The sequence below is a fragment of the Nocardia carnea genome, assembly GCF_029868855.1.
Lineage (GTDB): Bacteria > Actinomycetota > Actinomycetes > Mycobacteriales > Mycobacteriaceae > Nocardia > Nocardia carnea_A.
The window spans coordinates 1-45,781 of the sequence record NZ_JARWOV010000193.1 but is presented as its reverse complement, the minus strand read 5'-3'; the positions used below and the strand labels follow the sequence as shown (position 1 = coordinate 45,781).

The following is a 45,781-nucleotide window of genomic DNA, read 5'->3' as shown; positions in this document are numbered from 1 at the left end:
CTAGTCCCGGCCCGCCCCAGACCCATACACTTACACCCGTGTGGGCGCGCGTTAATAGGGTTCGCCGCCGACAACCCTCAACAAATACTGGCCGGTTCCCCCTGTCGCCGCCCCCCCCTTTCGTATGGCTCGGGAACCGAGCTCAGGGGTTGGCCGGAGGCTTGCCGCCGTTGGCCCACTTGCTGGTGCCGGGAGCGGCCTGCAGGGTCTGGACCAGGTCCATGGCCGCGATTCCCATGGCCGGGCCACCCACGACGATGGTCCCGAGGATGCCGCCGATACCAGCACCGGCAACAGCGGCCGGGATGCAGCCGATGGCCAGCAGCGGGAGGCCGAGGATGCAGCCGGTGATCCCGCCGAGCACCACACCGGCGGCCGTGCCGACGAAACCGCCGACCGCGGTCGCGATCGAGAACTGGGTGGTGAATTCGTTCATCGCCATCTGGTTCTCGATCGGCGAGGCGATGGGCTTGGCGGTCAGGTTCACCGCCTGGATCGGCTGCTGGGTCTGGACGTCGGTCTTCTCCGGCGTCAGCTCCAGTACCGTGTCGTCGTTCTTCAGCACCGGCTTGACCGGAATCTCGGTGCCCTCGACGGCGAGATCGACCGGCCAGGAGACAACGACCGCGCCGGCCTTGTCCTTGACCTGGACGAACTGTTCTTTCTCGGGTGCCGCACCCGGCTCGGCCGAGATGGGCTGCACTTCTTCTTCCGCAATGGCGAAGGTGCCGCCGTGCAGCGTCGTGACAACGGTTTTCTCCACCATCTGGATGGAGTAGTTGATGGGAGCCGGGGCTTCGGTTGCCGGGTCGGCGTGGGCCGTCCCGAAACCCACAGCGAGCGAACCTGCGGCCAGAGCTGCGACCACAGTGGACCTAGCGAGTTTCATCCAATTCCAATCGGGTGTGCAGCATGACATCCATTCGCGAAGGGGCCGATGTAACTCGGACCCGTAATCCTCCCCGAGCGTTATGAGATGTCACGCTTCCTGATAGATCGGGCTGAGCGTAGTCGAATGTGTTGGCGAAAGGCGAGATTCGTGTCCCAAACGTGAGAAACGGGTGGGTAAGCCTGGCCTTAGCACGGCCGGCCACAGCGCGCCCTTTACGGTGTTCATCAGCCAGAACAGTTATGGACCACCAATTGAATAAGGTGACATTGATCACGGCCCCCCGAATACGGGAAAGCCCAGGCAGATGGGGTGACAGCGCAGCGGCGATCGTACACTGGACCCCAGTAGTTACCGGCGAGTAACTTACCGGCGGTTACGATACGAGCCGGACGAGGTTACTCATCGTTCCTCGCACCTCGTGTTGCCTCGAAAGAAAGGTCGCGACATGAATGCCCTGACAGTGACGCTGGGCACCTTGGGAGCGGCGCTCAGCCTGCTGTGTTGGGCGTCGTTCTTCGGCGGCGTCCGGGATATCGTCCGCGCCATCATGCTGGGCCAGCCCGCCCCCGACCGCTGGCGCCCGTTCTTCCCGCGTTTCAAGCAGATGCTGGTGGAGTTCCTGGCGCACACCCGGATGAACAAGTTCCGGACGGTCGGCTGGGCCCACTGGCTCGTGATGATCGGCTTCATCGGCGGCGCGATCCTCTGGTTCGAGGCCTACGGGCAGACCTTCGACCCGTCCTTCCACTGGCCGCTCATCGGCGACACCGCGCTCTACCACCTGTGGGACGAGATCCTCGGTATCGGCACGGTCGTCGGCATCGTGACGCTGATCATCATCCGGCAGCTCAACCATCCGCGGGTGCCGGAGCGGCTGTCCCGGTTCAGCGGTTCGGCCTTCGGTGCGGCTTATGTGATCGAGGCGATCGTGCTCCTCGAGGGCCTGGGCATGGTCTTCGTGAAAGCCGGCAAGATCGCGACCTACGGGCACGCCAACGGCGCGACCGATTTCTTCACCATGCGGGTGGCCGAACTGCTGCCCGCCAGCCCGACCATGGTGTCGATCTTCGCTTTCATCAAACTGATGTCCGGTATGGCCTTCCTGTACCTGGTGGGCCGCAACATCACCTGGGGTGTGGCCTGGCACCGGTTCTCGGCTTTCCCGAACATCTACTTCAAGCGTGAGGACGACGGTGGCGTCGCCCTCGGTGCGGCCAAGCCGATGATGTCGAACGGCAAAGCCCTGGACATGGAGAACGTCGACCCGGATACCGACACCCTGGGTGCCGGCCGGATCGAGGACTTCTCCTGGAAGGGCTGGCTGGACTTCACCACCTGCACCGAATGCGGCCGTTGCCAGTCGCAGTGCCCCGCATGGAACACCGGCAAGCCGCTGTCGCCGAAGCTGCTCATCATGTCGCTGCGCGACCACGGCCGCGCCAAGGCGCCGTACCTGCTGGCCGGCGGCAGCCGGGATATGGGCGGCGACGAGGTCGGCCTGGTCGACGCCGACGGTAAGCCCGACGAGGCGAAGCTGGCCAAGGTTTCCGAGGCCGCCCGTGCCGAGGCCGAGCGTCCGCTGGTCGGTGAGGCAGAGGTGAACGGCATCATCGACCCCGAGGTGCTGTGGAGCTGCACCACCTGCGGTGCCTGCGTCGAACAGTGTCCGGTGGATATCGAGCATGTCGACCACATCATCGATATGCGCCGCTACCAGGTGCTGATCGAATCGGAATTCCCGTCCGAGCTCGCGGGTCTGTTCAAGAACCTCGAGAACAAGGGCAATCCGTGGGGCCAGAACGCCAAGGACCGGCTCAACTGGATCAACGAACTCGATTTCGATATCCCGGTGTTCGGTAAGGACGCCGACAGTTTCGACGGTTACGAATACCTGTTCTGGGTCGGCTGCGCCGGCGCTTACGAGGATCGCGCGAAGAAGACCACCAAGGCCGTCGCGGAACTGCTGGCGACCGCGGGCGTGAAGTTCATGGTGCTGGGTCAGGAAGAAACCTGCACCGGTGATTCGGCGCGGCGTGCGGGTAACGAATTCCTCTTCCAGCAGCTGGCCGCGCAGAACATCGAACTGCTGGATTCGGTGTTCGAGGGTGTGGAGCAGAACAAGAAGAAGATCGTCGTCACCTGCGCGCACTGCTTCAACGCGCTCAACAACGAGTACCCGCAGGTCGGCGGTACCTACGAGGTAGTGCACCACACCCAGCTGCTGAACCGGCTGGTGCGCGGTAAACAGCTCGTCCCGGTGGCCCCGGTCGCGCAGAACGTGACCTATCACGATCCCTGCTATCTGGGCCGGCACAACAAGGTCTACAACGCGCCGCGTGAACTGATGGCGGCCTCCGGTTCGAACCTGGTGGAAATGCCCCGCCACGGCGAACGGTCCATGTGCTGCGGTGCCGGTGGCGCCCGGATGTGGATGGAAGAGCAGCTGGGCAAGCGCATCAACATCGACCGCGTGGACGAGGCACTCACCACCTCCCCCGCCAAGATCGCCACCGGCTGCCCGTTCTGCCGGGTCATGCTCACCGACGGTGTCACCGCACGCCAGGAGTCCGGCCAGGGCGAGGGTGTGGAGGTCGTCGATGTCGCGCAGTTGATGCTCGAATCCATCGAGCGGCAGCAGCCGGACCAGCTGACCGCCAACCTCACGGTCGTCCAGGAGCCCAAGGCCGAACCGGAACCCGAACCCGAGCCGGAGCCCGAACCGGTCGCGGAGGCGGCGGCTCCGGCTGCCGAAAAGGCGGCCCCGAAGGGCGGCGGCCTGGCCATGAAGGGCCCGGCGAAGGCGCCGGGTAAGGGCCTCGGTATGAAGGGCGCCGCGAAGGCACCGGGCGCCAAGGCACCCGCCGCGGAAGCCGAAACCGGCGAAGCGGCTCCGGCCGCGCCTGCCGCCAAGGGCCTCGGTATGAAGGGGGCCGCCAAGGCACCCGGCGGCAAGGGGCTCGCCATGAAGGGCGCCGCCAAGGCACCCGGCGCAAAAGCCGAAACCGCGCCCGCGGAAACCGCTCCGGCCGAATCCGGCGAAACCAAGGCGGCTCCGCCGGTGAAGGGGCTGGGTATGAAGGGCGCCGCCAAAGCGCCCGGCGGCAAGGGGCTCGCCATGAAGGGCGCCGCCAAGGCACCCGGCGCAAAAGCACCCGCCGTGGAACCGGCCGAGGCCGAATCCACTGCCGAGGCTGAGCCCACCGCGAGCGCTGCCCCCGCCGAGACCAAGCCCACGGTCGCGGCCAAGGGCCTCGCAATGAAGTCCGGGTTCAAGCGCCCCGGTCCGAAGGCCCCAGGAGCCAAGACCGCCGCTGCGGCAACGGAATCGGCGTCCGGCACTGCTCCGGCGGAATCCGCGGCACCGGCCGAGGCCGAAACCACGGAAGCCGAGCAGCCCACCGCGGCGGCACCGGCCGAGAGCAAGCCCTCGAAACCGGCCAAGGGCCTGGCGATGAAGTCCGGGTTCAAGCGCCCGGGTCCGAAAGCGCCTGGTACCAAGGCCCCTGCCACCGAACCGGCACCGGCACCGGCACCGGCAACCGAGGATCCGGCATCGGCCGAATCCGCCGGCGAGACGTCGGGATCGTCCGGCAACGGGACGGCGGGTAACGGGTCCGGTGCGACCCCACCGCCGGCCAAACCGGGCGCCCTCGGGTTCAAATCCGGCGCCAAGGCACCCGGCCGGAAAGGCTGACGCAGAACACAACTGAACACCTCGACGGGTCCTGCGCAGCCGGCGCCGGACCCGTCGCTCATTCCACGTCCGAGGAGTATCGACCGGATCCGCTGGTGGGCCGAATCAGTACCGGGGCAAAGAGGCAACGCCGTATCGAGCCCACCGCGGCAATCGGCTCGTCCGGCCGGACCCGCGTCGGTGAGGTAGGCGTGCTGCGATGGCCATGGACGCAGCGGCACCCGGCGCGGTCGAACGATGCGGTGCCGCGACCGAGCGACCCGGTAACCGCCGGCCACCGCTCTTCGAGGGACGGCACACCTCGACAGTTGCCGCCGCCGGCGGCCTGGTGGAATGCGCCCGGACGACGCTGCTTCCGCACACCGTCACGACCGACGTACTGACGCCGGCCACCGGTGTGGCCCTCGCTGCCGGCACCGACACCGACAATGCGCACCGCCTGCTCACGTTACTGCGCACCGGCTCGACTCCCGGGGAGCGGCCGATCGACGCGAGACGGCTCTCGAAAATCGCCGCACCTCGAATCTTCGGCGCGTACGAATTCAGCGCAAGGCCGCACCGTAGACGTGCTCGACCGAGAGTTTCATGAGCACTCGGCGATCGGAGACCATCACCGACCGGTATTCGTCCCAGTCCGGATGCTCACCGGCAGCCTTGCGGTAGTAGTCGACGAGTGCCTCTACCTCGGGGCCGTGCGGGTCGGTACCCGGGCCGGTGAGCGTGACCGTGCCCTCGGCGGTGGCCCAGGCCCAGCCGTCGGCGCGGGTCACTTCCAGCGCGGCGCGCGGGTCACGGCGCAGGTTCACGGTTTTGGCCCGGCCCTCGGTCATCGAGACGTAGACGACATCAGCGTCCCGGTCGTAGTAAGGGGTCACGGGCGAGAGTTGCGGCAGGCCGTCCGACTTGATCGTGGCCAGCACGCCCAGGCGGCTTTCGGCGAGCAGCGTGCGCGGATCGAACTGTGGGTTCGTCATATCCGGGTCCAAGTCACGGGCGGCGGCCGCTATTCCAGGAGAGGCTCTGTAGCAACAAGCGATTCCGTCCGCCGGGTTACGCCACCACGGGGTCCACCCCGAAAATCACTGGCGCAGGCGACCGGGTGATGGTTCGAATGGGACCATGCTCGACGACGACCAGGTGACCTCGTTCATCGACAACGGTTTCGTACACCTACCGGAGGCGTTTCCTCGTTCGCTGGCCGAGGAGTGCCGCGCGATCATCTGGCGCGATCTGAACGCCTCACCGGATGATCCCGGTACCTGGCCGGCCCCGGTGGCCACCCGCCCCGACTACGCCTCCGCGCCGTTCGTGGCGGCCGCCAACACCCCGCGTCTGCACGCGGCCTACGACGAGCTGGTCGGTCCGAAGCGGTGGGCACCACGAACCAGCCTGGGCGGATTCGTGATCCGGTTCCCCGGTAACGAACCCGCCGTGCTCGACGGCTGGCATGTGGACGCGAGCTTTCCGGGTCCCGAGTCGAGCCCCACCGACTATCTCAGCTGGCGGGTCAATATCCATTCGAAGAACCGGGCACTGCTCATGCTGTTCCTTTTCTCCGACACCGGCGAATCCGATGCCCCGACTCGTATCCGGGCCGGCTCCCATCTGGACGTGGCCCGAATTCTCGAACCGGAGGGCGACGCCGGCCTCGACGCCCGGGAACTGGCCCACCGCGCCGAACCGGCCACCGCGCACCGCCCACTCGCCTACGCCACCGGCCGGGCGGGTGATGTGTATCTGTGCCACCCGTTCCTCGTCCATGCGGGCCAACCGCACCGCGGTACCGAACCCCGCTTCCTCGCCCAGCCGAACCTCAGCCCCGCCGATGCGCCGCGGTCGGCCGAGCCGGGCTCCGCCTCTCCGATAGCGAGCGCTGTCCGGCGCGCGACCCGACGATAGTCCGATCTACCTGTGTTTCTCGGCACCAGCGGTAAGTCGGATTTCCTGACCCCGGACTTCCTTGTCTGTCGCTGCCCGAAACACCGTTCGAGGATGTCCGCGCGGCCTCCACACTCCTCGTGGGGGAGGTATTGTCCCCATCGAACGCATCCTCCGCGATGGCGGCCGAGAAGGGGCGCTACGCGAGCGCCGGAATACCCTGGTATCGGGGAGTGATTCTGGCGCGCGAAGTAAGCGCAATCGAAGCTGTCCACGCCTACGCACTGGAAACCGAACCCGGGCGCTTCCACCCGGCGTTCGTCCGTTGCGGGCGGCAAATTATATTCTGGCCGGCGAATGGAACCTCTCCGATGAGAACGGGATATACATCGATTTCCCGTTCCCGATCACCATTCCGTGGACCGAACTCGAGTACTGACGTACCGGACCGCGCGGTGATCCCCCTCTGTCGAGCCACCGCACGGCCCGGCACGGGTCTCCGTACCCCACTCGGGCACCGGTGAGTGGGGTACGGGCCGATCAGTTCGTCAACGCGATATAGCGGGCGAGATGATCGGAGCTGTTTCCGAATTCGTATTCGATGGCGGTGAGCCGTTTGAAATAGTGGCCGATGGCCAATTCCTCGGTCATACCCATCGCGCCGTGCAATTGCACCGAATTCTGGCCGATGAAACGGGTCGCGCGGCCGATCGTGACCTTGGCCGCGGAAATGGCGCGGGCGCGTTCGGCGGGTTCGGCTTCGAGGGCGTAGGCGGCCAGGTAGGCGGCGGCGATACTCTGTTCGAGTTCGATCAGCATATCGACCATTCGGTGTTGCAGTGCTTGGAAACTACTGATCGGAACACCGAACTGCCGGCGCTGTTTCGTGTATTCGACGGTGTCGTCGAGCACCTTCCGCATCAGCCCGACCGCCTCCGAGGCGACCGCGGCGATGGCGGCGTCGACGGTGGCGTCGATGATCGGCCACGCCTGTCCTTCCGCGCCGAGGAGCGCGTCGGCGGGGAGGCGGAAACCGGTGAAGGTGAGGTCGGCGGCGATCCGGTCGTCGATGGTGCGGTAGCGGTGCACCTCGACACCCGGCGGCGGCGCGGAGGCATCGAATTCCGCCAGGAACAGCGAGATTCCGTCCTGGTCGCGGCGTTCACCGGCGGTGCGGGCGGAGATGATCAGATGGGTGGCGATGGGTGCGCCGGTGACCACGATCTTGGTGCCGTCGAGTACCCAGCTGTCGCCGTCGCGGCAGGCGGTGACCGAAACATGGTGACGCACTTCGCCGGATCCGGGTTCGAGCGCGGCGAAGGCGACGCGCGCGCTCCCCTGGGCAATCTTGCGCAGCAGGTCCTGAGCGCGCTCACCGCCGGAACGGCGCAGCAGCCCGCCGCCGACCACCACGGTGTCGACATAGGGTTCCACCACCAGCGCGCGACCCAATTCCTCGGCGATGATCATGGATTCGATCGGGCCGCCGCCGGAGCCGCCGGTTTCCTCGGGAAGGGTCAGGCCGAGTACATCCAGTTCGGCCAGGCCGCGCCAGATCTCGGGTTGCCAGCCCGCCCCGGTTTTGACCGCGCTGCGGCTCTTCTCGAGGTCGTAGCGGGCAGCGAGAAAACCCGCGACCGCATCGCGCAGCATCTGCTGTTCATCGGTGAAGGTGAATTCCATCAGAGCCCCAATGCTGCCTTGGCGAGGATATTTCGCTGAATTTCGTTACTGCCCGCGTAGATCGACCCCGCGCGGTCGTTGAAGTAGCGCAGTGGCGCGACGGCCTGCCAGTCCGCGCCGCTGACGTAGCCGTCGGCGGGCGGGGTGTATTCGGCGATCGGGCCACCGGGCGCGGTGGCGTGCGGCTGGTAGACCCGGCCGTGCGGTCCGGCCGCGGTGAGCGCGAGTTCGGTGAGCTGCTGGCTGAGTTCGGTGGACAGGATCTTCAGCATCGAGGAGGCGCTGCCGAGGTCCTTACCGGAGGACATGGCCGCCAGCGTCCGGAATTCCAGTACTTCGAGCACCTCGGTGCGGATGCGGGCGTCGGCGAGCCGGGCGGCGAAATGCGGGTCGGCGCTCAGCGGTTTGCCGTCGCGGCCGGGTCGAGATGCCGCGGCGGTGGCGATGTTCTCGGCCATGGCCTGTAGCGCGGGCGCCATCGCGCCGCCGCCGCGTTCGTGGACCAGCAGATATTTGGCGACGGTCCAGCCGTCGTCGATCCGGCCGAGCACATTGCTCTTGGGGACCCGCACATTGTCGAAGAAGATCTGGTTCTGCACCTGCTCGCCGGAGCTCATGACCAGCGGCCGGATCTCGATTCCGGGGGCGGTCATATCCATGAGGATGAAGGTGATGCCCTGCTGTTTCCTGCCCTCGCGGCAGGTGCGGACCAACGCGAAGATCCAGTTCGCCTCGGTGGCGTGGGTGGTCCAGATCTTGCTACCGGAGATGAGGAAATCGTCGCCGTCGCCGACCGCGGCCATGCTGAGCGCGGCGAGGTCGGAACCGGCTTCGGGCTCGGAGTAGCCCTGACAGAAGAAGACCTCTCCCGTGAGGATTCGGGGCAGGAAGTAGTTCTTCTGCTCCTCGGTACCGAACGCGATCAGCGCCGGGGCCACCATCCGGATACCCATCGGCGAGAGCGCGGGTGCGCCGGCCAGAGTGAGTTCGCGGCTGAAGATGTAGTGCTGGGTGAGCGACCAGTCGCAGCCGCCGTATTCGACCGGCCACTGCGGCGCCGCCCAGCCCCGTTCGTGCAATATGCGCTGCCATTCCAGGCTGGCTTCGTGGTCGGAGTAGACACTCGTCATCAGCCGGCCCGCGGTGCTGATCTCGGGCGTGAGCTTTTCCGCCAGGAACGCCCGTACCTCGTCTCGGAAGGCCTTGTCGGCCTCCGACCAGTCGTAATCCATACACGCTCCCGAAGGCTTCATGCGTCGTCGCAGCAGGTCCGGCGACTACCGGCGCTAGAGAGAATTTATCCAATTCTCTCTCATCGCGTCAAACTGAAGGCACATGCCATCACAGGTCTGGATCGGTCCGGCTCACTGCCCGCAATCCTCGAAAACCGCCTTCCCATAGCTCGCCGATTGGTACAGGTAGTCGTAGGCCCAGCGCGGCAGCGAGAGATCCGGGCGGGTGTCGACGAACAGCAGCTGCCCGTCCCAGCATTTACCGAGCACATACCGGGCCCGCGAGATATGCGGGGTGAAGGTCACCACGATGACCCGGTCCCAGCCGTGCGCGCGCGCCTGGTCCGCCAGGTACCGGCCCTCACCCCGGGTGGTCCGCGGTGACGGATCGAAACACACCACCTCGAAGCTGTAACCGCCGTGACAGATCCGGTTGATCAGGGGGCTGTCCTCGTAAGGATTGGAAATCAGCACCCGCGGCGCATGACCCTCGCGCGCCAGCCGCAACCCCAGCGCTTCCCGGCCGTCGTGCGCGCCGCTGAGTACGAGGATCGCATCGGCGGGTGCGGGTTCCTCGCGTTGCGGGCGAACGTAGACCGGCCACAGCGCGAGCACGAACACCACGACGGCGACCATCCCGGCGGCGAGGGTCGTACGGCGGCGCATCGCCGCGATCCTACGGGCCACCGGTGGGCAGGGGCGAAGTACGCACCGGGTGAAGCGCAGGCGCCGGCACGACGGCCCGGGACGGGTTTCCGCAGGCCGGCCGGTCTCGTCGTCCGGTGTACATCTGCTGTTGCCCGGCATCTCGCCTCGGTTTTGCGGTGGGGCCACCAGCGCGGATTACCAATCGATTATGCGATGCACAGTCTTCGGAACCGGGTACCTGGGGGCCACGCACGCAGCGTGTATGGCCGAACTCGGCCACGACGTACTCGGGGTCGATATCGACCCGGGCAAGGTCGCGAAACTCTCGGACGGTGTCACGCCCTTCTACGAACCGGGTCTGGAAGCCGTACTGCGCCGCAACCTGGACGCCGGCCGGCTCCGATTCACCACCTCCTACACCGAGGCCGCCGACCACGCCGATGTGCATTTCCTCGGCGTGGGCACACCACAGAAGAAGGGTGAATACGCCGCCGATCTCAAATATGTGCACGCGGTGGTGGATACGCTGGCACCGCTGGTCACCCGGCCCTGCGTGATCGTCGGCAAATCCACCGTGCCGGTGGGGACCGCCGCCGCGCTGGGCGAACGTGCCCGGGCGCTGAGTGCGGTGGATATCGAGGTCGCCTGGAATCCCGAATTCCTGCGGGAGGGGTACGCGGTCCGCGACACCCTGCGCCCGGACCGGCTGGTACTCGGTGTCGACGGGTCCCGCGAGCGGGCGCCGTGGGTCCGCGAACTGGTCGAAGAGCTCTACGCCGATCTGCTCGTCGCCGAGGTCCCGTTCCTGCTCACCGATCTCGCCACCGCCGAACTGGTCAAGGTATCGGCGAACGCGTTCCTGGCCACGAAGATCTCGTTCATCAACGCGGTCTCCGAGGTCTGCGAGGCCACCGGGGCGGATGTCACCGTTCTGGCGGACGCGCTCGGATACGACGAACGGATCGGCCGCCGGTTCCTCAATGCCGGGGTCGGTTTCGGCGGCGGCTGTCTGCCCAAGGACATCCGGGCGTTCATGGCGCGCGCCGGTGAGCTCGGCGCCGACCACGCGCTGGCCTTCCTCCGAGAAGTCGACAACATCAATATGCGCCGTCGCACCAAAATCGTGGATATGGCGGCCCGCGCCTGCGGCGGCTCCCTGCTGGGCGCCAATGTCGCCGTACTCGGCGCGGCATTCAAACCCGAATCCGACGACGTGCGGGATTCCCCGGCGCTCAACGTGGCCGGAATGATCCAGCTACACGGCGCGGTGGTCACCGTCTACGACCCGAAAGCACTGGAGAATTCCCGCCGCGTCTTCCCCACGCTGAGCTACGCGACCTCGGTGCGGGAGGCCTGTGAACGCGCCGATGTGGTCCTCGTCCTCACCGAGTGGCAGGAATTCGTCGAACTGCGACCGCAGGACCTGGACTCGGTCGTGCGCGCCAAATCTGTCATCGACGGTCGAAATTGTCTCGATCGAGCCGTTTGGCGGTCGGCCGGATGGGTGTACGCAGGGCTGGGCACACCGTAGAGTCTGGTGAGCGAGCCGGACGTACGGTTCCGGCCTCCCGTGCCAACGGGACCGGGCGGTACTGTCGGACGAGCCGCCCGGTTCGGGGGACGAGCCGTCATCGACCGGTCGGCGCTCGCATTTCGTGAAGCGGGAAGTACGGATGGGCTGCCGATGAGTTCAGTACTGGGAGTGTCGGTGGGGGCCGGCGCGATCCGCCTGGCGCGCCCACCTGCGGGCGCAGAGCCCGGCACAGTACCCGACCCCGTCGTACCCGAATCCTTCGAACTGCGCACCTTCGTGGTGCCGCCGGAAACTCCGAGCGCCGAACGCGCCGCGCTCTCGGTCGCGGCGGCCCTGAACTCGAACCCCGCCATCACCGCCACCGTGCTCGCCTGCCGTGACGAGCAGCAAGCCCGGGCATTGCATTCGGCGATGAACGACCACGCCCTCACCGATTACGAGATCGTCCCCGATATCGAGGCCGTCGTGGAATTCGCCACGGCCGCCGGCGCCCTGAAGGACGTGTCCTCGCTCGCCGTCTTCGATCTCGGCGCCTCCGGCCTCTCGGTGACGGTCGTGGATGTGTCCACCCGCCAGGTCCGGCATACCGAACGCACCGGCGATATCAGCGGCGAATACTTCGATTCGCTGATCCGGGAACAGCAGATCAACTCCGGCCGGATCGCCCATCCCCCGGACCCGGCCGGGCTCGCCGAACTCGACGCATTGTGCCGGTCGGCCAAGGAGCGGCTCTCGGCCGGTAACGCGGTCGCCCTGCCCAGCGGGTACGGGCCGGTGCTGCTCACGCAGGAGAATTTCACCGCGCTCATCGCCCGCGCCGTGGAAACCGCCGCCCGCGCCACTCGCGAGGTCATCGAACGATCGGGCCGGCCGGTGCAGGCAGTGCTGGCAGTCGGCGGTGGTATGCGCATTCCGCTGGTGAGCCGGGCGCTACGCGACGCTGTGGATATGCCGGTACTGGTACCGCCGGAGCCGGAGACGGCGACCGCCCGTGGCGCGGCGCTGCTGGCAGGCAGAGCACGCAACCCGCGGCCGGCCGATCCAGTGCCCGCGCGCGGAATCACCCCAGATGCCGAACATCGCGCATCCTCTGCCGAAGCCACTGCACGATCCACTCCCGGGCACCCGGATGGCAGCGACACATATCCGCAGGCCGATACGGGCCGGGCACTGCCCAGTGCCACCACCCCGATTCCCGGAGTGGGCGCCGGCCACCCGGGCGACACACGTAACGGCGCGGCCTCCGTCCCCCACGACCACGCGGCATCGGCGCACCCCGCCGCCCCGGCACCTGACGTATCACCCATGTACGCGGGCGGTTTCGCCGCTTCTCCGGCCACAGCCACAGCGCATCCTGGAGACCGACCGGCACTCCCCACGCCCACCGGCAAGGAGCCCGGTCCGGCCACAGCACCATTCGGCACGAACACCGGCGCCCTCGGGCCCACCACGCCCTTCGGTACGAACATCGGGTCTCCGGACCTCAACACCGCACCGCCCGGCACCGGCACAGCGCTGCCCGCCTCCACCGAAGCACTGTCCGGCCCGACCACGGCGCAACCCGGCTCGACCACGGCACCGCCCGACTCCGCCACCGGGCTGCCCAACTCCGCCACGGCATTGCGTGGCACCAATACGGGCCCGACCGACTTCGGCACCGCGCTACCCGGCTCCACCGCACCCCCGCCCGACTCCGGCACTTCGGCGGAGTCCGGCCGTACCGCCGTGCATGCCGACCCGGTCGCCGCACCGACCGGCGGGCTCACCCACCTCACCCCGAGCGCCGGCCCGACGACCCATTCCGGCACCCACCCTTACCCTTCGGATCCGCTGCCCACGCCCGGCTCGGACCGTCCCAGCCCTGAACCGCCGATACCGCACGAGGGCATCTTCGGCCCACCGACCGAGGCCCCGAGCACGCTTCTGAGCGTGGGAGCCATCAGTTCCCGTCCGGGCCAGGAACCGATCAGCGACCGGCCCGCACCGGCAGCCGCGCTGCCCGCACCGCTCAGTACCCCGGTACCGCGGCTGTCCGAGGACGAGGATCCCCCGACAGTTGCGTTGCGACTCCCGGCGAAGCTGTTGCCGCGCCGTTCGTTCGGTGAGCCGCCGCAACGGCCCAACCGGGAGATCAGCGCCGCGATGGTGGCGGTGAGTGCGCTGGTGGTGGTGGCCTCGATCGGCATCGGCCTCGGTTACGGACAGCATATGTTCAGCCAGGATTCGGCGACCGTACAAGGCACTTCACAACCGCAGACCACCTCGGCGGGCACTCCGTCGGCGACCACGCCGCCGTCGAGCGCGACCACGCCGCCGCCGGAACACGCGCCACTGGCCGAACCACCGCCGGTCTACCTGCCGGAACCCGAGGCTGCGGCCACCACCACTGCGGGCCCGAATACCTTCCAGGTCCCGGGTCTGCCGCCCATCGTCGTTCCGACCATCCCGCCGGAGGCCCTTCCCTTTTCGCGGCCGACCCCCACGGAACGCTGAACCCGTCAGGCCCGGCCGTAGCCGGGATCCGGCCGCCGGCCCGTAGGTGGAGGCCCGCCACCGAGTCGCTGCTGCGGATTCCACGGCTGTTGCGGATCCGGTTGCGGAACACCTTGTTGCCGACCCGGATTCTGCGGGCCGGGACGCGGCGGACCGGGTTGCCGTGAATCAGCGGCGGGGCGTGGACCCGAGCGCGGGTCGCCGGACCCAGGGCGCCGGATCCGGGGCTGGTCCCCCGTGGTCGGCCACGGTTGATAGTCGCGATCGGCCCGGCGCCGCGGACCGGTTTCGGGCCCTTCTTCCGGCCGCGGAACCGCCCGGTGGCTGCCGGTGTCGGCATGCCGGCCCGCCCTGGCCTTACGTGCGGGTGCGGGCGGTTTCGGCGTACCGAACGGCCGGGCGAGCAGTACCGCGATCCCCGTGGTCAGCGGTACCGAGAGCGCCAGGCAGATCCCGCCGACCGCCGATCGCGCGATCTCGATCGCGACGGCGTCGCCCACCAGCACATCCCGGATGGGCCGCCCGGCCACGCTGAACAACAGCAGCAGCGGTAGCGCGCCACCCGCGTAGGCGAGTACCAGGGTGTATACGGTGCTCGCGATATGGTCGCGCCCGACTCGCATCGCCGCCGCGAAGATCTCGCCCCGGGTGGCACCCTTGTCCAGTTCGGCGAGTTCGAAGGCAGCCGATGCCTGGGTGATGGTGACGTCGTTGAGTACACCGAGCGAACCGATGATGAAACCGGCCAGCAGCAATCCGGTGATGCTCACGTGCTCGATATAGGTCGCGACATTCGTGTTCTGTTCCTCGGACAGACCGGTCAGGGTGGTCGCTTCGATAACCAACCAGGACAGCACCGCGGCGATGACCATCGAGGTCAATGTCCCCAGCAGTGCCGAACTGGTACGCAGATTCACCCCGTGGGCCAGATACAAGACCGCGTACAAGATCAGCGAACCGGCCACCAGCGCAACCGGTATCGCGGGTTTGCCGTCCAGCAGGGCCGGTAGCAGGAACACCACCAGAACGGCGAAGGCGAAGCCCAGGCCGAGGATGGCCCGCACACCGCGCCAGCGGGCGATCGCGACGATCACCACCACGAATACGAGGAAGATAACGCTGAGCGGGAACCCGCGGGCGTAGTCGTCGAACGAATACAGCGGCGTCCCGTCCGGCGCCTCCTGTCGCACGATCCGCAGTTCGTCGCCGGCGGCCAGATCGGGCTGGCCGGGTCCCGGCGCGATTTCCAGCAGCGTGTGCTTACCGGCATGCGGTCCCGACTCGATGGCGATCAGGCTGCGCTGGCAGTCGTACACCTCCATGGGAGGCGGTGCCGGTTCACCGTCGAAAACGCGGCCGATGGACGGACTACCGCAGGCTCCGAGGTCCTGGCGGATCACGGTTCCGGCCTCGGTGACCACTGCCGAACCGTCGGCGTTCTGCATGGGCAGCGGGATATCGACCTGTTGCCGGTCGGGCCACAGCGCGATGGTGGCGACGACCACGATGACGCCGATCGCGATCAGCAATCCGACTACCACGCGGGCGGCGGTGGCACCGATTGCGATCGGCCGGGAGTGATCGTGATGGTGATGGTGATGGTCGCTCACGCGGCTCAGCCTAGAGGATCCACCGAGTGCCGCTACGGCCCGAGGATGGGCCCTACGCTGGGAATTCGGCAAGCTGCCGGGAAACTCGGGAAGGGGCGGCGGAGAGCAGGGGGATGTCTCCGCCGCCCGGGGGCAGGCGCCCAGGGGGGTAGGCGGCCTAACCCGAGGACCAGGTTGCCCAGGGGGGGTAGACAACCTGGCCGGGCACTCGAAGTGCCGAAGCCCACTGTACACACAGCATCCGCTTTTTTGCCAGTGGGTTCAGAAAATTGGCCATAATCCGGACGAGAGGTCGGTTTTCACCCATGTTCGGCCGCCCCGCTACTGGCGGTAGCTCGCCAGGAAGTTGCCGAAACGCTCGATGGCAACCGCCAGATCGCGAGCCCAGGGCAGGGTCACGATGCGCAGATGATCATGGTCGGGCCAGTTGAAACCGGTGCCCTGCACCATCAGGATCTTCTCCTGGAGCAGCAGGTCCTGAACCAGTTTCTCGTCGTCGTGGATCTCGTGGACTTCGGGATCCAGCCTAGGGAATGCATACAGCGCGCCTTTGGGTTTGACGCACGACACGCCGGGAATCGCATTCAATCGTTCCCAGGCGATATCCCGCTGCTCCAGTAGGCGCCCGCCCGGCAGGATCAGATCCTCGATGCTCTGATAACCGCCCAGCGCGACCTGGATGGCATGCTGCGCCGGCACATTCGGGCACAGCCGCGAGGACGCGAGCAGATCGATCCCCTCCAGAAAACCCGCCGCATGGTCCTTCGGACCCGTGATGGCCAGCCAGCCCGACCGGTAACCCGCCACCCGGTAGGCCTTGGACAGGCCGTTGAAGGTGAGGCACAGCAGGTCCGGAGCCAGCGTCGCCAGCGAAATATGTTTGGCGTCGTCATAGAGGATCTTGTCGTAGATCTCGTCGGCGAGCAGCAGCAGCCGATGCTTACGGGCCAGGTCCACCAGTTGCTGCAAAACTTCCGCCGAGTACACCGCGCCGGTCGGGTTGTTCGGGTTGATCACCAGCAGGGCCTTGGTCCGGTGGGTGATCTTGGCTTCGATATCTGCGATATCGGGCTGCCAGCCGTTGCTCTCATCGCACAGATAGTGCACCGGCGTACCACCGGCCAGGCTGGTCATGGCCGTCCAGAGCGGATAGTCGGGAGCCGGGATCAGCACCTCGTCACCGTTGTCCAGCAGTGCCTGCATGGTGATGGTGATCAGCTCGGAGACGCCGTTGCCGAGGTACACACTGTCGACATCCAGTTCCGGGAAGCCCGGGACCAGCTCGTAGCGGGTGACGATCGCCCGTCGCGCGGACAGTATCCCTTTGGACTCCGAGTACCCCTGCGCGTTCGGCAGGGCGGCGATCATATCCCGCATGATCACATCGGGCGCCTCGAACCCGAACGGCGCCGGATTGCCGATATTGAGCTTCAGGATCCGATGCCCCTCGGCCTCCAGCCGTGCCGCGTGTGCGTGTACCGGTCCACGGATCTCGTAGACGACGTTCTGCAGCTTCTTCGACTGCTCCAGAATCCGGGGGGCGGGATGCGAATGGCCAGTACTCACCCGATCCATGGTGCCACCAGGGGCAAGCGGATATCCGGCCCGGCCCCGGCACGTGCTCGTTCGGTTACCGCAGGATGTGGGCGCGACGGCGCGCTCACCCCGCGCCAGGGGGCAGGCTGCGGGTGGGTGTCGAGCCGCAGAATTCCTCGATCTGCTCGTCCAGGGACCGGGCCTGAGCCACGCCACGGTAGGTGGGAGCACAGATCCGCCGGCGTACCCCGGCGAGCCGTTCCTCGAGTTGTGCGATGCGCTTGTCCTCGGCCAGTTCGAGCACCGGGGACAGCGCCTCCGCCGCGCCGTCGATGCTGCCGTTGATCAGGTGCGCGGCTGCCGAATCGACCCGGGCCAGCGCTTCGGCACCATAGGAACGCTGACGCGCGGGACCGCTGCGATACAGCTCGATCGTGCGTTCCGTGGCGGCCAGCGCCGGTTCGGCGAGTCCGAGATGGATATAGGTGGCGCCCGCGTAGTAGCTGGCCTTGGCCTCCGAGAAGCCGAACACACCGCCCATTTCGTCGTGCAGGCTGTCGGTGGCCGGCCCCTCACTCGCCGCGGCTGCGGCCCGGATACAGCGTTCGGTATCGGCGGCGCTGCCGATCTTCGACCAGATCCGGGCCTCGATATTGTGCAGCCGCACCGCGGCGGTGGCCGAATCCGCGTACTGCTGGCCGCTCTGCGCCAGGGCCAGCGCCCGATGCGGCCGCTCGGACCAGTACTCGATCAGCGCGTGCATCCCCCGCGCCCACGCCCGCAGCCCGTTGTGACCACAGATCTCGCCGTAGGCCCAGGCCGCCCGGATCTGCTCGCCGGCGGCATCGAGGTAGCCCAGGTCGGTACTCGCGTTGGCGAGCAAACCCGACAGCGACCCCGCCAGCAGATATAGATGGCTGGTGTCGGACGGGCGCTGATGGCCCTCCAGCAGCCGGTACACCCGGCGGCGCACCCGCAGCATCTCCACCATCATCGGCATCGGCGGCGTGTGCACGTAATCGTTGGCGATCCGGGTGACATCTGCGTCGAGCTGATCCAAGGTGCTGGGGCCGATATTCGTCGCCTCGGCGCGACCGGCGTGATCGCTCGCCTCGTGTGCTGCCGCCATGATCAGATCCCTCTCCGAAATCGCCGCCGACCCGTCCCCGCGTACCGCCCCGCTGTCGATGAGGGCCAGGAGTTCGGCGTCATTGGAATAACTTCCGCGCACCGCGGTATGCCCGCCGGCGGCGCCGGGGCCGGACACAGGGTCGGCGGCGGTCAATGCGGCGAACCGGTTCCGCTCGACATCATCGGACCTGGCCAGGCAGGTATCGAGGGCAGCCTGGTTGACGGGACGCGGATGCACCCGGTCGCCACCGGCCTCCCATTTGGACACCAGTCGTTCGTGCACACCCAGATGTGCCGCGAACTCCCGAATGCTCATCCGTTTGGCCTCGCGAAGCGCCCGGGCCTCCTTTCCAGACCATTGGCCGACCACGTTGTCACCCTTTCCGAACGATTTCCTCCCCAGAGTACGAGCCGAATGTGACTGCAACCACAAGGAATTTCGCTACCGCGGCGAATGGCAGCGCAAGGGCAGTGGAACGTGAGCGCGGTGGCGGTTCCGGCACGCCGGTCCGGGCGGGATCCTGGAAAGGCAGGAGCGAAACGCCACCGGCCGTGGCTCGGCACGCCAGGGAGGCCCGGCACGCCCAGGGAGGCAAGGGGATTCACCGTGAATGTGGAAAAGCTCAGAACGGTCGACGACTGGGCCACCTACTACCGCCACGAATTCGGTCTACCGGCCACCGAACGCGGCGGCTTCGTAATGCTGCCGATCACCAGCCGAGCCTGCGTCATCCACCTACCCACCGAACGCGCCCGCGCCGTTCGCGAACTACTGGAATCCCGGGATATCCGGGTTCCCGTGCTGGCCCGCCAGATTCGCTGGAGCTTCGTGGCCTATCCGGATCGCCGGCCCGATCCCGAAGTGGTGGAAATGCTGCACCGCATCGATATCGACATTCCCGGCGTGGGCAGCGCGGTCATGCTGCCCACCGGGATGGGCCGCTGGAACCGGGAAGGCTGCAACTGGGTGGTACCGCCCGAACGCGACGGCCTGCTCCCGCCTTTGTCCTCGGTTATCAACGCCGCACTCCTGGCGGGCGGCAACCGGGAATGACCGGGGATGGGGCTACGTCCGGCAGCTCACAAGGCACGCCGGACGTAGCCCGCCCGCGGCGCCGACGGGTGACCGCGGGACAGGCTGTCCAGGACAGCCACCGGGATACCGGGCCGGTCTCTGCCCCGGCCGGCTCGGTATCACGGAAGTCGCCGCAGAACTCGCTGCGCATCGGGTAGCAATTCGGGTGCGAACCGGCGATGCCCGCGGGCGGCGAGGGTCCAGATACGCTCGCCGATCGTCCGTTCGTACCGAACGAAGGTGGCCAGCGAAACACTGTCCGGCCCGATCTCGACCACGAGGCGGCCGGTGAGCAGCCACGACCGTGCCGCGAGCGTGATCCAGGTGTCACCGCGTTCGACGACGGCCCATCCGGCCACACGTCCCGGGGCAGACCGGCGGCCGAGTCGTAATCCCAGCAGACCTCGCCAGATCAGTTGCCCCTTGATCCCGGCCACGGTGTCGAGCGCCGCGCGCGCCCATGCTTCCGGAGTCCCGGCCGCCGCCGCGTCGGTGACCAGCGTGAACTGATCGACGTAGTCGTATTCGGTTATCGCACTGCGCGCTCGGGTCGAGTCGGCGATGTCGTGCTGCCGAAACACGATCGGGTCGGAGCGGTCTTCGGCCACGCGATCCGGGAATCTGTCTGACATCGCCGCGTCTCCCTCTGGCTGATATACGGTTGCGTATAACAACGCTACCGCACTTATACGGTGGCGTATAGACCTCGGTCACGAAGGGAGACACAGCGATGGGAACGGCACGCACGCCGAGCGCCGACTGGATCGACGAGGGCCTGCGCGCCCTGGCTCGCGGGGGTCCCGACGCAGTCCGTGTCGAAGCGCTCGCAAAAGCGCTGGGCGTCACCAAGGGCGGCTTCTACGGCTACTTCGCCGATCGCAACGCCCTGCTCGAGGCGATGCTGGACACCTGGGAGCGGCGTAGCGTCGACGAGGTACTCGACAGCGTCGCCCGCGAGGGCGGCAACGCACGGACCAAGATCCAGCGAGCCGGCGCGCTCACCCTCTCCCCCGAACTACTGCCGATCGACCTCGCGATCCGCGACTGGGCCCGCCGCGACGAGTCGGTCGCGACCCGACTGCGCCAGGTGGACAACCAGCGCATGGAGTTGCTGCGCGAGATGATCGGCACCTACTTCAGCGACCCGGTCGAGGTCGAAGCCCGTAGCCTGCTCGCATTCAGTGCGCGGATCGGTATGCACTTCCTGGTCGCCGACCCGGCCGAGGGCGTGCAGCGCGACGAGGTGATGGCACGGACCGCCGATATCGTCCTCGGTCCGCCCGAGAAGGACGACCATTGAACGCCTCGTCAGGGGCGCCGCTACATGCCCGTCGCCACCCGGCTCAGCGGCCGAACACCGGCCGCCTCAGCTCGGCAGAGGGAAGTTCAGGTACGCCCGGGACGGCGTAGGCCCACGCTGCCCCTGGTATTTCGAGCCGGTGCCCGCGCTGCCGTACGGGTTCTCCGCCGGACTGGTCAGCCGGAACAAGCACAGCTGCCCGATCTTCATCCCGGGCCACAACGTGATCGGCAGATTCGCCACGTTCGACAGTTCCAGGGTGATGTGCCCACTGAACCCCGGGTCGATGAACCCGGCCGTCGAATGGGTGAGCAACCCCAACCGCCCCAGACTCGACTTACCCTCCAACCGGCCCGCCAGATCGTCGGGCAGGCTGCATACCTCCAGCGTGGATCCGAGCACGAACTCACCCGGATGCAACACGAACGGTTCACCCGCGGCGGGCTCCACCAGAGTCGTCAGCTCGTCCTGGCGCTGCGCCGGGTCGATATGGGTGTACCGGGTGTTGTTGAACACCCGGAACATCCGGTCCAGCCGCACGTCGATACTGGACGGCTGGACCAGGTTGTCCTCGAACGGTTCGAGCCCGAGCCGCCCGGCGGCGAACTCCGCCCGGATATCACGATCGGAAAGCAGCACGCCACGAGCGTAGCGACCACGTTCGAGCAGGACGGCCCCGGTCCGGCAGGCACCGTTTTCTGTCGCATCCCGCGGGCACACTGCACCTGATGGACGCGGCCGCCCGAAGCCCGGCCGCTGCACATACCCGCCGGTCCACGAGGAGGAATGCCCATGTCCGAGGCAACCGCGCACACCCACCACGGCATCGACTACATCGAACTCACCGTCACCGATCTGGACGCCGCCAAAACCTTCTACCGCTCGGCGTTCGGCTGGGAATTCAACGACTACGGCCCCACCTACGCCGGTATCCGCCGCTTCGACGGCAGCGCAGGCGAGGCGGGCGGCCTGGCCGCCGGTTCCGAGGTCCGCACCGGCGGCCCCCTGGTCCTGCTCTACTCGAACGATCTCGACACCAGCCTCCGCTCCGTCGGCGCAGCCGGCGGCACGGTCACCGAAGGCCCCTTCGACTTCCCCGGCGGCCGCCGCTTCCACTTCACCGACCCCAGCGGCAACCAGCTCGGCGTCTGGTCGGAAGTCTGACCCGAAACGCACGTCGACCGGGAGCGGAATCGACGAATGATTTCGATCCCGGCTCGGCCCTCTGCTAAGCTCGCCTTCGCGCCGACAGGCGTACCGCCGGTGTAGTTCAATGGCAGAACTTCTGCTTCCCAAGCAGACGGCGCGGGTTCGATTCCCGTCACCGGCTCCACCAAAAGATGCGCCTTGTCCAGGCAGGTGCGATTCAGCAAAGCGCGCAGACTCCGGGTACTGCACCCACTGCGCTCAATCATTCCCGTCGGCGAACCGGGACACCCCCTGTCGTACAGCCATAGCTGGGTCCGATGATCTTCCAGGGCGTACGGCCTAGTCCCGGAGCCTTCGGCGCCCTGTCGATCTACTGACACGTGCCGATTTCATTTTCCGGCGACACCCGCCAGCGACGGGTAATCCGCATCCGCACCTCTCTGGCCACCGTTGCTCTCGTCGCGTCTCCTGCAGCCTCCTACGGCCCCGTCGGCGCCGACCCCACCGACCCCGAGTCCATCTCCGGTTCCACCGCCGACGTCGCCTACGAAATCGGATGCCAGGACAGCACTCTCACCACAGTTCTCGCCCACGGCATCTTCCTGGACTCGCCGACGGCGTCCCCTTCGACGTGACTGGGCAGGACATGCGTGCCTTCGCTGAGCCATATCCCGATAGCTATCTGTTCAAACCATGTAACGCGCCACACTTTCCGGTGGATAACAGTCCGCCGGGTTCGACTGCGCACCAACACCCTGAGGGGACACCTTGACCAACCCGCCCTATCCGCCGCAACAGCCCTACGGCTCCTATCCGCCGCCCCCACCGCCGAAAAAGAAGACGTGGCCGTGGCTCATCATCCCTGCCATCGTCCTACTCTGCGGGTTCGGCGGCTGCGTCGCCATGATCAGCAGCAGTGACAAGGCCTCGGACACCTCGGCCCCGGTGCCCCGTGCCGCCGCCCCCGCGGGAGAGCCCGCAGCAGCCGCCGCACCCGAATCCGACACGGCGCCGGCGGGCTCGCCGGTCCGGGACGGCAAGTTCGAGTTCGTCGTCACCGAGGTCGAACAGGGACTGCAGACCGTGGGGACGAATCCGTATCTGCAGAAGGAAGCCCAGGGCCAGTACGTTTTGGTGCACACCACGGTCACCAACATCGGCGATGTCCCGCGCGCCTACTTCGGCGGGAACCAGCAGTTGATCGATGCCCAGGGGCGAGAGTTCACCAACGACACCATGGCGGAGGTCAACGTCAACGACTCCTCCGTTATCGGGGCAGACATCAACCCGGGTAACACGCTGAAAGTGATCATCGCGTTCGACGTCCCGGCCGGCGCCCAGCCCGCGGCAATCGAGTTCCACGACTCGGCGTTCTCCGGCGGGGTGAAGGTCGCGCTGTAGCGAGAAAGGCCGAACGGTGAGACCCAGTTAGCGCCAACTCTGCTGTTGCGGGTCGAACTACGACAGGCCCGTCCTCACCGACGGGCCTGTTCCCGTTCGCACCGTTCCATCGCCCCGCTGAAACTGCACTCTGTCGACAAGCGACCACGGCCGGCACCGAGCGCACGCGCTTCTGGTGCACTGCGCACGAGCCGCGGCCGGCCGTGATGATCGCAGCCGGACACGCACTCGAGAATCGCGCCGAAGTCGTCGTCGTGCCACACCTGACCGCGACCGACGTTTGGCAACGCCGGGAATGGCACGCGCCGGCCGAGATGGTCGGCCTTATCGGCGCCGATGGTGTGATGCTGGGTGACGGCACCGGATCTGCCGCCGAGTGATCGGATACGTGCTTTCGCCGTGAGCTGATCGAACGATGGCCCGACCTGCACGATGGCTACTCGTGTGGGGGTTCGCCGGTGATCATGTGGTCGGCGTGATTGATTCCTTCCCGCACCAGGCGGGTGAGGTGGCCGCCGCGGAGGCGGTAGATGACGCGGCGGCCTTCTTTGCGGGTGTCGACCAGACCCGAGAAGCGGAGTTTGGCCAGGTGCTGACTGACGGCGGTGCGGGAAGGCCCGCAGGCATCGACGAGGGCGGTGACATCGGCTTCTCCGTGGCTGAGCAGCCACAGGATGTGCAGGCGGGTCGGGTCGGCCAGCATCTGGAATATGCCGGTGGCGGCTTCCAGGCGGGCCGGGTCCGGAGAGACCGGGTGGGTGAGACTGGCCGCGGGATCGTCTGCGCGCTCGGCCATCGTGGTCACCACTTTCATCGGACCGCCGCGACCGGTGTGGCGGGACGGAACGCCGGCCACAGGCGTGCGGCTGTGATGGTTGCGAGTGTAACCAGTACCGCCAGCAGCGCTGCGGCAATCGGATGCCCGGCGCGGGCGCCGACCCATCCGGCGATCGGGTAGGTGAGCAGGAAGCAGGCATGGGACAGGGAGAACTGGGCGGTGAACACGGCGGGGAGTTCCTGTTCGGCCGAATGGTCGCGCACCAACCGAGACGCGGGCGTGGCGATCAACGATGTTCCGGCGCCCAAGGAGATCCAGGTGGGCGCGAGGATCGCCCAGCCGAGGATCGGACCGGGTGCGGCCACGAGCAATAGGGCGCATACCGAGAGGCCCGCCAGGACGACGACGGCGCCGGTGAGCATCACCGTTCGGTCCGGCAGCCGGGCGAGCAGACGCGGCAGCAGTAGTGCCACCAGCATCGAGCCGGCACCGAAGCAGCCCAGTGCGATCGCGACTCCGGCGCCGGTTCCGTGCAGCAGGTCGCGGACATAGACGACCGTGTTGACGAGAACCAGCCCGGTACCGCAGGCAGCTACCAGATTCAGGGCGAGGAGCCCACGCAGTTCCGGCCGGGACAGCATTACGCGGGCGCCGGCGAAGATCCGGTCGGACAGCGGCTGGGCACGATCCGGCTCCGGAACAGCCGGTAACGTCGTGCAAACGACGAGCAGCGCCGAAGCGGCGAAACCGGTGACGGTGCCCAGGAACAAGCTGTGGTATTCGAGCACGATGAGCAGAGCAGCCGCCAGCAGTGGTGACAGCACCGCCTCCAGGTCGTAGGCCAGTCGCGACAGGGACAGTCCGCGCGTGTAGTCGTCTCTGTCGGGCAGCACCGAGGGGATCACCGATTGGAACGCCGGGGTGAACGTCGCCGAGGCCGCCTGCAATACGAAGATCAACAGATAGATCTGCCAGACCTGATCCACGAACGGCAGGACGAGGGCGACGGCGGCACGGACGATATCTGCGGTGATCAGCACCGCACGCCGTGGGAGCCGATCGGTCATCGCGGCGATCACCGGCGCCACCACTACATAGGCCACCATCTTGATCGCCAGCGCCGTACCCAGCACCGCGCCCGCGTCTTCGCCGGCCAGGTCGTAGGCCAGCAGACCCAGCGCGACCGTCAGCAGTCCGGTCCCCACCAGCGCCACCACCTGGGCGGTGAACAGCCGCCGAAACACCCGGCCACCCAAGATATCCAGCACAGCGACCCGACCTCCGTCAACGACAGCGCATATCCCGAAAATACACCATACGTGCGCAAGTGCGCACTTGTAGGGCATTTATATGCCGGATCGGTGAGGAACTCGGGTGGACGCCGGAGCGGTGCTGGTCACGCTCGGGTGGGGCACAGCGGCATCAGCGGTGCGCTGATCCGCCGAGCGGGCGGCCAGGTGATCGGCAGCCACCGCCCGACGGAATCGAGGACAGACCGCTCAACCCGCGCGCAGGAGGCGGAATCGGGAACCGTGGAACACCAGCGGTTCCCGGCCGGGGTGGATTGCCAGGCGGTGGATGCGCAGGATGACCACCGTGTGGTCGCCCGCCGGGACGTGCGCTTCGGGGGTGCCTTCGATCCAGACCGAGGCGCCGTCGATGAACACTGCCTCACCCGTACCGTCGTGCAGATCCAGGCCGCGGAAGCGGTCGCCGTCGTGGGAGGCGAGGGAACGGGCGGCGTCCTGTTGGTCGGTGCCGAGCAGGCTGAGGCCGAGGTGGCCCGCGTGGACCAGGCGGGTCCAGGTGGCGGAGGTGTTCTGGATGCAGAACGACACCAGCGGTGGGTCGAGCGAGACCGGGACGAAGGTACTGACGGCGAGACCGTGCGGTTTCCCGTCGACCCGGGCGCAGACCGCCACCACCCCGCTCGGGAAGTTGGCGAACGCCCGGCGCAGACCCGTGCCGTCGGCGGGGGTTTCGAAAAGCTCGTTCACGATTCGACCTCTTGTTTCGCGGGAGACACCGTGGACAACGCCTGCGCCACCGGGCGCCAGCGTTCGGCGTACGCGGTGAGTACGCCGTCGTCACCGAAGGTCCGGTCGGACAGGTAGAGGCCGGGCAGGGCGGTGGTCGCGCCCAGCTCCACCAGCACCGGTTTGAGCAGCAGATCGGGAGCCAGGGCATGCGCTGGGCCTGCGCCGAGCATCAGCGGGACGGCGAGCACCCCGGCGAGGCCGGTGCCGCCCTCGAATTGTTCCAGGAACAGTTTCAGCAAGCCGGTGTAAGTGGCCTTGAACGTGGGGCTGGCGAAGACCACCAGGTCCGAGCCGGCGACGGTCCGCACAGTGTCGGCGACCGCCGGGTCCCCCCAGCCGAGCAGACCGGGGCCCAGGTCGACCAGGTCGATGATCGTCGGCTCGACCTCGGGGCGCAGCGCCGCGGCGAGTGCGACACCCGCCGTCAAGGTGCGGGATGCCGGCTTCGGGTTGCCTACCACCACGGTTACGGTCACGTCGGCGCCTCCTGCTCCGGCCGGTGCCGGGCTCGTCGGGTGCTGTGTACCCAGTTCAGCATCTGCGTGGTTGCCGGTGCCAGGGTTGCGATCGGCAGGATCGGAACCGAGCTGCCCGGCGCCGCGCCCGTTCCCGCGACTCGACCCGTCTCCGCCGCGACTGCTCCGGTCTCACCACGGGATCATCCCGTTGCGGTCGAAGAATCCGCCCGTGGGCCCGTCTGCGCCGAGGGTGGCCAGCTGCACTATCGCTTCGGTGCCCTCGGCCAGGGTTTGAAAGCCGGTGTGTCCGTTGAGGTCTGTCGCGGTGAAACCCGGATCCACCGCGTTGATCCGGATATCCGGCAGCGCGCTCGCGTATACGGCGGTGAGCATGTTGAGCGCGGCTTTGCTCGCGGGGTAGCCCAGGGTGGGGAGTACGAGATCCTTCCATCGGGGATCGGTGAAGGTGGCGATCGATCCCATACCACTGGAAACCATGACGATGCGCGGATGTGTGCCGGCCCGCAGCAGCGGCAAGAAGGCACGGGTTACCCGAACCGCGCCGAAAACATTGGCGTCGAACACTTCCGCCAGCTCGTCTGCAGAGGTGTCGGCCGGATGGGAGCCCCGGTCCGCTGTGCCGGCGTTGTTGATCAGTACGTCCAGACGCCCCGCCTGGGCGCGGACCAGGCCGTACGCCGCGGCAACGGACTCGTCCGAGGTCACGTCCAGCGGAACGAACCGCACCCGCCGACCCTCGGCGGCCAGCTCGGCGACCGCCTCGGTGCCGCGCCCGGCATCGCGTGCCGCAAGGAATACCTGCCACCCCAGGTCGGTCAGGCGTCGTACCGTCTCGCGGCCCAAACCTTTGTTCGCCCCGGTCACCAAGGCGATCGTCGATGATGTCACGTCCCCAGCGTTACACCGGGTAGCCGCCGTAACCAGGGCCGGATCCGGCATAGGACCGCTGGTCCCACCCCGAGCCACCGTGGTCGCCGCAGGAAGACGCGGCACACACGACAGGACCGGCCGCGGTGTCGAAAACCGCGCTCCCGCCTCCGGCCTGTCGACGTGGATCCGCCGGCCGGTGCCCGGTCTACGACGCGAGCAAGACGCCTACTGCGACGTCCCGAGGCATTCGCCTACGATCTTGGTAGTCGCCGCTTCGGCCTTGGTTTTGTCCTCGGGGCTCAGGCCGAGGGTCGCCGGATCGGCCATCCGGGTGTCGAATTCGTCGCTGATCATGGTCTGCAGACCCTCTTGGGAAATACCCTCCGCCAGGTAGATCTTGGCGGCGCAGTCGGCGAAGGCCGGGTCCTTGAGACCCTTTTCCTGCAGGGCTTTCGACAGGTCCGCCTCGGTGAGCGCGGGCGCGGATTCGGTATCGCTACCGCAGGCCGCCAACAGCGGCAGAATGACTAGGGTCGCGGCAAAAAGGGTCTTCCGCACCGGGTTCCTCTCTCAGATGTATCACCTGGACGCCGCGGTGATCGGGGATCGTCCCACGGTCGTCCGCGTGACGCCCACGCATGTGTGTAGTCGCAGTCACACTCGGGCCGCAACTCGGCAGGCGATAATTCGAGAAGACTCACATCGGTTCTCGGCGCAGGCCGGGCCGGATATTCCGGTCCTGTTGCGGATCGTGTCCGGAGCCCGAAACCCCAGCCGACCGCTTATATACAACATGGATAGGCTTGCGTCTCATATCGGAGCGCCGGCCAGACACCTGAGCACAGGGTGTCAGGCCCGCTTGCCTATCGCTCGGGCGTCCAGCGACAGGACGCGAATCAAACTGATGTCCCCCGCCTGCTGTTAGTCTGATTCCGCAGTTCGGGTCCCGATCGGAGAGCTGGGTATGACTGATCTCGAGCACCATCGCGAAGGCCGCGGCGAACCCCTCGTTCTGGTGCACGGGGTGGGCAGCCGATGGCAGGTCTGGGAACCGGTCATCGGCACCCTCGCCGAACACTTCGACGTGCTCGCGGTCGATCTGCCCGGTTTCGGCGGCTCCGCACCGCTGCCCCGCACCACCGTGGACACGTTGACCGACGCCCTCGCCGATTTTCTGACCGCCCAGGGGCTCGACCGGCCGCATCTCGCGGGTAATTCGATGGGCGGCGGGATCTCCCTGAACCTGGGTGCCCGCGGCCTGGCCCGTTCGGTGACAGCCTTCTCGCCGATCTTCTTCTGGGACAAACCGGGCCGGGTCTGGTGTCAGCAATCGCTCGGCCGGTCCAAGAAGCTCGGCCGCTTCCTCGGCCCGGCGATGCCGAAGGTGCTCGCCACACCGATCGGCCGCACCGTGTTCCTGAGCCTGGTCTTCGGCAGGCCCTGGGCGGTCGATGCGCAGACCGCGCTGGCCACCGCCGAGGGCGCGGTGAAATCGCTCGGCTTCTCACCGGCACTGGACTCGTTCACCGAGGCGAAACTCGCCGACCCCGCGGCCCTGGCGGACCTTCCGGTGACCATCGCCTGGGGTAACCGCGACATCCTGCTCACCTACAAGACCCAGAGCCGGCGCGCCCGCGAGGTACTCCCGCACGCCCGCCACATCACGCTGGACGGCAGCGGGCATACGCCGTTCTACGACGATCCCGCCGCCTGCGCACGCGTGATCCTCGATCAATTGCCCAGCTGACAGGCGGACTCCGGCGCCGCCCGAATGCGCCGGGATTCGCCCGCCCACGAAGGGCGCCGCCGACCTCGCCCGGATGACCGGTTGGGACAAAGTGCTGCCGAGCCTGCCGGTTACCGGCCGCCGTACAGCCTTCCGAACTCCGCCCCTGTCGTCGACCTCTGCGAAGCGCTGGGCCTGCCTGCTGCCCGAACGGCGTAGCGCGATCGGCAGTCGACGAGGCCGCCGAATGCCGGAATATCGGCCGAACCGCCGCGGTCGGCCGGCCACACCGTACGACGCGGGAAACCTCAGCGACCCCGCCAAACCGGATCGCGCTTCTCCGCGAATGCGAGCGCGCCCTCGGCCGCGTCCTTGGAAGCGATTGCGGGAAGCGCGATCTCCCCCTGCTTCGCGAAACCCTCGGCCGTGCTCCAATCCGGGGACTCGTCGATGATCCGTTTACTGGCCGCCACCGCCAGCGGGGCGGCGGCCGCGATCTCGCCCGCCAGCTCCAAGGCGACCTCCAGCGCTTCACCGGGCTCGGTCACCCGGTTGACCAGCCCCAGCTGGTGCAGCCGTTCGGCCCCGATCCGGCCGCCGGTCAACGCCAGTTCGGCCGCGATACTGCGCGGCAGGCGCTGAGTCAGGCGCATGACACCACCGCCTGCCGCCACGAGCCCGCGTTTCACCTCCGGGATACCGAATTTCGCGTCGCGTGCCGCGACGATGAGGTCGCCGGAGAGAGCCAGTTCGAACCCGCCGGCCAGCGCGAACCCCTCGACCGCCGAGATCATCGGTTTGGCCGGCGGTTTCGCGGCGATACCGAGCGGCCCGCGACGTTCGGTCACCGGGAACTCACCGCGGGTCATCCCGATCAGATCCATTCCGGCGCTGAAGGTTCCGTCCGCCCCGGTGAGCACGAGCACCCGCGCGGTATCGTCGGCCTCGAATTCGTCGATCGCGGCCTCGATCGCCTTCGCGGTCGCCAGATCGATGGCGTTGCGAGCCGCGGGCCGGTTGACGGTGAGCACGGTTATCGCGTCACACCGGTCCAGGAGCACGGATTCGGTCATCAGGCTGTCCTCTCGCTGCGCAGAATGAAACGGTCGGCGGCGGTGATCTCGATGGCAGCGCCCAACCGGTCGCCGGTGGTGCAGGCGGCAATGGTCTCGCTGTCCGTCGCCCGGACAAGTATGCGTGCCCCGGCCGGGTTCAGCGCACTGACCACCACGGCTTCGGCTTCGTCGCCGGCGCCGCCCTTTCGGTGCGGGACGGTGTAGGCCTCGATCACCGCCGGACCCGTATAGCCCGGAGCGGTCTCGCGGCGGGCCACCGGAACCTCGGCCTCCACCGGACGGAACGGTTCGGCCGGCGGTTTCGCCGAGTACACACCCACCCCGTGTTTGGTGATGTACCAGCCGAGCGCGGTGGTGAGCCCGTAGTCGCCTGGATTGTCGCGCAGGATCCGGGCCATGGTGGCGATGCCGTGGGTGCTGTAGTTGTTGCCCGGACCGCCGCCGAAGGTGAGGCCGCCGGTGACGGTGAGCGGTCGCGCCGGATCGTCGATCGGCAGACCCAGCGCCGCGGCACCCACCTGCACGGCCACCGGGAAGCACGAGTACAGATCGATATGGGCGATATCGTCGATACCGATCCCCGCACCCGCCAGCGCGGTGCGGCCGGCCGCGGCGATCGCCGGGGAGGCAGCCATATCGCTGCGTTCGGAGACATACCAGATATCGGTGGCGGTGGCGCCGCCGTGCGGGAAGACCCACCGATCCCGGGGCACCCCGGCCGCGTCCGCCGCCGCGGCGCTGCACAGGATGAGACCCGCGCCTTGGTCGACCGTCAGATTCGCCATGAGCAGTTTCGGGTACGGGCTGGACACCATCCGGTTGTCGGGTCCGGTGGTGACGAGCTCGGCGACGGTCCGTTGCGCCGGCATCCAGGCGTACGGGTTCCGGGCCGCGACCTCGGAGAACCGCGACCACAGCCCGCCGATACGCGCCAGGTGCGACTCCTGGTCGAGTCCGAGGCGGTTGCGCATCGCCGATTCCATCAGCGCGTACATGTAGATCGGCCCCCACAGTCCGGCCGCGGTTTCCATTGCGGAGCTGGGGGCGTCGGTAGCCCCGACGATTTCGTCGGGTACGGCGTTCTCGTGCTGTTCGGGCCAGCCGGGGTCGGCACCGGTTTTCTTGGCTTTGTTCAGCGAGGCCACCGATTCGGCGCCGCAGATCAGCGCGATATCGGTTTTGCCGTCGGCGATCTGCCGGCCCAGTAGGTTGAGCAGCCGCTGGGGGGCGTCGCCGCCGGCGGGTGCGGATTGCAGGGTCCGTTTCGGCGAGGCACCGATCTGCGCGGCCACCGTTGCGGCCAGATTGGGGTAGGAGCCGCTGACGGTGGCGACCGCGGCCACCACATCGGCCGAACGCAACAGCGCATCGCCGGTTCCGCTGTCCGCACCGGCGCGGCGCAGCGATTCCGCCGCCAGTTCGACCGCCCCGGGCAGACCTGGTTCACCGGACCGATGCACGATCTGTCCGGCTCCGACGAGCACCGGTGTGCGCGGGTCCATTCCGGCTGGCAGCATACGTCCTCCGCTTCCTCACTCGAGAAAACCGCTGAAATGCACGGTTAACTTCTCGATTACACCATGGAGTGATCTACGGCGCTCTTCGGCAACCGTCCTGCGGAGTCGCCGCTGGTGACAATTCGGCAACAACGCCGCCGTGCCGTGTGACACCGGCACAGAACCGCCGCGCAATGCGTCTGATCAGCCCATATCCACTGCTAACATGACCGCGATCTGCCAGCCAGTCGAAATGAGCCGTGTAACAGATCCCGAGGTGCCCACGTTTATTCGCGGCGATTCTCGACGCAACCCGGAGGTCCGACGGACTTGAAAAGAACCGGATCCATACTTATGTCTCTGCTGGCGGGCGCATCGGCCGCAATGCTCGCGGCCACCGCACCGGCCACGGCGAATCCCAACGCCATCAATCCCATTCCGGTGCTGAACGGCACCAATGGGCTTCCCCAATTACACGGGGCCACCCGGGCCGTTTTCCAGGTCACCGGCATGGCCAGCCCGAACGGCACCCACAACTACAACATGCTCGGCACGGATCTGGGCATCATGTGGGACAACGGGCACGGTGAAATGCTCACCGCGTTCGGCGATACCGCCGGAGTCGGATTCCCCAATCTGCTGTCCGGCAGCATGTGGGCGTGGCGCAGCAATGTGCTGGTCCGCAGCCATACCCGCGACCCCCGTCACGGTATCTACTTCGACAGTGTGGTCCGCGATGTCTTCGGTCAGGCACGCGATCTGATCCCCAGCCCGAAGATTCCGTTCCTGGAGATCAGCCGGATTCCGACCGCCGGTATCTCGGTCAACGGCGTTCAGTACATGAGCCTGATGTCGGTGAAGACGTGGGACACCCCCGGAGAATGGACGACCAATTACTCCGGACTGGCCGCATCCGCCGACAACGGCGAAACCTGGGCCGACCTGACATTCACCCGCCGGCCGAACGAAGGCGCCAACCGGAATTTCCAGATGAATGCGTTCGCGAAAGACGGTGGCTACGTTTATGTTTACGGCACCGCCTCGGGTCGCGACAATGCCGCATACATATCCCGGGTCCGCGAGGCGGAGATCCAGAATCTGGGTGCCTACGAATACTGGGACGGCGGGCACTGGAAACACGGTGACGTGAATGCCGCGCAACCGATCATGCACGGGGTCGGCGAATTGTCGGTCATGTGGAATGAGTATCTGGGTCAATATGTTTCGCTCACCACGGACCCGTTCAATTCGGTGGTTATGCGCACCGCGCCCGCCCCGCAGGGCCCGTGGAGCCCGCCTCGGGTACTGATCGACGCGCGGGAACTGCCCACCGCCTACGCGCCGTCGATCTTCCCGTATCAGACCGGTAGCGATCTGTACTTCCTCACCACCGTTCACAACCAGTACAACGTGGTGCTGATGCGAACTCAACTCTGACGCGACTTGACCTAAACAATAGTTCAGGTATGAGGCTGGTTCACGACACTCCGACGAGCCACCGGGAGCCTGCCGTGACCACTACCTCGACATCCACCGATACCGCCGACGCGGTGCACCAATGGCTGCGCGACAACGCGCGGCCCGTCCACGGAACCGACGCCGCCGATACCGGTCCGGACCTGCGGACACTGACCGACCACCTGGCCGCGGCCACCGTGGTCGGTCTCGGCGAATCCACCCGCTTCTCCCGGCAGACCTACGGGATCCGGGACCGGATCCTGCGCACCCTGGTCACCGAGCACGGATTCCGCGCGCTCGCCATCCAGGACAGCGCACGGTCCGGTGCCCGGCTCGACGCCTACGTACGCACCGGCAGCGGTGATCCGCACACCGCACTCGCCGGCGCCTGGCGTCCCCTGCGCACCGCCGAAACCGTCGCGACGCTCGAATGGTTGCGCGCCTACAACGCCGAGCACCCCGGCGATCAGGTCGGTGTATTCGGTATCCGGCCGGCGGCTGCCGAACCCGCCGACTACGACGAGGTGCTCGCCTACGCCCATCGCTGGGCACCGGACCGCGCCGGCGAACTCGCCACGCATCTGACCCCGATCCGCAGTGCGCACCGGATCGACGAGCACGTCCAGCGCCATCAGGGCATCCACCCCGGCCGCCCGTTCGCCGAGGATGCCCGCGCTGCCCTCGAGCTCCTGCACTCACTGCCGCAGCCGGCCGGCCCCGAGGCCGCCGCGGCATATTCGACCGCACTCGACCGCGCCCGGCTGATCGTGGACTTCCACGAGAACAGCGTGGCCGGTCGCGGCAGCTTCGGCGGCGACGAGCCGCACCCGGCCCGGACGATCATCGAGCACCATCGCACCACCGGCGCGCGAATCGTGTACTGGGACGGGATCGCTCACACCGCCGGTACGGATACCGGCCTCGGCTCGGCCGATACCCGGTTCCACGGCGAAGGCAGCGAGCTGCGCACGTACTTCGGCACCGCCTACCTCTCGGTCGCGATCGGTTTCCACCACGGCGATCTGGGGACGGCGATCGCGCCCGACCCCGCCCCGGACCTGATCGACGCCGATCTGGCCACCGTCGACCTGCCCGCCTATTTCGTCGACCTCCGCGCCGACGCCCCGCCGGAGGTCCGGGCGTGGCGGACGGCACCGGGACGGCTGCGGGTGATCAGCGGTGTGTACGACCCGGCCGCGGACGAGGCGGCGCGGTTGGAAGTGAGTTCACCGGCGGCGGCCTTCGACATCCTCGTCCACATCCGGCAGACCACGCCGGTGCATTGGCTGCCCGAACCCGCGGATGAGTGACCTCCGGCACCGAAGGCGGCACGAACCGGACACCTCGTCCATACACTTGCCGGTATGGACGCGGCCGAATGGGATGCGCGGTATGTGCAGAGCGAACTGGTGTGGGGCGCACCGCCGAACAACACGGTGGTGGAGTTCGTGCACGGACTCGACCGGCGGATACCGCGCCTGCCGGGCCCGGACGGCACGGTGCCCGAATTCCCGCGCGCATTGGATCTGGCCTGCGGCGAGGGCCGCAACGCACTGTGGCTGGCCACCCACGGCTGGCAGGTGCACGCGGTGGATTTCTCCCAGGTCGGGATCGACAAGGGACGCACGGTGGCAACGCGGCTGGCCCGATCGATCCGGGAGCGGATCACCTGGCAGTGCGCCGATCTCACCGAACCGGATGTGGATATCGGCGGGCCGTACGAACTGGTCCTGATGGTGTTCCTGCACCTACCTGCCGCCCAGCGGCAGGAGATGCTCCGCCGGGCGGCGGATCTGCTCACGCCCGGCGGGATGCTGCTGGTACTCGGGCACGACAGCACGAATCCCGAACGGGGACACGGCGGTCCGCAGGATCCGGCCATCCTTTTCACGCCGGAGGATGTGGTCGCCGACCTGGGCGACGACGCCGGTCTGCAGATCGATACCGCTCAGCAGATCATGCGGCCGACCGAAGCGGGCGACGCGATCGACGCCCTCGTGGTCGCCACCAAACCGGTCCAGTAGCCCGGAGCACGCAGGCGGCACCCTCCGCAAGCTCTCGACGCCGACCAGAGGGTTGGCGCAGCAGGTGTGCCCACGCCAGGCGTCGACGCCTTCACGGGCCGCTGTCACGGCCGAGGCCGACTGGCGCGCCCCGGCCGCGGCGAACCTCCGACCACCCACACCGGCGCCCCGCGGATGCCGCCCGGCACGGTCGTACCCACGCCCGTGCACCGGCGCGGTCTGCTCGGATCAGGCGGTGGTCTCACCGGCTCCAGCGCCGGAACCACGGCGCGAGGGTTTCGGCGATCGTGTCGAATCCCTTGGTGAACGAATGCGGTTGCCCGGTGATGACACGCACCTCCGTGGCGTCCGCCGGGTCCGGAATTCCGAACGGGTCGCTGCCGCCGTTGATCACCACCACCTCGGCCGGTGCGGCGGCCAGTAATTCCTCGCGCCGGGATTTCTCCGGTTTCCCGGGCGGATGCAGCGGGAAGGACACCGCCACGATGCCGTGGGCGCCGAGTGCGCCGGCGGTCCGGCAGGCGACCCGCGCCCCGTTGCTGCGGCCGCCCTGCACCAGCGGTAGATCGGGCCCGAGGTCCGAGCGCAGGGCGGCGACCAGCTCGATCCAGGATCTGTCCTGCGGTTCCGGCTTACCGGGCGCACGGCGGCCGGCCACCCGATAGGGCTGGAGCACCCGGGCCACCACGCCGCCCGCGGCGAGCGCCGTATCGCGCACCGTCATGATGTCGCGGCTGTCCACGCCGCCACCGGCTCCGTGGGTGAATACCAGCAGGAAGGCGGGGTCGTCCGGGTGGTCGATCTCGGCTTCGGCGGGCCCCGCGCTCGTCTCGATCCGCACACCCTCACCCTAACGACTGCGGTACCGGGTACACCGGGGCCGCGCCCACTGCCACGCGCCGGTAGATCGAGGTACCGCACGGAATGGAATTACCTGATGACGGCAAGTTTCGGCGGAGGTCGTGGCGTCGGTCCGGCCCGAGCCCAGGAACGGTGCCGGTGGGCCTTTTTCGCGTCGCTATGCGGCCGGGGGCGGTCTCCAACCGGCTATTTGCGCAGGTCAAGGGGCCGTAGCTTGTTCCGCGCGTCACATTGCCGCGGAAAGCTTTGCCGACCGCCTTACCCGTCGGTAATATAGGTAGTAAGTTACCCGCGAGTAGCCTGCCGTGTTCCGGTAGCTACCCGGTGGCAACAACGGGCGGGAACGGCTAACCACACCGACCGCACCCGACTCAACGGAGAGTGAGTATCACAATGGGTCATTACAAGAGCAACGTCCGCGACCTGGAGTTCAACCTCTTCGAGGTCCTCGGTCTGGACAAGATCCTGGAGTCCGGCGCCTACGGCGACCTGGACGCCGACACCGTCAAGGAGATGCTCAACGAGGTGCGTCGCCTGGCCGAAGGCCCGCTGGGTGAATCCTTCGCCGACGCCGACCGCAATCCGCCGGTCTTCGACCCGGCAACCCATACGGTCACCCTTCCCGAGTCGTTCAAGAAGAGCTACCGGACGCTGCAGGAAGGCGGCTGGGACACCTTCTCCGTCGACCCTGAACTGGGTGGTATCGACATCCCGCGTACCGCCTACTGGGCCATCGCCGAACTGATCCTCGGCGCGCAGCCCGCGGCCTTCATGTACGCCGCCGGCCCCGGTTTCGCGAATATCTTCTACAACAACGCCACCGAAGAGCAGAAGAAGTGGGCCAAGATCGCCGTCGAGCAGGGCTGGGGCGCCACCATGGTGCTCACCGAGCCCGATGCCGGCTCCGATGTGGGCGCGGGCCGTACCAAGGCGGTCCAGCAGGAGGACGGCTCCTGGCATATCGAGGGCGTGAAACGCTTCATCACCTCGGCCGACTCCGACGACCTCTTCCCGAACATCATGCATCTGGTGCTCGCCCGCCCCGAGGGCGCCGGCCCTGGCACCAAGGGCCTGTCGCTGTTCTTCGTACCGAAATTCCACTTCGACCACGAAACCGGCGAACTGGGCGAGCGCAACGGTGTGTTCGTCACCAATGTCGAACACAAGATGGGCCTGAAGGTTTCGGCCACCTGTGAGGTCACCTTCGGCGGCCACGGCATCCCCGCCAAGGGCTGGCTCGTGGGCGAGGTCCACAAGGGTATCGCGCAGATGTTCGAGGTCATCGAGCACGCGCGGATGATGGTGGGCACCAAGGCCATCGCGACCCTGTCCACCGGCTACCTGAACGCGCTCGACTACGCCAAGCAGCGTGTGCAGGGCGCCGACCTGACCCAGATGTCGGACAAGACCGCGCCGCGCGTCACCATCACCCACCACCCGGATGTGCGGCGCAGCCTGGCCACCCAGAAGGCGTACGCCGAGGGCCTGCGCGCGGTGTATCTGTACACCGCGGCCCACCAGGACGCCGATGTCGCCGCGGCCGTTTCCGGTGCCGATGCCGATCTCGCGGCGCGGGTCAACGATCTGCTGCTGCCGATCGTGAAGGGTGTGGGTTCCGAACGGGCCTACCAGTACCTCACCGAATCGCTGCAGACCCTGGGCGGTTCCGGCTTCCTGCAGGATTACCCGATCGAGCAGTACATCCGGGACGCCAAGATCGACTCGCTGTACGAGGGCACCACCGCCATCCAGGCGCAGGACTTCTTCTTCCGCAAGATCGCTCGCGACCGCGGTGTCGCACTCGGTCATGTGGCCGGACAGATCCAGAAGTTCATCGACTCCGAGGCGGGCAACGGCCGGCTCAAGGCCGAGCGCAAGCTGCTCGCGACCGCGCTCGAGGATGTGCAGGCCATGGCCGCCACCCTCACCGGCCACCTGATGGGTGCCCAGGAGCAGACCGATGAGCTGTACAAGGTGGGTCTGGGTTCGGTGCGCTTCCTGCTCTCGGTCGGCGATCTGCTGATCGGCTGGCAGCTGCTGCGGCAGGCCGAGGTCGCCGGTGCCGCGCTGGACGCCGGCGCGGAAGGCGCGGACAAGGCCTTCTATCAGGGCAAGGTCGGTGTGGCGCAGTTCTTCGCCCGCAATGTCCTGCCGGAACTGACCGCCACCCGCACCATCCTGTCGAACCTGGACAACGACATCATGGAGCTGGACGAGGCGGCGTTCTGATCCGCTGAGAAACGCTCTCCGCCGGCGGCCCGTATATCCGGGCCGCCGGTTTTTTGTGAACTGCCCGGCGTCCGCGGTGGGCTGAACGTCTCACAGCCGAACGAATCCCACGAGCCGGTGCGGGCACACAGCCGTTCGATAAGAGCTCTTCGAATCCCTCCCCACTTCAACATATATCGCACAGGGGGTCTTGCGGCAAGGCCCCGGTGGTACCGCAGAATGACCCGGCCGCGGCCGCTATCTGCGGAAACAGGTCCGCGCGGTGCGGCGGGAACCACCGACCTCAAGGGATGGGCGATACGTGTTCGATGTGATCATTACCGGCGGTGGGCCCACGGGCATGATGCTGGCCTGCGAACTGCGATTGCACGGTGTGCCCGTGGTCGTGCTGGAAAAAGACGCCGAGCCGTCCGAGTTCCTCCGCGGAACCGGCCTGCACGTGCGCAGTATCGAGATATTGGACCAGCGCGGCATCCTGGACAGGTTCCTCGCCCACGGGCAGAAATATCCGCTCCGCAGCCACTTCGCCGGTATCGACAAGTCCGTACCCGCCGGGCTCGATACCGCCCACACCTACATTCTCGGAATCCCGCAGCCGACCACCGACCGGCTGCTGACCGAACGCGCACAGGAACTGGGCGCCGAGATCCGGCGCGGCTGCGAGCTGACGGGGCTGGATCAGGACGATCGAGGGGTCAGCGCCGAACTCGCCGACGGCACCCGATTGCGGGGCCGCTACCTCATTGGCTGCGACGGGGGCCGGAGCACGGTGCGCGAACTGATCGGGGTGGAGTTTACCGGGGAACCGTCCACGACGGATACCCTGCTGGGCGAAATGGCGGTGACCGCCGCCCCGGACACGATCACCGCCGTGACGGCCGAGGTGCGGAAAACAGAACACCGATTCGGTCTCATGCCGCTCGGCGACGGGATCTACCGTGTGCTGGTCCCCGCGGCGGAGGTCGCCGACGATCGGTCGGTTCCGCCGGCCCTCGCGGATTTCGCCCGGCAGTTGCGCGTCTTCGCCGGTACCGATTTCGGTGTGCATTCTCCGCGCCGGCTGTCCCGATTCGGTGACGCGACCCGTTTGGCCGAACGCTATCGGGTCGGACGGGTACTGCTGGCCGGGGACGCGGCGCATATCCATCCGCCGCTGGGCGGGCAGGGTCTCAACCTCGGAGTCCAGGACGCGTTCAACCTCGGCTGGAAACTCGCGGCCGTGCTCGCGGGCCGGGCGCCGGACGCCCTGCTCGACAGCTATCAGGCCGAACGGCGCCCGGTGGCCGCCGGCGTGCTGGCGAATACCCGGGCACAATCGGAACTACTGACCAATGGTCCAGGGCCGCGGGCGGTACGCGGGCTGCTTTCGGAGCTGATGGACTTCCCGGAGGTGAGCCGGTATCTGCTGGCCAAGATCACCGCGCTCGATATCCGCTACGATCTCGGCGACGAGAACGAGCTGCTCGGCCGGCGGCTGCGCGATATCGAACTGACACGCGGACGCCTGTACGAGCTGATGCATCGCGGCCGCGGCCTGCTGCTCGACCGAACCGGCCGTCTCTCCATCGCCGGATGGGCGGACCGTATCGACCATATCGTCGACCCCGGCGCGAACCTGGATGTACCCGCCGTCCTGCTGCGACCCGACGGACACGTGGCCTGGGTGGGAGACGACCAGGGGGAACTACTCGACCGGATCACGCGGTGGTTCGGTGCCGAGGACCGGCACACCGATACCGCGGCCGTGGCAAGATAGCCCGCAGAACCGCGCAGTTCCGCAGGAGGACAATCGAGAATGACTCGCCACCCGCTGTCCGTACTCGTGCGCGCCGGGATAGTGGGTGCTGCCGCGGCACTCGTCCTGGCCGGTCCGGCCGCAGCGGACCCCAACAATGTGAACCCCATTCCGGGTATCAACGGCGAGCCGCGCGGCCTACCGCAGCTCCCGGGCGAAACCCAGGCCGTCTTCCAGGTGACCGGGATGGACAGCCCCAACAGAACCGAGCGGGTGAACGTGCTCGGCACCGATCTCGGGGTGATGTGGGACGACGGCGCCGGGACCATGATCACCGCGTTCGGTGATTCCGCGGGCCTCGGTATCCCCAACCTGCTGGCGGGCAGCGCCTGGGCGTGGAGCAGCAACGCGCTCTTCCACAGCCGCACCAAGGACCCGTCACAGGGCATAATCTTCGACGGCGCGGTCCCGAACCCGCTGCCCAGCCCGAAGATTCCCGGTATCGAGATCAGCCTGATCCCGACCGCGGGGGTCGCGGTGGGCGGTGTGCAGTACATGAGCATGATGTCGGTGAAGGAATGGGGCGATCACGGCAAGTGGACCACCAACTTCGCCACCCTCGCCTCGTCCGGTGACGGCGGCCGGACCTGGGCGCAGCTGCCGACCACCCGCCGGGCCAATGTCGGCGGCCACGAACGTTTTCAGCAGAACGCATTCGTCAAGGCCGATGGGTATGTGTACCGGTACGGCACCGCGGCCGGGCGCGGCAATGCCGGCTACATCTCCCGGGTGCGTGAGGCCGAGATCGCGAATATCGATGCCTACGAGTACTGGGACGGCCGCGGCTGGAAGATGAACGACCCCGTGGCGTCGACGCCGATCGTCGAAGGTGTCGCCGAACTGTCGGTTCAGTGGAACGATCATCTGCGCAAATACGTGATGCTGACGACCGACCCGCACAACTCGGTGGTGTTGCGCACGGCGGACACCCCGGAAGGTCCCTGGAGTACACCGCGGGTACTGCTGGAGGCGGCTTCCCTGCCCACCGCCTACGCGCCCATGATCTTCCCCTACCAGACCGGCAGCGACCTGTACTTCCTGCTCACCGTGCACCGGCAGTACAACGTCCTGCTGATGCGCACACCGCTGTAGGCGGCCCGGGCGTCGAAAGTCGTCGGCGAGCTGCCTGCCACGGCCGGTCACCGCAGAGACCGGCAGCGCAACCGCCCACCGGCTCTCGACCGATCCGGCCCTGGGCTGCCTCGCTCGATACCGCGGGCGTGGAGATCGCCATCTGCACGGACCGCTCGCGGTGTACCGGGCCGGCATCGCGGTGGTTCGGACCGTTCGACATGGCCCGAGCGTCGCTCCAGGGGAACCGGTGACCTGCACAAGACGGCGACGGCTGCCCCGAGCGCCGGCAGTCGACGAACTGCCGACCGGCCCGGGCTTTCAGCGGTGCGTCAGCGGTTTCCGGCCCTGTTCGTGGGCCGGCTGCCTTCGTTGCCGCTGCTCGGCACGGCCGTCGGCTCCGGAGTGCCCCCGGGCTGTTCCTCGTCGGATTTCTCGTCGTCCGGGGAAACGCATTTCACCTCGGGAACCGGGTCGTATTTGACCGTCCGCGTATGCCGGGAAATCTCCTGACCGGTATTGATATCGGAGATCACCCTGGTGTCGGAGATCGTGAAACCAGGGGCGCCCGTCGAGGCGATACAGTCGTCGCCCTCGGGGAGGGTGACGGTCTCCGGTTCGGTCGGCTTGGATTTCTCGCCGGTGATGGATTCGACGTTCACCGTTTTGGTGCCCCAGATCCGCACCGTCACCTCGGAGCTGTCCGCGAAAGCCTGGATGTACACGCCGTGTGGACTGTTGTTGCGGAATTGCAGGTCGATCGCGCCGTCGAAGACGGTGGCCTCCCGGGCCGCCGGATAACGCGAGATGTAGTAGCTGTGCTCGGTGTGGCCGGCGTCCTCGAGCCCGGCGAAGTAAGCCGCGTTGTAGAGGGTGGTGGCGAACTGGCTGATCCCGCCGCCGACCGCCGTACTGGGACGGCCGTGGTCGATGATGCCGGATTCCACATAACCCTCGGCAGCGCCGCGGGGGCCGGTATGCCCGTTCAGCGAGAACGTATCGCCGGGTTTCACGACCGCGCCGTTCACCTCTTGCGCGACGGTACGGATGTTCACACCCGAAGGACCGGAGAACCCGCTGGTGGTGAACTCACCCATCACCTCGGTGATTCCCAGCGACTCCGCCGCCTGGGTGGTGAGCTTGGGTTCGATCCGTTCGTAGATCGCCGCGGTGGTGCGCTGCGGTCCGGCGGCGGCCAGCATCGCGGGCAACTGCTCCAGCGATTTCGGCCAGTTGATCTTGTCGCCGACGACGGCGGGGACCACGGTGGGCGTACCGGAGAAGGTGAAGGTGGCGTCCTTCGGCTCGACCTCGGTCGAGGCGAGCTGCGGAGCGAGCAGATCGGTCGCCACCTTGTGGTCGAATTCGACCCGCAGACCGCCGTGTCCGTCCGGGACGAAACTGACGATGGCCGCGATCTGCTCGGGGTGCAGAGTCGCGGTTCCGCTGCCCTTACCCGAGTACACCACCGGAGCGCTCACCGCGGGTTCGGCGATCTCGTGCAGCGCCTTTTCGATGGCGTCGCGCCGGACCGCGGGCGGTGCGGGGATGACGGGCAGGTCAAGGGTGCTCGCTGTGGTCCACTGGTCGGTGAGCACGGTCCGCGCCGCGGCCGTATCCAAGATCCGGCCGGGAACCGGATCCACCGCGACCGGCCGCGTGCCCTCGAAGGCGATACCACCCTCCACCGGTGGTTGATCGTGTACGCGCAGTTCATCGAGCGTGCGCCCGAACGCGGCCTCGTCGACCGTGCTGGCCACCGTGACCTCGCGGGTGGCGACGAAGGACAGCAACCGGGCCGCGGGATTGAGCGGCTGGCCACCCACCCGCTCCCAGGTGGCGTCCCAGTCCACGCCGAGGCCGGCGGCGCCGGGAACCAGCTGGGTCTGCACATCGGCGATCTTCACCGGGACCTCTTCGCCGGAGCGGGCGTCGAGGGTGGTCTGCAGCTTCGCGCGGGCCTGGTCCTTGTCCATCCCGCCGATCGCGACTCCCGCGACCTCCACGCCGCGCGGGATGTTGCCGGAGGTCATCACCAGGTCGGCGATATACCCCACCATAGCTATGCCGAATACGACGGCGGCCGCCACCAGCACGCGGCGCGCGGTGGCGGAATCGCGTAACCGGCCGCGGACCCCGGACAGCGGGCGTTTGTCTCCGCCGTTTCCACTGTCGTCACCGGAGCCTCCCGAGCCACCGGGGCGGCCGCGCGGTGGCCGGGGTGGCGGCGGGGGGACCGAGCCACTCTTTGCGAGGGCATCGGTGGCGGCGGTGTCATCGGGGTAGGCCGACCAGGCGGCCTCCTCACCGGCCAGGCGCTGCGTGAGTGCCGCGGAATCGAAGACTTCGGTGGGAGCGTCGGAATCGGGGCCGGCGGCAGCGTAGGCGCCGGGCGGTGGATTGGGACCGCTGCGCGGCAGCTGCCGAGTGGCGAAATCCGGGCCGGCCGGGTCGGCACTGTTCCCGGTCTGCCCCGGACCGGCGGCCGGTCCGGTATGGCCCGCCGCGAGCGGCGCGGCAGCCGGACGGGAGACAGTGGGGGTGGGGCCGGAGGTTTGGGTGGGCGAGCCCGCGGATACAGAATCTGGGGAGGCACCGGGGCGATCCTCGCCGGACGTATTCGTCGCCGGGTTCAACCACGAACTGCCGCCACGCCAGCCGGGCGCGACGGCTTCCGCCGGATTCGGTTGTAGGGGCGGCTGTGCCTGCTGGTCACGACCGGTACGCGACGGCTGGGACAGGGCGCCGTCGGTCGGCTGTGGTCGGCCGGGGTCGTGTCTGTCGCCGCGGTCGGTGTTCGATTCGCCGCTCACGAACCGTCCTCCCCAATCGATATGTCCGGGGACTCGCGGGTGCGAGCCTTCGCCAACGATAGTTGTCCGAACTGTAATCTTCAGTGCCTGATCGATCACAGCTGCGCCATCTGGCGGTCAGGTCAGTGACTCAATTGAGACACCGCACCGTAGCCGGGCCACACCCGCGCACCAGCCCGCACGCCACCGCGCGGTTCTGGTCCGGACAGCGAAGTGGCCCCGTGCAGTCGCCGGGTCGGGGGTCAGGCGAATACACGGAGCCAACCCGTATATCGGTGCCGCCGACAGGTTGTTACACCCGAGCGCACAGAAGTTCGCGGCGGCGGCGGGCACAATCGACTACGACATGCGAGCCGGACCGCCAACCCAGGGAAAAGGGGACGTGAGATGCAGTTGGGCATGATCGGGCTCGGCCGGATGGGCGCAAATATCGTGCGGCGGACCGTCGCGGCCGGTCATACCGCGGTGGGCTGCGAACGCCATCCGGAGGTGATAACCGACCTCACCGCCGAACTCGGCGACAGCTTCCGCGGCAGTACCGATCTGCGGGAATTCCTCGCGATGCTGGACACCCCGCGCGTGGTCTGGGTGATGATCCCGGCCGGGGCGACCGGCGCGGTGATCGATCAACTGGCCGAACTGCTCGAACCCGGCGATATCGTGATCGACGGCGGCAACAGCCGTTACCACGACGATATCGCCCGCGCCGCGCAGCTGAACCCACTCGGCATCCACTACCTCGATATCGGTACCTCCGGCGGGGTCGTCGGCCGCGAGCGCGGTTTCTGCCTGATGATCGGCGGCGAACCGGAACCGTTCCGGAAGGTGGAGCCGCTACTGCAGGCAATCGCGCCCGGTGTGGCGGCCGCGCCCCGCACACCCGGCCGCGAAGGGGAACCGAGCCCGGCCGAGCAGGGGTATCTGCACTGCGGTCCGGCGGGGGCCGGGCATTTCGTGAAGATGGTGCACAACGGGATCGAGTACGGCGTGATGGCCGCGTACGCCGAAGGCCTCAACATTTTACACAAGGCCGACTACGGCAATCGCGCGGCGAGCGAGTTCTCCGCCGAGGAGACGCCGCTGGAAAACCCCGAGTACTACCGCTACGACATCGATATCGCGCAGGTCACCGAGGTGTGGCGGCGCGGTTCGGTGGTGGCGTCGTGGTTGCTCGATCTGACCGCGGCACAGCTGCATGCCGACCCGAACCTGGACTCCTTCGGCGGCCGCGTCTCGGATTCCGGCGAAGGCCGCTGGACCCTGGACGCCGCGGTCGATATCGGCGTACCCGCCCCCGTTCTCTCCGCGGCCCTGTTCCAGCGCTTCGCCTCCCGCGGCGAATCCGGCTACGCCGACAAGACGCTCTCGGCGATGCGCGAGGCTTTCGGCGGGCATCACGAGTTGCCGGGCGAATAGGCGGCAGTCTTCAGGTCCACTACGTATTCGACCGGGCCGGTATTTGGGCCGGGCCGCCCCCCCCGGCCGGGGGCCGGCCCCCCCCCGGGGTGGGGGGGCCGGGGGGGATAGGTGTTGGTAGGGACCCCCCCCGGCCCCCCACCGCGCGCGCGGCCGGGGGGGGGGGGGGCGGGGGGGGGGCGCGGGGGGTCCCCCCCCACTCCTTATCCCCCGGCCCCGCCCACCCCCGGGGGGGCCCGGCCCCCCCCGGGGGGCGGGGCCCGGGCCAAATACCGGCCCGGTCGAATACGTAGTGGACCTGAAGACTGCCGCCTATTCGCCCGGCAACTCGTGATGCCCGCCGAAAGCCTCGCGCATCGCCGAGAGCGTCTTGTCGGCGTAGCCGGATTCGCCG

Annotated in this window: 37 protein-coding genes, 1 tRNA gene and 1 pseudogene; 19 read left to right on the top strand and 20 right to left on the bottom strand. The window is 67.7% G+C overall.

Features of this window, described 5'->3' with window-relative positions; translation table 11 throughout:
• Positions 1–142 precede the first annotated feature (142 nt).
• Positions 143–889 (bottom strand): hypothetical protein, encoded by a 747-nt coding sequence (locus tag QH195_RS17705; RefSeq protein WP_280421937.1) that lies wholly within the window; start codon positions 887–889, stop codon positions 143–145.
• A 448-nt stretch (positions 890–1,337) separates the two neighbouring features.
• Between QH195_RS17705 and QH195_RS17700 the strand changes: the two genes are divergently transcribed.
• Entirely contained in the window at positions 1,338–4,586 is a 3,249-nt protein-coding gene (locus QH195_RS17700) for a (Fe-S)-binding protein (RefSeq protein ID WP_280436210.1), read from the top strand.
• A gap of 542 nt (positions 4,587–5,128) precedes the next feature.
• Here the strand turns inward: QH195_RS17700 and QH195_RS17695 are convergent.
• Positions 5,129–5,560, bottom strand: a complete 432-nt coding sequence (locus QH195_RS17695) for a PPOX class F420-dependent oxidoreductase (protein ID WP_280421935.1) — start codon at positions 5,558–5,560, stop codon at positions 5,129–5,131.
• A 145-nt stretch (positions 5,561–5,705) separates the two neighbouring features.
• Between QH195_RS17695 and QH195_RS17690 the strand changes: the two genes are divergently transcribed.
• Positions 5,706–6,485, top strand: a complete 780-nt coding sequence (locus QH195_RS17690) for a phytanoyl-CoA dioxygenase family protein (RefSeq protein ID WP_280436209.1) — start codon at positions 5,706–5,708, stop codon at positions 6,483–6,485.
• Positions 6,486–7,004: 519 nt separating this feature from the next.
• Here QH195_RS17690 and QH195_RS17685 read toward each other — a convergent pair.
• The 3 genes from QH195_RS17685 to QH195_RS17675 form a co-directional block, all read right to left on the bottom strand.
• On the bottom strand, positions 7,005–8,147 hold the full coding sequence (locus tag QH195_RS17685; protein WP_280436208.1) for an acyl-CoA dehydrogenase family protein: 1,143 nt from the start codon (positions 8,145–8,147) through the stop codon (positions 7,005–7,007).
• Positions 8,147–9,379: an acyl-CoA dehydrogenase family protein gene (locus QH195_RS17680; protein WP_280436207.1), complete on the bottom strand. Its 1,233-nt coding sequence runs from the start codon at positions 9,377–9,379 to the stop codon at positions 8,147–8,149. The genes QH195_RS17685 and QH195_RS17680 overlap by 1 nt, the downstream gene beginning before the upstream one ends.
• A 132-nt stretch (positions 9,380–9,511) precedes the next feature.
• Positions 9,512–10,045 carry a YdcF family protein gene (locus tag QH195_RS17675; protein WP_280436206.1) on the bottom strand — a complete coding sequence of 178 codons (534 nt, stop codon included), beginning with the start codon at positions 10,043–10,045 and terminating at the stop codon, positions 9,512–9,514.
• A gap of 190 nt (positions 10,046–10,235) precedes the next feature.
• Here QH195_RS17675 and QH195_RS17670 point away from each other — a divergent pair, with 190 nt between their 5' ends.
• Together QH195_RS17670 and QH195_RS17665 are read left to right on the top strand one after the other, a co-directional pair.
• Positions 10,236–11,558 (top strand): UDP-glucose dehydrogenase family protein, encoded by a 1,323-nt coding sequence (locus QH195_RS17670; protein WP_280421929.1) that lies wholly within the window; start codon positions 10,236–10,238, stop codon positions 11,556–11,558.
• Positions 11,559–11,711: 153 nt separating this feature from the next.
• Positions 11,712–14,054 carry an FGGY-family carbohydrate kinase gene (locus QH195_RS17665; protein WP_280436205.1) on the top strand — a complete coding sequence of 781 codons (2,343 nt, stop codon included), beginning with the start codon at positions 11,712–11,714 and terminating at the stop codon, positions 14,052–14,054.
• Positions 14,055–14,389: 335 nt separating this feature from the next.
• Here QH195_RS17665 and QH195_RS17660 read toward each other — a convergent pair.
• The 3 genes and pseudogenes from QH195_RS17660 to QH195_RS17650 all read right to left on the bottom strand — a co-directional run.
• Positions 14,390–15,664 (bottom strand): annotated as a pseudogene (locus QH195_RS17660) (YibE/F family protein); the annotation flags it as partial.
• Between the two features lie 321 nt (positions 15,665–15,985).
• Positions 15,986–17,239 carry a pyridoxal phosphate-dependent aminotransferase gene (locus QH195_RS17655; RefSeq protein ID WP_432278434.1) on the bottom strand — a complete coding sequence of 418 codons (1,254 nt, stop codon included), beginning with the start codon at positions 17,237–17,239 and terminating at the stop codon, positions 15,986–15,988.
• Positions 17,240–17,324: 85 nt separating this feature from the next.
• A complete protein-coding gene (locus tag QH195_RS17650; RefSeq protein ID WP_432278433.1) occupies positions 17,325–18,647 on the bottom strand; it encodes a helix-turn-helix domain-containing protein in 1,323 nt (440 codons plus the stop codon).
• A gap of 297 nt (positions 18,648–18,944) precedes the next feature.
• Here QH195_RS17650 and QH195_RS17645 point away from each other — a divergent pair, with 297 nt between their 5' ends.
• A complete protein-coding gene (locus QH195_RS17645; RefSeq protein WP_280436203.1) occupies positions 18,945–19,385 on the top strand; it encodes a hypothetical protein in 441 nt (146 codons plus the stop codon).
• Positions 19,386–19,525: 140 nt separating this feature from the next.
• Here the strand turns inward: QH195_RS17645 and QH195_RS17640 are convergent, their stop codons facing one another.
• Positions 19,526–20,038 (bottom strand): hypothetical protein, encoded by a 513-nt coding sequence (locus tag QH195_RS17640; RefSeq protein ID WP_280436202.1) that lies wholly within the window; start codon positions 20,036–20,038, stop codon positions 19,526–19,528.
• A 98-nt stretch (positions 20,039–20,136) separates the two neighbouring features.
• Here QH195_RS17640 and QH195_RS17635 point away from each other — a divergent pair, with 98 nt between their 5' ends.
• Positions 20,137–20,706: a TetR/AcrR family transcriptional regulator gene (locus QH195_RS17635; RefSeq protein ID WP_280421923.1), complete on the top strand. Its 570-nt coding sequence runs from the start codon at positions 20,137–20,139 to the stop codon at positions 20,704–20,706.
• A 66-nt stretch (positions 20,707–20,772) separates the two neighbouring features.
• Here the strand turns inward: QH195_RS17635 and dcd are convergent, their stop codons facing one another.
• Entirely contained in the window at positions 20,773–21,345 is a 573-nt protein-coding gene (gene dcd, locus QH195_RS17630; RefSeq protein ID WP_280421922.1) for a dCTP deaminase, read from the bottom strand.
• A gap of 147 nt (positions 21,346–21,492) precedes the next feature.
• Here dcd and QH195_RS17625 point away from each other — a divergent pair, with 147 nt between their 5' ends.
• The 5 genes from QH195_RS17625 to QH195_RS17605 all read left to right on the top strand — a co-directional run bounded on the left by QH195_RS17625 (position 21,493) and on the right by QH195_RS17605 (position 23,636).
• Entirely contained in the window at positions 21,493–21,870 is a 378-nt protein-coding gene (locus QH195_RS17625; protein WP_432278432.1) for a VOC family protein, read from the top strand.
• A 95-nt stretch (positions 21,871–21,965) separates the two neighbouring features.
• A tRNA-Gly gene (locus tag QH195_RS17620) sits at positions 21,966–22,039 on the top strand.
• Positions 22,040–22,235: 196 nt separating this feature from the next.
• On the top strand, positions 22,236–22,490 hold the full coding sequence (locus QH195_RS17615) for a hypothetical protein (protein ID WP_280421920.1): 255 nt from the start codon (positions 22,236–22,238) through the stop codon (positions 22,488–22,490).
• A gap of 133 nt (positions 22,491–22,623) precedes the next feature.
• Entirely contained in the window at positions 22,624–23,256 is a 633-nt protein-coding gene (locus QH195_RS17610) for a DUF4352 domain-containing protein (protein ID WP_280436201.1), read from the top strand.
• A gap of 206 nt (positions 23,257–23,462) precedes the next feature.
• Positions 23,463–23,636: a hypothetical protein gene (locus QH195_RS17605; protein WP_280436200.1), complete on the top strand. Its 174-nt coding sequence runs from the start codon at positions 23,463–23,465 to the stop codon at positions 23,634–23,636.
• 56 nt (positions 23,637–23,692) lie between these two features.
• Here QH195_RS17605 and QH195_RS17600 read toward each other — a convergent pair whose 3' ends face one another.
• From QH195_RS17600 to QH195_RS17575, 6 genes are all read right to left on the bottom strand, one after another.
• A complete protein-coding gene (locus QH195_RS17600; RefSeq protein ID WP_280436199.1) occupies positions 23,693–24,052 on the bottom strand; it encodes an ArsR/SmtB family transcription factor in 360 nt (119 codons plus the stop codon).
• Between the two features lie 14 nt (positions 24,053–24,066).
• Positions 24,067–25,302, bottom strand: a complete 1,236-nt coding sequence (locus QH195_RS17595; protein WP_280436198.1) for an MFS transporter — start codon at positions 25,300–25,302, stop codon at positions 24,067–24,069.
• A 231-nt stretch (positions 25,303–25,533) separates the two neighbouring features.
• Positions 25,534–26,031, bottom strand: a complete 498-nt coding sequence (locus tag QH195_RS17590; RefSeq protein ID WP_280436197.1) for a flavin reductase family protein — start codon at positions 26,029–26,031, stop codon at positions 25,534–25,536.
• Complete coding sequence (locus QH195_RS17585; RefSeq protein ID WP_280421914.1) at positions 26,028–26,549, bottom strand: NADPH-dependent FMN reductase; 522 nt, start codon at positions 26,547–26,549, stop codon at positions 26,028–26,030. Before QH195_RS17585 ends, QH195_RS17590 begins: the two co-directional genes overlap by 4 nt.
• A 171-nt stretch (positions 26,550–26,720) precedes the next feature.
• Entirely contained in the window at positions 26,721–27,440 is a 720-nt protein-coding gene (locus QH195_RS17580) for an SDR family oxidoreductase (RefSeq protein WP_280421913.1), read from the bottom strand.
• Between the two features lie 207 nt (positions 27,441–27,647).
• A complete protein-coding gene (locus QH195_RS17575) occupies positions 27,648–27,980 on the bottom strand; it encodes a hypothetical protein (RefSeq protein ID WP_280421912.1) in 333 nt (110 codons plus the stop codon).
• A 406-nt stretch (positions 27,981–28,386) separates the two neighbouring features.
• Between QH195_RS17575 and QH195_RS17570 the strand changes: the two genes are divergently transcribed.
• Positions 28,387–29,169, top strand: a complete 783-nt coding sequence (locus QH195_RS17570) for an alpha/beta fold hydrolase (RefSeq protein ID WP_280436196.1) — start codon at positions 28,387–28,389, stop codon at positions 29,167–29,169.
• A 287-nt stretch (positions 29,170–29,456) separates the two neighbouring features.
• Here the strand turns inward: QH195_RS17570 and QH195_RS17565 are convergent, their stop codons facing one another.
• Both QH195_RS17565 and QH195_RS17560 read right to left on the bottom strand, forming a co-directional pair.
• Complete coding sequence (locus tag QH195_RS17565) at positions 29,457–30,221, bottom strand: crotonase/enoyl-CoA hydratase family protein (RefSeq protein ID WP_280436195.1); 765 nt, start codon at positions 30,219–30,221, stop codon at positions 29,457–29,459.
• Positions 30,221–31,741, bottom strand: coding sequence for an acetyl-CoA acetyltransferase (locus QH195_RS17560; protein WP_280436194.1), 1,521 nt, complete (start codon positions 31,739–31,741; stop codon positions 30,221–30,223). Before QH195_RS17560 ends, QH195_RS17565 begins: the two co-directional genes overlap by 1 nt.
• A 333-nt stretch (positions 31,742–32,074) precedes the next feature.
• Here QH195_RS17560 and QH195_RS17555 point away from each other — a divergent pair, with 333 nt between their 5' ends.
• The 3 genes from QH195_RS17555 (at position 32,075) to QH195_RS17545 (ending at position 35,202) form a co-directional block, all read left to right on the top strand.
• Positions 32,075–33,157: a DUF4185 domain-containing protein gene (locus tag QH195_RS17555; RefSeq protein WP_280421908.1), complete on the top strand. Its 1,083-nt coding sequence runs from the start codon at positions 32,075–32,077 to the stop codon at positions 33,155–33,157.
• 74 nt (positions 33,158–33,231) lie between these two features.
• A complete protein-coding gene (locus QH195_RS17550; protein ID WP_280436193.1) occupies positions 33,232–34,488 on the top strand; it encodes an erythromycin esterase family protein in 1,257 nt (418 codons plus the stop codon).
• Between the two features lie 54 nt (positions 34,489–34,542).
• Positions 34,543–35,202: a class I SAM-dependent methyltransferase gene (locus tag QH195_RS17545; protein ID WP_280421906.1), complete on the top strand. Its 660-nt coding sequence runs from the start codon at positions 34,543–34,545 to the stop codon at positions 35,200–35,202.
• 241 nt (positions 35,203–35,443) lie between these two features.
• Here QH195_RS17545 and QH195_RS17540 read toward each other — a convergent pair whose 3' ends face one another.
• Positions 35,444–36,043 carry an alpha/beta hydrolase family protein gene (locus QH195_RS17540; protein ID WP_280436192.1) on the bottom strand — a complete coding sequence of 200 codons (600 nt, stop codon included), beginning with the start codon at positions 36,041–36,043 and terminating at the stop codon, positions 35,444–35,446.
• Between the two features lie 413 nt (positions 36,044–36,456).
• On the opposite strand from QH195_RS17540, the gene QH195_RS17535 reads away from it, so the two are divergent.
• From QH195_RS17535 to QH195_RS17525, 3 genes are all read left to right on the top strand, one after another.
• Positions 36,457–38,292 carry an acyl-CoA dehydrogenase gene (locus QH195_RS17535; RefSeq protein WP_280436211.1) on the top strand — a complete coding sequence of 612 codons (1,836 nt, stop codon included), beginning with the start codon at positions 36,457–36,459 and terminating at the stop codon, positions 38,290–38,292.
• 301 nt (positions 38,293–38,593) lie between these two features.
• Complete coding sequence (rox, locus tag QH195_RS17530; protein WP_280436191.1) at positions 38,594–40,048, top strand: rifampin monooxygenase; 1,455 nt, start codon at positions 38,594–38,596, stop codon at positions 40,046–40,048.
• 39 nt (positions 40,049–40,087) lie between these two features.
• Positions 40,088–41,179 (top strand): DUF4185 domain-containing protein, encoded by a 1,092-nt coding sequence (locus tag QH195_RS17525; protein WP_280421903.1) that lies wholly within the window; start codon positions 40,088–40,090, stop codon positions 41,177–41,179.
• A 311-nt stretch (positions 41,180–41,490) separates the two neighbouring features.
• Here QH195_RS17525 and QH195_RS17520 read toward each other — a convergent pair whose 3' ends face one another.
• On the bottom strand, positions 41,491–43,971 hold the full coding sequence (locus QH195_RS17520) for a VanW family protein (protein ID WP_280436190.1): 2,481 nt from the start codon (positions 43,969–43,971) through the stop codon (positions 41,491–41,493).
• Positions 43,972–44,358: 387 nt separating this feature from the next.
• Between QH195_RS17520 and gnd the strand changes: the two genes are divergently transcribed.
• Complete coding sequence (gene gnd / locus QH195_RS17515) at positions 44,359–45,387, top strand: phosphogluconate dehydrogenase (NAD(+)-dependent, decarboxylating) (protein ID WP_280436189.1); 1,029 nt, start codon at positions 44,359–44,361, stop codon at positions 45,385–45,387.
• The last annotated feature ends 394 nt before the right edge of the window (positions 45,388–45,781 follow it).

Bases quoted from the DNA above. Each gene is read 5' to 3' on its own strand.
- QH195_RS17705 (WP_280421937.1), bottom strand. From the start codon at position 889: ATGAAACTCGCTAGGTCCACTGTGGTCGCAGCTCTGGCCGCAGGTTCG.
- QH195_RS17700 (WP_280436210.1), top strand. From the start codon at position 1,338: ATGAATGCCCTGACAGTGACGCTGGGCACCTTGGGAGCGGCGCTCAGC.
- QH195_RS17695 (WP_280421935.1), bottom strand. From the start codon at position 5,560: ATGACGAACCCACAGTTCGATCCGCGCACGCTGCTCGCCGAAAGCCGC.
- QH195_RS17690 (WP_280436209.1), top strand. From the start codon at position 5,706: ATGCTCGACGACGACCAGGTGACCTCGTTCATCGACAACGGTTTCGTA.
- QH195_RS17685 (WP_280436208.1), bottom strand. From the start codon at position 8,147: ATGGAATTCACCTTCACCGATGAACAGCAGATGCTGCGCGATGCGGTC.
- QH195_RS17680 (WP_280436207.1), bottom strand. From the start codon at position 9,379: ATGGATTACGACTGGTCGGAGGCCGACAAGGCCTTCCGAGACGAGGTA.
- QH195_RS17675 (WP_280436206.1), bottom strand. From the start codon at position 10,045: ATGCGCCGCCGTACGACCCTCGCCGCCGGGATGGTCGCCGTCGTGGTG.
- QH195_RS17670 (WP_280421929.1), top strand. From the start codon at position 10,236: ATGCGATGCACAGTCTTCGGAACCGGGTACCTGGGGGCCACGCACGCA.
- QH195_RS17665 (WP_280436205.1), top strand. From the start codon at position 11,712: ATGAGTTCAGTACTGGGAGTGTCGGTGGGGGCCGGCGCGATCCGCCTG.
- QH195_RS17655 (WP_432278434.1), bottom strand. From the start codon at position 17,239: ATGGATCGGGTGAGTACTGGCCATTCGCATCCCGCCCCCCGGATTCTG.
- QH195_RS17650 (WP_432278433.1), bottom strand. From the start codon at position 18,647: ATGAGCATTCGGGAGTTCGCGGCACATCTGGGTGTGCACGAACGACTG.
- QH195_RS17640 (WP_280436202.1), bottom strand. From the start codon at position 20,038: ATGTCAGACAGATTCCCGGATCGCGTGGCCGAAGACCGCTCCGACCCG.
- QH195_RS17635 (WP_280421923.1), top strand. From the start codon at position 20,137: ATGGGAACGGCACGCACGCCGAGCGCCGACTGGATCGACGAGGGCCTG.
- QH195_RS17625 (WP_432278432.1), top strand. From the start codon at position 21,493: ATGCCCATGTCCGAGGCAACCGCGCACACCCACCACGGCATCGACTAC.
- QH195_RS17605 (WP_280436200.1), top strand. From the start codon at position 23,463: ATGATCGCAGCCGGACACGCACTCGAGAATCGCGCCGAAGTCGTCGTC.
- QH195_RS17600 (WP_280436199.1), bottom strand. From the start codon at position 24,052: ATGGCCGAGCGCGCAGACGATCCCGCGGCCAGTCTCACCCACCCGGTC.
- QH195_RS17570 (WP_280436196.1), top strand. From the start codon at position 28,387: ATGACTGATCTCGAGCACCATCGCGAAGGCCGCGGCGAACCCCTCGTT.
- QH195_RS17565 (WP_280436195.1), bottom strand. From the start codon at position 30,221: ATGACCGAATCCGTGCTCCTGGACCGGTGTGACGCGATAACCGTGCTC.
- QH195_RS17560 (WP_280436194.1), bottom strand. From the start codon at position 31,741: ATGCTGCCAGCCGGAATGGACCCGCGCACACCGGTGCTCGTCGGAGCC.
- QH195_RS17555 (WP_280421908.1), top strand. From the start codon at position 32,075: ATGTCTCTGCTGGCGGGCGCATCGGCCGCAATGCTCGCGGCCACCGCA.
- QH195_RS17545 (WP_280421906.1), top strand. From the start codon at position 34,543: ATGGACGCGGCCGAATGGGATGCGCGGTATGTGCAGAGCGAACTGGTG.
- QH195_RS17535 (WP_280436211.1), top strand. From the start codon at position 36,457: ATGGGTCATTACAAGAGCAACGTCCGCGACCTGGAGTTCAACCTCTTC.
- QH195_RS17525 (WP_280421903.1), top strand. From the start codon at position 40,088: ATGACTCGCCACCCGCTGTCCGTACTCGTGCGCGCCGGGATAGTGGGT.
- gnd (WP_280436189.1), top strand. From the start codon at position 44,359: ATGCAGTTGGGCATGATCGGGCTCGGCCGGATGGGCGCAAATATCGTG.